At 54.8% G+C, this 55,059-nt stretch carries 59 protein-coding genes and 3 pseudogenes; 37 read left to right on the top strand and 25 right to left on the bottom strand.

What is annotated here, in order from left to right; genetic code table 11:
* Window positions 1-27 precede the first annotated feature (27 nt).
* Both JDW22_RS02610 and JDW22_RS02605 read right to left on the bottom strand, forming a co-directional pair.
* Window positions 28-264, bottom strand: coding sequence for a hypothetical protein (locus JDW22_RS02610; protein ID WP_200521577.1), 237 nt, complete (start codon window positions 262-264; stop codon window positions 28-30).
* A 236-nt stretch (window positions 265-500) separates the two neighbouring features.
* Entirely contained in the window at window positions 501-1,361 is an 861-nt protein-coding gene (locus tag JDW22_RS02605) for a phosphoribosylaminoimidazolesuccinocarboxamide synthase (protein ID WP_200521576.1), read from the bottom strand.
* 139 nt (window positions 1,362-1,500) lie between these two features.
* Between JDW22_RS02605 and JDW22_RS02600 the strand changes: the two genes are divergently transcribed.
* On the top strand, window positions 1,501-1,740 hold the full coding sequence (locus JDW22_RS02600; protein WP_200521575.1) for a hypothetical protein: 240 nt from the start codon (window positions 1,501-1,503) through the stop codon (window positions 1,738-1,740).
* Here JDW22_RS02600 and JDW22_RS02595 read toward each other — a convergent pair.
* On the bottom strand, window positions 1,712-2,887 hold the full coding sequence (locus JDW22_RS02595; protein WP_200521574.1) for an alpha-hydroxy acid oxidase: 1,176 nt from the start codon (window positions 2,885-2,887) through the stop codon (window positions 1,712-1,714). The genes JDW22_RS02600 and JDW22_RS02595 overlap by 29 nt on opposite strands.
* 33 nt (window positions 2,888-2,920) lie before the next feature.
* Here JDW22_RS02595 and JDW22_RS02590 point away from each other — a divergent pair, with 33 nt between their 5' ends.
* Entirely contained in the window at window positions 2,921-3,088 is a 168-nt protein-coding gene (locus JDW22_RS02590) for a hypothetical protein (protein ID WP_200521573.1), read from the top strand.
* On the opposite strand, the gene thrB is transcribed toward JDW22_RS02590, so the two are convergent.
* Window positions 3,073-3,996 carry a homoserine kinase gene (thrB, locus tag JDW22_RS02585; protein ID WP_200521572.1) on the bottom strand — a complete coding sequence of 308 codons (924 nt, stop codon included), beginning with the start codon at window positions 3,994-3,996 and terminating at the stop codon, window positions 3,073-3,075. The genes JDW22_RS02590 and thrB overlap by 16 nt on opposite strands.
* Before the next feature lie 366 nt (window positions 3,997-4,362).
* Between thrB and hisC the strand changes: the two genes are divergently transcribed.
* The gene (hisC, locus tag JDW22_RS02580) at window positions 4,363-5,589 is read left to right on the top strand and encodes a histidinol-phosphate transaminase (RefSeq protein ID WP_200521571.1); all 1,227 of its coding nucleotides are present in this window, start codon (window positions 4,363-4,365) and stop codon (window positions 5,587-5,589) included.
* Window positions 5,590-5,822: 233 nt separating this feature from the next.
* Window positions 5,823-6,416: an imidazoleglycerol-phosphate dehydratase HisB gene (hisB, locus tag JDW22_RS02575; protein WP_200521570.1), complete on the top strand. Its 594-nt coding sequence runs from the start codon at window positions 5,823-5,825 to the stop codon at window positions 6,414-6,416.
* Between the two features lie 172 nt (window positions 6,417-6,588).
* On the opposite strand, the gene JDW22_RS13840 is transcribed toward hisB, so the two are convergent.
* The 3 genes from JDW22_RS13840 to JDW22_RS02560 are packed head-to-tail and all read right to left on the bottom strand — an operon-like array spanning window position 6,589 to window position 8,517.
* On the bottom strand, window positions 6,589-8,154 hold the full coding sequence (locus tag JDW22_RS13840) for a beta-galactosidase (protein WP_155803034.1): 1,566 nt from the start codon (window positions 8,152-8,154) through the stop codon (window positions 6,589-6,591).
* A gap of 9 nt (window positions 8,155-8,163) precedes the next feature.
* Entirely contained in the window at window positions 8,164-8,343 is a 180-nt protein-coding gene (locus tag JDW22_RS02565; RefSeq protein ID WP_200521569.1) for a hypothetical protein, read from the bottom strand.
* A gap of 33 nt (window positions 8,344-8,376) precedes the next feature.
* On the bottom strand, window positions 8,377-8,517 hold the full coding sequence (locus tag JDW22_RS02560) for a hypothetical protein (RefSeq protein ID WP_003795053.1): 141 nt from the start codon (window positions 8,515-8,517) through the stop codon (window positions 8,377-8,379).
* A 143-nt stretch (window positions 8,518-8,660) separates the two neighbouring features.
* Here JDW22_RS02560 and JDW22_RS02555 point away from each other — a divergent pair, with 143 nt between their 5' ends.
* The 3 genes from JDW22_RS02555 to JDW22_RS02545 all read left to right on the top strand — a co-directional run bounded on the left by JDW22_RS02555 (window position 8,661) and on the right by JDW22_RS02545 (window position 13,033).
* Window positions 8,661-9,665, top strand: a complete 1,005-nt coding sequence (locus JDW22_RS02555; RefSeq protein ID WP_200521568.1) for an MBL fold metallo-hydrolase — start codon at window positions 8,661-8,663, stop codon at window positions 9,663-9,665.
* A 231-nt stretch (window positions 9,666-9,896) separates the two neighbouring features.
* Window positions 9,897-10,835 (top strand): ribosome biogenesis GTPase YlqF, encoded by a 939-nt coding sequence (ylqF, locus tag JDW22_RS02550; protein WP_200521567.1) that lies wholly within the window; start codon window positions 9,897-9,899, stop codon window positions 10,833-10,835.
* 338 nt (window positions 10,836-11,173) lie between these two features.
* Window positions 11,174-13,033, top strand: a complete 1,860-nt coding sequence (locus tag JDW22_RS02545) for an LTA synthase family protein (protein ID WP_235964681.1) — start codon at window positions 11,174-11,176, stop codon at window positions 13,031-13,033.
* A 304-nt stretch (window positions 13,034-13,337) separates the two neighbouring features.
* Here the strand turns inward: JDW22_RS02545 and rfbD are convergent, their stop codons facing one another.
* A complete protein-coding gene (rfbD, locus tag JDW22_RS02540; protein ID WP_200521566.1) occupies window positions 13,338-14,219 on the bottom strand; it encodes a dTDP-4-dehydrorhamnose reductase in 882 nt (293 codons plus the stop codon).
* A 462-nt stretch (window positions 14,220-14,681) separates the two neighbouring features.
* Here rfbD and JDW22_RS02535 point away from each other — a divergent pair.
* A pseudogene (locus JDW22_RS02535) lies at window positions 14,682-14,897 on the top strand (replication initiator protein A); the annotation flags it as partial.
* A 53-nt stretch (window positions 14,898-14,950) separates the two neighbouring features.
* Here the strand turns inward: JDW22_RS02535 and cdiI (JDW22_RS02530) are convergent.
* The 6 genes from cdiI (JDW22_RS02530) to JDW22_RS02505 all read right to left on the bottom strand — a co-directional run bounded on the left by cdiI (JDW22_RS02530) (window position 14,951) and on the right by JDW22_RS02505 (window position 19,206).
* Complete coding sequence (cdiI, locus tag JDW22_RS02530) at window positions 14,951-15,415, bottom strand: ribonuclease toxin immunity protein CdiI (RefSeq protein ID WP_235964678.1); 465 nt, start codon at window positions 15,413-15,415, stop codon at window positions 14,951-14,953.
* A 114-nt stretch (window positions 15,416-15,529) separates the two neighbouring features.
* On the bottom strand, window positions 15,530-15,994 hold the full coding sequence (gene cdiI, locus JDW22_RS02525; protein ID WP_235964677.1) for a ribonuclease toxin immunity protein CdiI: 465 nt from the start codon (window positions 15,992-15,994) through the stop codon (window positions 15,530-15,532).
* Entirely contained in the window at window positions 15,978-16,139 is a 162-nt protein-coding gene (locus tag JDW22_RS02520; protein ID WP_200521565.1) for a hypothetical protein, read from the bottom strand. Before JDW22_RS02520 ends, cdiI (JDW22_RS02525) begins: the two co-directional genes overlap by 17 nt.
* A 119-nt stretch (window positions 16,140-16,258) precedes the next feature.
* Window positions 16,259-17,806 (bottom strand): phospholipase D family protein, encoded by a 1,548-nt coding sequence (locus JDW22_RS02515; protein WP_200521564.1) that lies wholly within the window; start codon window positions 17,804-17,806, stop codon window positions 16,259-16,261.
* A 125-nt stretch (window positions 17,807-17,931) separates the two neighbouring features.
* Window positions 17,932-18,414 (bottom strand): hypothetical protein, encoded by a 483-nt coding sequence (locus JDW22_RS02510; RefSeq protein WP_200521563.1) that lies wholly within the window; start codon window positions 18,412-18,414, stop codon window positions 17,932-17,934.
* Between the two features lie 9 nt (window positions 18,415-18,423).
* Window positions 18,424-19,206, bottom strand: a complete 783-nt coding sequence (locus JDW22_RS02505) for a class I SAM-dependent methyltransferase (protein WP_200521562.1) — start codon at window positions 19,204-19,206, stop codon at window positions 18,424-18,426.
* A 142-nt stretch (window positions 19,207-19,348) separates the two neighbouring features.
* Between JDW22_RS02505 and JDW22_RS02500 the strand changes: the two genes are divergently transcribed.
* From JDW22_RS02500 to JDW22_RS02435, 15 genes and pseudogenes are all read left to right on the top strand, one after another.
* Entirely contained in the window at window positions 19,349-19,621 is a 273-nt protein-coding gene (locus JDW22_RS02500) for an ACT domain-containing protein (protein WP_003795097.1), read from the top strand.
* Window positions 19,622-19,701: 80 nt separating this feature from the next.
* Window positions 19,702-20,400 carry a tetratricopeptide repeat protein gene (locus JDW22_RS02495; protein WP_200521561.1) on the top strand — a complete coding sequence of 233 codons (699 nt, stop codon included), beginning with the start codon at window positions 19,702-19,704 and terminating at the stop codon, window positions 20,398-20,400.
* Between the two features lie 132 nt (window positions 20,401-20,532).
* Complete coding sequence (locus tag JDW22_RS02490) at window positions 20,533-21,891, top strand: PFL family protein (protein ID WP_200521560.1); 1,359 nt, start codon at window positions 20,533-20,535, stop codon at window positions 21,889-21,891.
* A 78-nt stretch (window positions 21,892-21,969) separates the two neighbouring features.
* Window positions 21,970-22,572 carry a hypothetical protein gene (locus JDW22_RS02485; RefSeq protein WP_200521559.1) on the top strand — a complete coding sequence of 201 codons (603 nt, stop codon included), beginning with the start codon at window positions 21,970-21,972 and terminating at the stop codon, window positions 22,570-22,572.
* 399 nt (window positions 22,573-22,971) lie between these two features.
* The gene (locus JDW22_RS02480) at window positions 22,972-25,191 is read left to right on the top strand and encodes a TonB-dependent siderophore receptor (protein WP_200521558.1); all 2,220 of its coding nucleotides are present in this window, start codon (window positions 22,972-22,974) and stop codon (window positions 25,189-25,191) included.
* A 142-nt stretch (window positions 25,192-25,333) separates the two neighbouring features.
* Window positions 25,334-26,323 (top strand): annotated as a pseudogene (locus JDW22_RS14140) (ABC transporter ATP-binding protein/permease); the annotation flags it as partial.
* 99 nt (window positions 26,324-26,422) lie between these two features.
* Window positions 26,423-27,079, top strand: a pseudogene (locus tag JDW22_RS14135) (ATP-binding cassette domain-containing protein); the annotation flags it as partial.
* Window positions 27,080-27,457: 378 nt separating this feature from the next.
* The gene (gene ppsR / locus JDW22_RS02470) at window positions 27,458-28,273 is read left to right on the top strand and encodes a posphoenolpyruvate synthetase regulatory kinase/phosphorylase PpsR (protein WP_200521556.1); all 816 of its coding nucleotides are present in this window, start codon (window positions 27,458-27,460) and stop codon (window positions 28,271-28,273) included.
* An 87-nt stretch (window positions 28,274-28,360) separates the two neighbouring features.
* Complete coding sequence (gene nudB, locus JDW22_RS02465) at window positions 28,361-28,804, top strand: dihydroneopterin triphosphate diphosphatase (protein WP_200521555.1); 444 nt, start codon at window positions 28,361-28,363, stop codon at window positions 28,802-28,804.
* A 318-nt stretch (window positions 28,805-29,122) separates the two neighbouring features.
* Window positions 29,123-30,538 (top strand): UDP-N-acetylmuramate--L-alanine ligase, encoded by a 1,416-nt coding sequence (gene murC / locus JDW22_RS02460; protein ID WP_200521554.1) that lies wholly within the window; start codon window positions 29,123-29,125, stop codon window positions 30,536-30,538.
* A 256-nt stretch (window positions 30,539-30,794) separates the two neighbouring features.
* Window positions 30,795-31,724 (top strand): D-alanine--D-alanine ligase, encoded by a 930-nt coding sequence (locus tag JDW22_RS02455; RefSeq protein WP_200521553.1) that lies wholly within the window; start codon window positions 30,795-30,797, stop codon window positions 31,722-31,724.
* A 9-nt stretch (window positions 31,725-31,733) separates the two neighbouring features.
* Window positions 31,734-32,573, top strand: coding sequence for a cell division protein FtsQ/DivIB (locus tag JDW22_RS02450; RefSeq protein WP_200521552.1), 840 nt, complete (start codon window positions 31,734-31,736; stop codon window positions 32,571-32,573).
* A gap of 14 nt (window positions 32,574-32,587) precedes the next feature.
* Window positions 32,588-33,934, top strand: coding sequence for a cell division protein FtsA (ftsA, locus tag JDW22_RS02445; RefSeq protein ID WP_200521551.1), 1,347 nt, complete (start codon window positions 32,588-32,590; stop codon window positions 33,932-33,934).
* A gap of 97 nt (window positions 33,935-34,031) precedes the next feature.
* The gene (gene ftsZ, locus JDW22_RS02440) at window positions 34,032-35,213 is read left to right on the top strand and encodes a cell division protein FtsZ (protein ID WP_200521952.1); all 1,182 of its coding nucleotides are present in this window, start codon (window positions 34,032-34,034) and stop codon (window positions 35,211-35,213) included.
* A 263-nt stretch (window positions 35,214-35,476) separates the two neighbouring features.
* The gene (locus JDW22_RS02435) at window positions 35,477-35,665 is read left to right on the top strand and encodes a hypothetical protein (protein WP_003795133.1); all 189 of its coding nucleotides are present in this window, start codon (window positions 35,477-35,479) and stop codon (window positions 35,663-35,665) included.
* Window positions 35,666-35,843: 178 nt separating this feature from the next.
* On the opposite strand, the gene JDW22_RS02430 is transcribed toward JDW22_RS02435, so the two are convergent.
* The 7 genes from JDW22_RS02430 to JDW22_RS02400 form a co-directional block, all read right to left on the bottom strand.
* Entirely contained in the window at window positions 35,844-37,751 is a 1,908-nt protein-coding gene (locus JDW22_RS02430; protein ID WP_200521550.1) for an ATP-binding cassette domain-containing protein, read from the bottom strand.
* Between the two features lie 29 nt (window positions 37,752-37,780).
* Window positions 37,781-38,017 (bottom strand): RNA-binding S4 domain-containing protein, encoded by a 237-nt coding sequence (locus JDW22_RS02425; protein WP_200521951.1) that lies wholly within the window; start codon window positions 38,015-38,017, stop codon window positions 37,781-37,783.
* A gap of 101 nt (window positions 38,018-38,118) precedes the next feature.
* A complete protein-coding gene (gene panB, locus JDW22_RS02420; protein WP_200521549.1) occupies window positions 38,119-38,907 on the bottom strand; it encodes a 3-methyl-2-oxobutanoate hydroxymethyltransferase in 789 nt (262 codons plus the stop codon).
* On the bottom strand, window positions 38,895-39,032 hold the full coding sequence (locus tag JDW22_RS02415) for a hypothetical protein (RefSeq protein ID WP_200521548.1): 138 nt from the start codon (window positions 39,030-39,032) through the stop codon (window positions 38,895-38,897). The genes panB and JDW22_RS02415 overlap by 13 nt, the downstream gene beginning before the upstream one ends.
* A gap of 478 nt (window positions 39,033-39,510) precedes the next feature.
* Window positions 39,511-40,308 (bottom strand): polyamine aminopropyltransferase, encoded by a 798-nt coding sequence (locus JDW22_RS02410; protein WP_200521547.1) that lies wholly within the window; start codon window positions 40,306-40,308, stop codon window positions 39,511-39,513.
* 101 nt (window positions 40,309-40,409) lie between these two features.
* Complete coding sequence (rfbA, locus tag JDW22_RS02405; RefSeq protein ID WP_200521546.1) at window positions 40,410-41,285, bottom strand: glucose-1-phosphate thymidylyltransferase RfbA; 876 nt, start codon at window positions 41,283-41,285, stop codon at window positions 40,410-40,412.
* 438 nt (window positions 41,286-41,723) lie between these two features.
* Window positions 41,724-42,572, bottom strand: coding sequence for a class II glutamine amidotransferase (locus JDW22_RS02400; protein ID WP_235964674.1), 849 nt, complete (start codon window positions 42,570-42,572; stop codon window positions 41,724-41,726).
* A 214-nt stretch (window positions 42,573-42,786) separates the two neighbouring features.
* Here JDW22_RS02400 and JDW22_RS02395 point away from each other — a divergent pair, with 214 nt between their 5' ends.
* Window positions 42,787-43,347 carry an adenine phosphoribosyltransferase gene (locus tag JDW22_RS02395; protein ID WP_200521544.1) on the top strand — a complete coding sequence of 187 codons (561 nt, stop codon included), beginning with the start codon at window positions 42,787-42,789 and terminating at the stop codon, window positions 43,345-43,347.
* Window positions 43,348-43,449: 102 nt separating this feature from the next.
* On the opposite strand, the gene yhbY is transcribed toward JDW22_RS02395, so the two are convergent.
* A complete protein-coding gene (yhbY, locus tag JDW22_RS02390) occupies window positions 43,450-43,740 on the bottom strand; it encodes a ribosome assembly RNA-binding protein YhbY (protein ID WP_003795156.1) in 291 nt (96 codons plus the stop codon).
* 167 nt (window positions 43,741-43,907) lie between these two features.
* On the opposite strand from yhbY, the gene rpsF reads away from it, so the two are divergent.
* The 4 genes from rpsF to rplI are packed head-to-tail and all read left to right on the top strand — an operon-like array spanning window position 43,908 to window position 45,283.
* Window positions 43,908-44,282, top strand: a complete 375-nt coding sequence (gene rpsF / locus JDW22_RS02385; protein WP_200521543.1) for a 30S ribosomal protein S6 — start codon at window positions 43,908-43,910, stop codon at window positions 44,280-44,282.
* A complete protein-coding gene (gene priB / locus JDW22_RS02380) occupies window positions 44,283-44,579 on the top strand; it encodes a primosomal replication protein N (RefSeq protein WP_003795161.1) in 297 nt (98 codons plus the stop codon). It begins immediately after the preceding gene.
* Between the two features lie 5 nt (window positions 44,580-44,584).
* Window positions 44,585-44,815, top strand: coding sequence for a 30S ribosomal protein S18 (gene rpsR / locus JDW22_RS02375; protein ID WP_002641495.1), 231 nt, complete (start codon window positions 44,585-44,587; stop codon window positions 44,813-44,815).
* A 15-nt stretch (window positions 44,816-44,830) separates the two neighbouring features.
* Window positions 44,831-45,283, top strand: a complete 453-nt coding sequence (rplI, locus tag JDW22_RS02370; RefSeq protein WP_200521542.1) for a 50S ribosomal protein L9 — start codon at window positions 44,831-44,833, stop codon at window positions 45,281-45,283.
* 169 nt (window positions 45,284-45,452) lie between these two features.
* Here the strand turns inward: rplI and JDW22_RS02365 are convergent, their stop codons facing one another.
* From JDW22_RS02365 to JDW22_RS02355, 3 genes are all read right to left on the bottom strand, one after another.
* The gene (locus tag JDW22_RS02365; protein WP_003795164.1) at window positions 45,453-45,884 is read right to left on the bottom strand and encodes a hypothetical protein; all 432 of its coding nucleotides are present in this window, start codon (window positions 45,882-45,884) and stop codon (window positions 45,453-45,455) included.
* Window positions 45,885-45,916: 32 nt separating this feature from the next.
* Window positions 45,917-47,107, bottom strand: coding sequence for a RidA family protein (locus tag JDW22_RS02360; RefSeq protein ID WP_200521541.1), 1,191 nt, complete (start codon window positions 47,105-47,107; stop codon window positions 45,917-45,919).
* 102 nt (window positions 47,108-47,209) lie between these two features.
* On the bottom strand, window positions 47,210-47,695 hold the full coding sequence (locus tag JDW22_RS02355; protein ID WP_200521540.1) for a CoA biosynthesis protein CoaBC: 486 nt from the start codon (window positions 47,693-47,695) through the stop codon (window positions 47,210-47,212).
* A gap of 254 nt (window positions 47,696-47,949) precedes the next feature.
* On the opposite strand from JDW22_RS02355, the gene JDW22_RS02350 reads away from it, so the two are divergent.
* The 9 genes from JDW22_RS02350 to JDW22_RS02310 all read left to right on the top strand — a co-directional run bounded on the left by JDW22_RS02350 (window position 47,950) and on the right by JDW22_RS02310 (window position 54,957).
* A complete protein-coding gene (locus JDW22_RS02350; RefSeq protein WP_200521539.1) occupies window positions 47,950-49,599 on the top strand; it encodes an FAD-binding protein in 1,650 nt (549 codons plus the stop codon).
* A 436-nt stretch (window positions 49,600-50,035) separates the two neighbouring features.
* Window positions 50,036-50,371, top strand: coding sequence for a YbaB/EbfC family nucleoid-associated protein (locus JDW22_RS02345; RefSeq protein WP_200521538.1), 336 nt, complete (start codon window positions 50,036-50,038; stop codon window positions 50,369-50,371).
* A gap of 45 nt (window positions 50,372-50,416) precedes the next feature.
* The gene (gene purE / locus JDW22_RS02340) at window positions 50,417-50,914 is read left to right on the top strand and encodes a 5-(carboxyamino)imidazole ribonucleotide mutase (RefSeq protein ID WP_200521537.1); all 498 of its coding nucleotides are present in this window, start codon (window positions 50,417-50,419) and stop codon (window positions 50,912-50,914) included.
* Window positions 50,915-51,006: 92 nt separating this feature from the next.
* Entirely contained in the window at window positions 51,007-51,687 is a 681-nt protein-coding gene (locus JDW22_RS02335; protein ID WP_200521536.1) for a suppressor of fused domain protein, read from the top strand.
* A 92-nt stretch (window positions 51,688-51,779) separates the two neighbouring features.
* Window positions 51,780-52,799, top strand: coding sequence for a ferrochelatase (gene hemH, locus JDW22_RS02330; protein WP_200521535.1), 1,020 nt, complete (start codon window positions 51,780-51,782; stop codon window positions 52,797-52,799).
* Window positions 52,800-52,883: 84 nt separating this feature from the next.
* A complete protein-coding gene (locus JDW22_RS02325; protein ID WP_200521534.1) occupies window positions 52,884-53,666 on the top strand; it encodes a hypothetical protein in 783 nt (260 codons plus the stop codon).
* Between the two features lie 114 nt (window positions 53,667-53,780).
* Window positions 53,781-54,119 (top strand): P-II family nitrogen regulator, encoded by a 339-nt coding sequence (locus JDW22_RS02320; RefSeq protein WP_003795185.1) that lies wholly within the window; start codon window positions 53,781-53,783, stop codon window positions 54,117-54,119.
* Between the two features lie 58 nt (window positions 54,120-54,177).
* Window positions 54,178-54,669 carry a DUF456 domain-containing protein gene (locus JDW22_RS02315; protein ID WP_200521950.1) on the top strand — a complete coding sequence of 164 codons (492 nt, stop codon included), beginning with the start codon at window positions 54,178-54,180 and terminating at the stop codon, window positions 54,667-54,669.
* A gap of 33 nt (window positions 54,670-54,702) precedes the next feature.
* Window positions 54,703-54,957: a hypothetical protein gene (locus JDW22_RS02310; RefSeq protein WP_200521533.1), complete on the top strand. Its 255-nt coding sequence runs from the start codon at window positions 54,703-54,705 to the stop codon at window positions 54,955-54,957.
* The last annotated feature ends 102 nt before the right edge of the window (window positions 54,958-55,059 follow it).

The following is a 55,059-nucleotide window of genomic DNA, read 5'->3' as shown; positions in this document are numbered from 1 at the left end:
GCGATAGTTCGTTGCCAAAATGGCGAATTAAACGGAGGCAGCCTGAAAGCGGGTTTGGCGTTTCAGGCTGCCCCAACCCTTCGCGCTGCCTGAAACAGAACATGGCGTATCGCCGCCATACCCACTCTTTGCGTTGCCGTAGCCCAAGCGTTTCAGGCTGCCTTTAAGCATCGTAAAGGCAGCCTGAAAACAAGATACACAATGGAGTGGCGGCGGCTCGTCGTCAAATGACGGATTACACAGAAGAGTTGGTAGGTCGGGCATTTATGCCCGACAAACGCTGACCTATTTATCTATAGTCGTTCCAATTAAGACTTAGACAAGGCGGTGAGCCGCAGATAGTACAAGTAGTACAGCAAGGCGAGCCAACGCTGTATAAGGCTTAATTGGGACGACTATAATACGCCACTAAAAACGTCGGGCATAAATGCCCAACCTACTTAGGTTCTACAAGCGTTTCAGGCTGTCTTTGCGAAACATCAAAGGCAGCCTGAAACTTATTACGCGGTAAGCAACCGCAGGGCTTCTTGATACTTGGCAACGGTTTTGGCCAGCACGTCGGCGGGGATGGTGGGTGCGGGTGGTTGTTTGTTCCAGCCGCTGTGTTCCAGCCAGTCGCGGATGAATTGTTTGTCAAACGAGGGAGGATTGCTGCCGATTTGGTAGCTTTGCGCTGCCCAGAAGCGGCTGGAATCGGGGGTGAGCACTTCGTCCATTAGGGTGAGCGTGCCGTGGGCATCTAGCCCAAATTCAAATTTGGTGTCGGCGATGATGATGCCGCGGGTGGCGGCGTATTCGGCGGCTTCGGTGTAGAGCTGGATGGCTTTGGCGCGCACTTGTTCGGCAAGTTCGCTGCCGATGATGTCGCAGCAGCGGGCGAAGCTGATGTTTTCGTCGTGGTCGCCCACTTCGGCTTTGGTGGAGGGGGTGAAGATGACTTCGGGCAGTTTTTCGGCTTCGCGCAGGTTGGTGGGGAGTGGGATGCCGCAGATTTCGCCTGTGGCTTGGTAGGCTTTCCAGCCGCTGCCGCTGATGTAGCCGCGCACCACGGCTTCTATTTTCACGGGTGCGAGCCGTTTGGCGACAACGGCGCGTTGTTCTATGGCGCGGGCTTGTTCGGCAGGCAGGATGTCGTACACGGTTTGCCCTGTGAAATGGTTGGGCATGATGTGGGCGAGTTTGTTGAACCAGAAGTTGGAGATTTGGGTGAGGATTTCGCCTTTTTGTGGGATGGGTTCGTTGAGAATCACGTCAAAAGCGGACAGGCGGTCGCTGGCAACGATGAGCATGGTTTGCTCGTCAATTTCGTAGAGGTCGCGGACTTTGCCTGAGTAGAGTTTTTTGAGGGGGATGGTGGTCATGGTTGGGCTTTCTTGGCGGTGGGAAAACGGGTTTCAACCTTGCGCGTTGCGCTGCGGTATACCTCTTTGGCTTTGCATCAGTTCGCATGGCTAAATCAAAGAAAGATTTAGATGCTCACTAGATACCCAAATCAAAGATTTGGACAAAGAGGCAAGGCTGCCTTTGGGGCGGTATCTGAAAGATTGGGGCAGCCTGAAAAGGGCGGGGCTGCGGCAAGAGTGGGTATGGCGGCGATACGCCATGTGCTGTTTCAGGCTGCATCAAGGCTTGGGCAGCCTGAAATGGGATTGGGCGACGGGGCTGTTCTCGCGCTATGGGTTGAGCTTGGGCGCAGCGCGCAAACGCATTTTCAGGCTGCCTCGGGGTAGCTGCCTTTAACCAATATATCGCGGGTTACGTTTTGGATGTCGCGGTGTCCTGTGAACGCCATGCTCAAATCCATTTCGTTATACAGGATTTCCAGCGCGCGGGTTACGCCTGCTTCGCCGTAGGCGGCAAGTCCGTAGAGATAGGGCCGTCCGATGAATGCGCCGCGCGCGCCCAGCGCCCATGCTTTGAGGATGTCTTGCCCCGTGCGGATGCCGCCGTCCAGCCAGACTTCGGTTTGGCTGCCCACGGCTTGCACGATGGCGGGCAGGGCGCGGATGGAGGATGGCGCACCGTCTAGCTGCCTGCCGCCGTGGTTGGAAACGATGATGGCATCCGCGCCGTGCTGCACGGCTTTTTCGGCATCTTCGGGGTCTAGGATGCCTTTGATAACGAGTTTGCCGCCCCATAGGTCTTTGATGCGGGCGATGTCGTCCCAGCTGAGTTTGGGGTCAAATTGTTTGGCAACCCACGGCATCAGCTGCGATAGGTCGGTTACGTCTTTGGCGTGGCCGGCGATGTTGCGGAAGGTGCGCCGTTGGGTGTTGAGCATTTTTAGCCCCCATTCTATTTTGGTGGCGAGATTGAGTAGGTTGAATAAGGTGGGGCGCGGGGGGACGGTGAGTCCGTTTTTGATGTCGCGGTGGCGTTGCCCGACGATTTGTAAATCGGCGGTTAAAACGAGCGCGCTGCATTGGGCGGCTTTGGCGCGGCGGATTAAATCCGCCATAAATTCGCGGTCGCGCATCACATAAAGCTGAAACCAGAAGGGGGTGGTGGTGTTTTCGGCAACGTCTTCGATGGAGCAGATGGACATGGTGGAGAGGGTGTAGGGGATGCCGAATTTTTCGCAGGCGCGGGCGGCGAGGATTTCGCCGTCGGCGTGAAACATGCCTGCCAGCCCTGTGGGGGCGATGGCGAGCGGCATTTTGACTTCTTGCCCGAGCATTTGGGTTTTCAGGCTGCGGTTTTCCATGTTTACTAATACGCGCTGGCGAAATTGGATGGGGGCGAAATCGGCGGCGTTGGCGCGGTAGGTGGTTTGTGTCCATGAGCCTGTGTCGGCGTAGTCGTAGAACATTTTGGGGAGCTTGCGGCGAGCGACTTGGCGGAGGTCTTCGATGGTGGTGATTTGGGATAGGGGTGGGGTGAATAGCATGGGGGTGTCCTTTTGGGGTTTTCAGGCTGCCTATTGATAGAGCGTCGGCGGCTCGCCGACATGGCGGTTGGGTTGATGAGATGGCTGAGGGTTAGCGTTTATGGCGACGAGCCGTCGCCGTTCCATTGTGGGCAGAAAAACAATAGGCAGCCTGAAACACAAAATCCGTTTCAGGCTGCCTTTGTTTACGCGCTGCGGTAGGCGAGTAATAAATTGCGGAATACGTTGGGGTCTTTGATAAAGGTCATTTCGCCCTCGGCGGGGAAGTGGTAATCCAACAGGCGCGATACCCAGAAGCGGATGCAGCCTGCGCGGTAGGCGGTGGGCAGGTAGTCTTGTTCGGCGGGGGTTAGGCGGCGGATGCTTTGGTAGCCGTTTAGGAAGGCGTGTTGCAGGGTGGGGTCTATGTGGTTGTTGGCGGTGCGCGCCCAGTCGTTGATGGCGATGGCGATGTCGTAAACAAAGCTGCCGTTGCAGGCGTAGTAAAAATCTATAAAGCCTGCGACTTGGTCGCCGTTGAGCAATACGTTGTCTTTGAATAAATCGGCGTGGATGATGCCGCTGGGCAGGTGGGTGTCGGGGTGTTGGGCTAGGTGGGCGATTTCGTCTTGCAGCAGTTGCGCGTCTTGGGGTTCTAGGTGGGGAATAAGTTGCGCGGCGCTGTCTGTCCACCATTTTGCGTGGCGCGGATTAGGCATGGTTTGGGGGAAACTTGCGCCTGCTTGGTGCATTTTGGCGAGCATGATGCCTGTGTTGTGGCATTGGGCGGCGGTGGGATAGGCAACGTCGCTGCCGTTGAGTTTTTCTACGATGCAGGCGGGTTTGCCGGCTAGGGTGGCGGTGAGCGCGCCGTTGCGCTGGGCAACGGGGGCGGGGCAGGCGACGCCGTTTGCGCTAAGGTGTCGGGTGAGCTCCATGAAAAACGGGACTTCGTGCGCTTTCAGGGTTTCAAACACGGTGAGCACATAGCTGCCGCTTTGGGTGTGCAAAAAATAATTGCTGTTGGTTACGCCTTGGGCGATGCCTTGCAGGGATTGAAATTCGCCAAGATTGTATCGGGTGAGCAGTTGGCGCATTTCGTCGTCGGAAACGCTGGTGTAAACTGACATGGGGCAGCCTGAAAACGAATGGGGTTGAAAGGGGGCTATGATAGCAAATTTGGGCAGCATAGGCAGCCCGAAAAGGCTAAGTGGCGGGCGGCGGGTAGCTTTCAGGCTGCCTTTTGATATGGTTGGGGCAGCCTGAAATCTTGGCAAAACGGGCATCCGTTGCACTGCAGCGTTTTTCCGACATCTTGCCGACATTTTGTTAGCACGGTACGCCATTGGGGCGATGCGCCGTTGCCGTTCCATTTTAGGCTTCAGGCTGCCGCAAACTCCGTTTGGGGGCGATTGGGGTTTTGTGATACATTTGCCACCGTTTCAGCCAAGCAATTCAATTATTTAATCTAACCCAGTTCAACGGAAGCCCAAACCATGCCCACATCTGTTATCCGCCCCGATATTCTCGCCCAAACTGCCTACCACGTTGCCGATGCGCCCGCCGATTTCATCAAGCTGGATGCGATGGAAGTGCCGTTTCTGTTCCCCGAAGCCCTGCGCGCCGAACTTGCCGCCGAGCTAGCTGCCGCGCCGATTAACCGCTATCCCAACATCGCCGCCAGCCCCCTGCCAGAATTATTGCGCCGCACGTTTGCCCTGCCCGAAAACGCGCAAATTGTGCTGGGCAATGGTTCAGACGAAATCATCCAATTTATCGCGCTGCTGGTTGCCCAAGCCAACGCCAGCATGCTCGCGGTTGAACCCAGCTTTGTGATGTATCGCCGCAACGCTGAATTGTTTGGCTTGAACTACATCGGCGTGCCGCTCAACCCCGATTTCACGCTTAATTTAGAAGCCACGCTCAAAGCAATAGAACAACACAAACCCGCGCTGATTTTCCTCGCCTACCCCAACAACCCCACGGGCGTGCCGTTTAGCCGCGAAGCCGTGGAAGCCATTATCCAAGCCGCCACAGGCATTGTGGTGATTGACGAAGCCTACGGCGCGTTTAGCCACGACAGCTTTGCCGCCCAAGCAGGGCAGCCTGAAAACCTCGTGGTGATGCGCACATTAAGCAAAATCGGCTTCGCAGGCTTGCGCGTGGGCTACGCGGTGGGCAGCCCCGCCGTGATGGGCGAGTTGGCAAAAATCATGCCGCCTTACAACATGAACCAGCTCAGCCTAGCCGCCGCCGCCTTCGCCCTGCGCTATGCCGACGTGTTCGCGCAAAACATTGAAACGCTGAAAAACGAACGCGCCCGCGTTGCCAACGCGCTGGCGGAGTTGGAAGATGTAACCGTGTTCCCCAGCGAAGCCAATTTTGTAACCACCCGCCTGCCCGATGCGCCGCTGGCATTTAACGCGCTCAAAGACAACAAAATTTTGGTGAAAAACCTGCACGGCACACATCCTTTGCTGCAAAACTGCCTGCGCCTGACCATCGGCACGCCCGAGGAAAACGACCAAGTGCTGCGCGTGCTGGCAAACGTGATTGCCGAGCATATCCGCGCCAAACAAAGCGGCTTTTATGCCAACGCCGATGCCATCGCGCGGCTGAACGCAGGCATGATTAAAGGCGTGTTGCTGGCGGTGGCGCTGTTTTCGCTGATGAGCATTTATTTGTGCAGCCATTATTTTGGCGATTTGGTGGTGGCGATTTAGCCGAATTGAGTAGGTTGAGGCAGCCTGAAAATCGTTTTAGCGCAGCCCAAAGGTTGCCATTTCATGCGTTGCGCCGCATACCACGCTTGCCGTGCGCTGATGGCAATCATGCGCTCTCCGTTGTAATCCGTTGTAAATAACCCCAAAGGCAGCCTGAAACGTATCAAAAGCCGTTTCAGGCTGCCTCAATCCCATTTTCTCCCCATTTTCAAACACAACCACAAGGACACCCCATGCGAACCGCCACCATCACCCGCAACACCAGCGAAACCCAAATCACCGTCGCCCTCAACCTAGACGGCACAGGCAAAGCCCGCTTTGACACAGGCATCCCCTTTTTGGAACACATGCTAGACCAAATCGCTCGCCACGGCTTAATAGACCTAGACATCGTGTGCCACGGTGATTTGCATATTGACGACCACCACAGCGTGGAAGACATCGGCATCACGCTGGGGCAGGCGCTCAAAGCCGCTTTGGGCGACAAAATCGGCATCCGCCGCTATGGGCACAGCTATGTGCCGCTGGATGAAGCATTAAGCCGCGTGGTGCTGGATTTATCAGGGCGCGCAGGGCTGGAATACCACATTGACTTCACCCGCGCCACCATCGGCAAGTTTGACGTGGATTTGTTTAGCGAGTTTTTTCACGGGCTGGTAAACCACGCCATGATCACGCTGCATATTGACAACCTGCGCGGCAAAAACGCCCACCACCAAGCCGAAACCGTGTTCAAAGCCTTCGGGCGCTCGCTGCGGATGGCGGTGGAATACGACGAGCGCATGGCAGGCAAAATGCCTTCTACCAAGGGGACGCTTACCGCATAATGCCCGCTGTGTTGTGTTTCAGGCTGCCTTTGAGTGATGCAAAGGCAGCCTGAAAATTGGTTGTGGAATGTATTAAGAACCTGTATTCACTATTCTCATCGGTATCTTTTATGTCATCAAATCTACCTATGCAAATAGTGAATACAGGTTCTTATTCCGAAATATTAATTAATTATTTTTTAATCATTTTTCGCAACACATTTACTGCCATTTTTTCTGTGCCATTATTACGCCACAAACCAAAATAATCCTCTGCTGTAGTAAGCTCTAATGCATCAGCTTTGCCATTATGGTCAGTATCTAAATTTGCATCAGGTTTACCATCATTATCGGTGTCAATATTCACATCTAATATTTTGTCATTATTGGCATCTTGGCTGATGATTCCTAAAACATATGGTTTACGATCATTTTCACCATTATATAAAATGATTGGTCCTTTATAATTTTTGCTTTTTTCAGCCGTTTCCAATAGCAAGCGAATAGTATTGGCTTGTTTTTCTTCATCTAGCCCTTCATACATAGCGGGTACGCCCACTTCTGTTGCCCAAATTTCTTTAGCATCGCCGTTATCAGCCATAATCTGATATAAGGTTTTTTCGTTAGCTGCTTGAGGCGCAAGATCAATATGAACTTTGTCGCCATACATAATTGCCCAGCCATTGGTACGCCATTCTTTGCCCGTAATCCCATATGGATGGTGTGAAAGCGTATCAAAATAACCTTTTGCACCTGCTGCATACATACGGTTTAGAAACTCAAATGGTGAAATGTAACCATCGCTATAGGGGCGTGAATCCCCCACTGTCATGCCTCCCGCTAAAATATTTACATTGGGATTTGCTTTGTGCGCAGCGATATAAGCTAGTTTAAGCAAATGTGTATAATTTTCAGGGTTTGGTTTAGGGTTCGTTAAGCTGTCATGCCAGAAACCAGGATTGCCAGGCTCATTCCATACTTCAAAATTGGATATTCCTTGTGGCGCATAGCGATGTACCACATCTCCCATAAATTTAGCAAAATCAGCATAATAAGCAGCTTTGGGCGCAAATGACGCTATATACATCCCATTGGTTTCCCATATTTCTTTTTCAGTATTAGATAACTTGTTGGCATCGCTTGCCCATTCTGGTGTGCCGCTAACTTGCATGAGAACTTTCATGCCATATTTTTTTGCTAGTTGCACAGCTGCATCAGTATCAGACCAATCGTATGTACCATTTTCTTTTGGCTGAATGCGATGCCATGAAGCAATTATGCGTACCCATGTAACACCTAATTCGGCAGCGCGTTTATATGAAATCTCTGCTTTCTCTAAATTGCTTCCCCAAAAAGGGTTGGTTGGCTGAATACCTATATTATTTAGAGTAGAGGATGGATTATGTATATTGTTGTGATTTTGTGTAGTGTTATGACCATTTGCGCCTGAATTGGAGTTATCGGGCGCAGGGGTAGGTGCGGGCGCAGATGGCGCATTGTTGCCATTGTTGTTGCTGTTGTCGGGCGGGATATGGGTGCCGTTGCCGTTGTTATTGGATGGCGGTGGGGGCGCGGGGGGATTGTTGTTTCTGTTTGGGTCTGTGGGATGAGTGCTGGAGTTTCTGTTTTTCTTAGTCGTTATTATGTGCGCATTTTTGTTGGATGATGCGCGCGATGATGCTGTTGTCATTTTTTTATCGTTTAAACAGCCTGTTAAACAAAGTGCCAGCAGCGGCAAGAACCAATAGTGCTTTTTCATGTTGCAACCCTAATCAAAAATTGAAAAACGAATGTTTGCGGCTAGGTAAAATTGAACCGTATCAAAAAACGCAGTAAGAACGATGCCGTTTTGTAAATTTTTGCCTTGTTTTTGTAAAACCATACGGCATCCTGAAATAATATGCTGGTGTGATTTGCGCACTAAAAAACCTGCATCCACCAACAGCATGGCGAATACAGGTTTGCACGTTTTCAGGCTGCCTCAGCCGCCGCACACGCCGCAGCAACCGCTTTTGCCGTGTTCGTCTTTTTTCTCGTTGTTCAAAACGGGCAATTCCACCTCTTTGGCGGGCGCGTCTTTTTGCTCGTTGACATCGTTTACTTGAATGGTGTTTTCGCTCATGGTTTTTCCTTAAAAGCGGGGTTAATCAAGCGGCGGATTATAGCGAGTTTGCACGGCATAGGCAGCCTGAAAAATCCCCCGCCCCCTGTTTCAGGCTGCCTAAACCCCGTATCATCCCATCCTTTTCATCCCACCACACAACCATGCGCTATCCCATCCGCCCCGCCAGCGACCACTACAACCCCATCAACCAAACATTCTACGTTACCCCGCCGCAGCAGCCCGTGCAGGGTGGCATCCAAACCGTGTTGCGCTGGCTCAAAGCCATGACCTTCGATGCACCCAAATACGCCCCGCCCGCGCCACTGCCCAGCCAAACGCCCGATTGGGCAACCTTTTTGCAAGACGACCAACCGCGCCTTATCTGGTTTGGGCACAGCAGCGTGTTTATCCGCATCGCCGGCAAAACCCTGCTGCTGGACCCCGTGTTCAGCCGACACGCCTCGCCCATCCCGCTTATCTCGCGCCGCTATCAAGCCCCGCCCGCCAGCCTTAGCCAACTGCCGCCCGTGGACTACATTCTATACAGCCACAACCACTACGACCACCTGGACAAGCTCACCGTGCGGCACCACATCGACAGCGATACCCAATTTATCGTGCCGCTCAATCTGGGCACGCTGCTGCAAAAATGGGGCATCCCGCCCGCGCGCATCATCGAGCTGGATTGGTGGCAACACACCGCCATCGGCAGCCTGAAAATCCACGCCGTGCCCGCGCGGCACAACAGCAGCCGCGGCTGGGGCGACTTCAACAAAACCCTGTGGGCAGGCTACGTTATCCAAACCCCGCAGCACACCGTCTATTTTTCGGGCGACAGCAGCTACGGCAGCCACTACCGCCAAATCGGGCAACGCTTCCCCAAAATAGACCTCGCCCTCGTTGAAAACGGGCAATACAACGCCAACTGGCGCGACAACCACATGCACCCCGAAGAAACCGCCCAAGCCGCCGCCGACCTGCGCCCCCACCGCTTTATGCCGATACACTGGGGCATGTTCAGCCTCGCTATGCACCCGTGGGATGAACCCGTGCGCCGCAGCTTGCCGCTGATTCGCGCGCAAAATATCGCCACGCTCACCCCCACGCTCGGGCAAGTGTGCACGCTAGATACGCCAACCAGCGACTGGTGGGAAAACATAAAATGATATAATCCACACCGTTTCAGGCTGCCTTATCTTGTTTACCAGAACAACACAGGCAGCCTGAAAACCCGTTTACCCGCCCGTGATGGAATAGCTTGCCCACCCATAAAGCCCAGTCTCAATACACCATTTAACGACAGACCATCGCCGCCCCATTTCAGGCTGCCTGAGCGTTCACACAAAGTTTCAGGCTGCCCCATCCCAACTGTCAAACCCCAACACGAAAGCACCCACATGGCAATCCAATGGTTCCCCGGACACATGAACAAAGCAAAAAAAGCCATCGCCGAGCGCCTAAAAAGCGTGGACATGGTGATAGAAATGCTGGACGCGCGCCTGCCCGCATCCAGCGAAAACCCCCTGCTCGCCCAGCTAGCCAAAGGCAAGCCCAAGCTCAAAATTCTCAACAAACAAGACCTTGCCGACCCCGAGCGCACCGCTATCTGGCTGGATTACTTTGCCGCGCAAGAGCAAACCCAAGCCATCGCGCTAGACAGCTCCGAAAAAGCCGCCGCACCCAAAATCACCACCGCCTGCCGCAGCCTTATGCCCAACCGCAAAGGCATAGACAAACCTCTGCGCGTGCTCATCTGCGGCATCCCCAACGTGGGCAAATCCACGCTTATCAACGGCATGATAGGCAAAAAATCCGCCAAAACAGGCAACGAACCGGGCATCACCAAAGCCGAACAACGCCTGTTCCTCGCCGACGACTTCTGGCTCTACGACACCCCCGGCATGCTGTGGCCCAAAATCATCGTAGAAGAATCGGGCTACAACCTTGCCGCCAGCGGCGCCATCGGACGCAACGCGCTGGATGAAGAAGAAGTCGCGCTGGAACTGCTGGACTACCTGCGCCGCCACTATCTGCCCCTGCTGCAAGCGCGATACGCCGCCGACAAAGACCCCAGCAGCCATTGGCAAGACACCCAATGGCTAGAATGGATCGCACAAAAACGCGGCGCCGTATTAAGCGGCAACCGCATCAACTACCAAAAAGCCGCCGAGCTGGTGCTCACCGATTTTCGCGAAGGCAAAATCGGGCGCATCACGCTGGAAACCCCCAACCAATGGGAAACATGGCTCAAAGCCGCCCGCAAAAAAGAAGCCGAACTCAAAGCCGCCCGCGAAGCCCGCCAAGCCGCGCGCAAAGGGCAGGCGCAAGGTTCATAAAGGCAGCCTGAAAATGGGAAAAACCGTTTTCAGGCTGCCTCAACATCCGCTTATCTTTGCCCATAAGCGTGGCGTCTTGCCGCCACACCCACGCCCCGCAGCCCAACCCTCCGCGCATGGTTCAACAGCGCAAACAGTAAAGGCAGCCTGAAACCTAAAATGGAGCGTCGGCGGCTCGCCGACATTGCTCCAACCCATCAAGCTCTGTTAAATCGTGCCATTTAGCAACAAGCCATCGCCACGCCATTTTAAATTTTCAGGCTGCCTCAACTTACCCCCAAAGGCAGCCTGAAAACCCAAATCACCCCTCCCCAACAACTCTCTCACCATCCCCCATCATGCACTCCCACACTCCCCGCCCCCTATGGCAACTCCCCCTGCTCGTACTCGCCCTTGCCGCGCTGGTTTTCGCCGCCCTGCGCCTCGCCCTACGCGTCGCCTATCCGCACTATTTCGCCGACACCCACCTGCTGCCCGCCTTGCTCACAGGCGCGCGCTTTGACCTAAAACTCGCCGTTATCGCCCTTGCCCCCTGCCTGCTGTGGTGGCTTGTGCCCACCCGCCGCGCCCGCGTGGCAACGGCATGGCTTGCCTTTGCGCTGCTGGTTGTGTTGCTCGGCTTGGGCATCGCCGATTTAGCCTATTTCGGCGAAGTCAGCCGCCACATCGGCAGCGATTTGCTCAACATCGGCGGCGACCTCGGCAGCATCGTCGGCATCGCGCTCGGCTCGCGCGTGGGCTACACGCTCGCCGCGCTCGCCGCCTTTGCCGCGCTTGCTTGTTTTTGGCAGCGCGTGGTGGTTCGCACCGCCCGCGCGCCGATTAAAAGCAGCCTGAAACGGCAAATCCCATCCGCCGTCGTGTTGCTGGCGGGCTATGTTTTACTCGCCCGCGGCATGGTGCTTACCGGCAAGCCGCTGGGCAGCATCGATGCCTTTAACGGCAACGGGCAAAGCCAAGCCAATCTCAGCCTAAACGGCATACTCGTTACCCTGCAAGCCCTAAACGACCGCCGCCAAGCCGCCCCGCTGCGTTATCTTGATGATGCCACCGCCCAGCGCATCGCCGCCCAGCATCCCCATCCCTTCCGCTACCAAAGCAGCAACCCGCCCAGCCGCAAAAACGTCATCATCCTGCTGCTGGAAAGTTGGAGCTACAAATACATTGACGCGCTGGCAGGCAAAGGCTACCGCGCCACGCCACACATGGACGCGCTCATCGCCCAAAGCCAAGTGTGGACGAACTTCTACGCCGCAGGGCAACGCAGCATTATCGGCATCCAAGCCAGCTTAACTTCCGTGCCCGCCCTGCCCAACCGCCAGCCCATCGGCTTCGGGCTAGAACTCAACAACATGAGCCGCATCGCCGAAATCGCGCAAAAACAAGGCTACCGCACGCTGATGCTGCAAACCTCCAACCGCCGCTCGTTCCACATCGACGGCGTAGCCAAAGCCATCGGCTTTCAAGAATACTACGGCAAAGAAGACGTGCCCATTATCCGCGCCTACCCGCAAGACCCGCCGCCCTTTGGCTGGGACTACGACAGCCTGATGTATTTTGGCAAACAAATCAGCAGCAAGCCCGAGCCCTTCTTCGCCTTCTTTTTCAGCGGCACCACCCACGAACCCTACGCCCGCACAGGCAAAGAATTTGACACCCGTCCCCACGCCGAAACAGGCGAAAACGGCTTTCTCAACACCCTGCAATACAGCGATTGGTCGGTTGCACAATTCATGCAATACGCCGCCCAACAACCGTGGCACAACAACACCATCTACATCTTTATGGCCGACCACACCCGCAACGAACCCATCCGCAGCGACAGCGTGCGCGAGCAATACCACATCCCGCTGATTGTGTACCACCCGCAATGGCAGCCTGAAAAACATCCCGAACTCGCCAGCCAATACGACATCCTGCCCACTCTAGCCGACTGGCTCGGCATCCAGCAGCCCGTGTACACCTTCGGGCGCAGCCTTGCCAACCGGCAAACACGCGCCAACGAACTGCCCCTGATGCTCAACCACGGCGACGATGCCTACATCCTCAGCTCCAACGGCATCGCCCCGCTCGCCCCAGGTAGCCTGAAACCGTTAGACAGCAACCACAGCAGCGCATGGCAGCAAGATTGGCAATACGAGCAATGGCGCATCCAAACCGCCGACCAAAAACTACGCTATAACCAATGGGCGCAGTAAGCAGGCGATAAGGCAGCCTGAAAGTGGCGCATCGGCGGCTCGCCAATATTTCGCTGGCAACTTGCCAATAAGCGCAGCAAATAGTGCGTGAACCAGTTCACACACCCACACCCGCCCATTTGGTAACAAGCCATCGCTGCACCATTTATTAGCTTTTCAGGCTGCCTTTGCCCATCCCCAATCCAAAAAACGCCGCAGGTCGTCCTATTGACCTGCGGCGTTTGTTTACATCAGATGGACGGCGTTTGCCCGATGGCGGCAACGCTTGATTGCACAACGGCAACCAAGGCAGCCTGAAACCCGCTTAAACATAGTCTTTCAGGCTGCCTAATGCGGCTTGCCAGTCGCTGGGGGCGATGCCGAAGGCGGCTTGGATTTTGCTGCAATCGAGGCGCGAGTTAGCGGGGCGGCGGGCGGGGGTGGGGTAGTCGGCGGTGGCGATGGCGTTGAGCGTGGGAATGCGCGGCAGCAGGTTTTGCTCGGCGGCGCGGCGGAAGATTTCGCCGGCAAAGCCGTGCCAGCTGGTGTAGGGGCTGCCTGAAAAGTGGTACACGCCGTATTCGACGGGCTGCCCTGCGGCGATGTGTCGGGCGATTTGGATGAGCGCGGCGGCGATGTCGCCTGCGTAGGTGGGCGCGCCGAATTGGTCGGCAACGATGCCGAGCGTGTCGCGTTCGCGTCCGAGCCGCAGCATGGTTTTCACGAAATTGTTACCGTGTTCGCCAAACACCCATGCAGTGCGCAAGACGATGGTGCGCGGGCAGGCGGCGAGCGCGGCGGTTTCGCCGTCTAATTTGGTTTGCCCGTACACGCTTTGCGCGGCGGTGGGGTCGGTTTCGCGGTAGGGGGCTTCGCCTTTGCCGTCAAACACATAGTCGGTGGAGATGTGCAAAAACGCTGCGCCGACGGTTTGGGCGGCTTCGGCGAGGTGGCGCGTGCCGTTTACGTTGATGGCGCGGGCGAGTTCGGCTTCGCTTTCGGCTTTATCCACGGCGGTGTGGGCGGCGGCGTTGATGATGATGTGGGGGCGGTGGGTTTGGGCAGCCTGAAACACGGCGGCGCGGTCGGTGATGTCCAGCGTGTCGCGGTCGGCGGCGATGACGGTGGCGTCGGGCCGGGCTTGCAGTTGGCGCACGAGCTGGCTGCCGACTTGTCCGTTTGCGCCGGTGATAAGGTAGGTGGTCATGGGGTGCTCCTTTGGCGTGGGGGGCGTGGGGGTTAAAGGGGGAAGGTGTTTTCAACCTTGCGCGTTGCGCTGCGGTATACCCCTTTGGCTTTGCATAAGTTCGCATGGCTAAATCAAAGATTTAGATGCTCACTTATACCCAAATCAAAGATTTGGACAAAGGGGCAAGGCTGCCTATTATAAGGGGTGGTTGGGGCAGCCTGAAATCTAAAATGGAGCGGCGATGGCTCGCCGCCAGATGGTTGCTTGAATGGGCTGTGCGTTGGTTGCCGTGATGTTGGCACTGCTGACGCTCTATTACCATTTCAGGCTGCCTGTGGTGGGGGCGATTGAGGCAGCCTGAAAATAAATGGGCGGGGGATTAAATAGGCGGTGCGGCTGCGTTGCCAAGATGTTGTCGTGCTGCCAATGCTTCATGCGCGGATGGCAGTTGGGTAAGATTTTCGGGCTGAGCTATGTGCTAAACATTGCGGGAAACAAAAAGAATGGTCTATTTCTCTTGAATTGCTACATAAAAAATCGGGCAGCATGGCTACGCTACGAGAGTTTCGCCGTGCTGTTCGCTCAATGGTTGCCAGCAATGATTTGCCCGATTACAGACTGACTTATGATGATAAGAAAGATGTGTTGAGAGTGCGGAATCGGGATTGGTCTAAATTTCTCAAAAAATCACCATAGGCAGCCTGAAAAGCCTAAATTGAGAGTTTTCAGGCTGCCTAAATGGGGTAACATCATTCAAGAGGTTTATATTCAGCTGGAAACTCATCTACCCCAATCGGTTGCCAATTATCTAAAATCTGATTTAAGAAATCGCGGTATTTTTGCTCGGGGTGGAGTTCTAGAAAATGCTCACAGGCTTGCTTGGCGTAAGCAAAACAAACACTCTCTGGAACACGAACTACCCAATCGGGTAAGTCAAATCCCCATACAAATTCAATGCCTAAGAAGTGATCTCTAGGATCTGGGCTATTAAAATCTGGGTAAAAACAATAAGTTCCCTCTATGCAAAAGGTATCATATTCTGCCAAAATACAATGAATTGCCTCTAAAAATAGACCATCATGATAAAAAACACTAAAACAATATTTAATTGTTCTTTCTGGATTATCCATGTCATCCGTATTTGGATAAAAAAAGCCAAAATTATCAGGTTCTATTGGATTATAAAGAGGAATATCTTTATTCTGGATGCACATTATTTATCACTCCTGTGTTTTTATCTACATAAACCTTAAATTTTTCAAAAAATCACAATAGGCAGCCTGAAAAGCCTAAATTGAGAGTTTTCAGGCTGCCTAAATGGGGTAACATCATTCAAGAGGTTTATATTCAGCTGGAAACTCATCTACCCCAATCGGTTGCCAATTATCTAAAATCTGATTTAAGAAATCGCGGTATTTTTGCTCAGGATGGAGTTCTAAAAACCGCTCGCAGGCTTTCTTGGCGTAAGCAAAACAAACTTTTTCTGGAACATAAACCATCCATTCTGGATCATCAAAGCCAACGACAAATTGGATACCTAGAAAGTGATCACTAGGATCTGGACTATTAAAATCAGGATAGAAACAATAAGTCCCCTCTACATAAAATGTATCATGTTTTGCTAGAATATAGTAAATCGCTTTTAAAAATACACCATCATTGTAAAAAATGCTAAAACATTGCTTAATGGTTCTATCTGGATTATCCATAAAATGGTTTACCGAATAAAAAAAACTAAATGTGTCTGATTTTGTTGGATTGTATGATGGTAAATCTTCATTCTGGATGAACATTTCTAACTACTCCTGTGTTTTTATCTACATAAACTCTAAATTTAATACCATTAAAATATTCGCTGTATCGGTCTTCTCCTTGATTTGTGTATTTGTAATACCCTTTTGCAGCGGCTTTCTGCCCCCACTCCAATATATCTTTCATTCCCGCCTGCGCGAGAATGACGGCAGTTGTTGCGTTTCAGGCTGCCGTTGGGGTTTTGCCAAGGTTTCAGGCTGCCTATTATGGCGACAGCTAAGGCAGCCTGAAATCCAAAAACCGCATCACAACAGCCGCTCAATCGGTAGCCATGATAAAAATTTGCTCAGAGCGAGTTTAAATAGGCTGGCTTGTGGTTCGGTGGTGGCGGGTGGTTGCTCGGGGTGGTCGGGGTCTTGCCATTGCACTTTGCCGTTGTGGCTTAGGGTTACGCGGTAGGCTTCGTGCTGGGCTTGTTGGTGTAGCTGTTGTTGCAGGGTTTGGGCGAGCTCGGGGCTTTGGATGACCACGCCCATTTCGGTGTTGAGCCGTGCGCTGCGGGGGTCTAGGTTAAACGAGCCAACAAACACGCGCTGTTGATCCACGATAAAGGTTTTGGCGTGTAGGCTGGTGCTGGAATTGCCGGTTAGCCCGCGGTCTTTGAGTTTGCGTTTTTTGTCGTTGCTTTCGGCTTTGAGTTCGTAGAGTTCTACGCCTGCGCGCAGCAGGGGTTTGCGGTAGCGCATATAGCCTGAATGCACGGGGGCAACGTCGGTGGCGGCGAGGGAGTTGGTGAGGATGGTGGTGTGGATGCCCGATTGGGTGATGGTTTGCATGATGTCTGCGCCTGTGCGCGTGGGCACGAAATAGGGGCTGACGAGATAGAGTTCGCGCTGGGGCGTGCCGAGGGCTTTTTGGATTTCGTGCCACACGTTGACGCGCACTTTGCGGTCTAGGGCTTTGGCGGGGTCGTCGCTCACCAGTTGGATTTGGCTGGGGTAGTATTTCAGGCTGCCTTGGAGGGGGGATTCGGGGGCGGGCTCTGGCGCGGGGGCGTTGAGCTGGGCGTTGCCTTGGGCGATGCGGCGGGCGGTGGGCTTGATGATGGTTTCTATCGGATAGGCGGAGTCGCTGCGCCAATAGCGGTCAAATTCTTGCGAAATGCGGGTTACGATGCTGCCGCTCACTAAAACGTCCATGTCGGCGAAGGTGGTTTTTTGTGCGCTGTCGGTGAGGTATTCGTCGCCGATGTTGCGCCCGCCGATGATGCTGGCGCGGTTGTCGGCGATGAGGGTTTTGTTGTGCATACGGCGGTTTACGCGGGGGAAATCGGCAAGATAGCCCAGCGCGCGCCATTTGCGGATGAGAAAGGGGTTGAACAGGCGGATTTGGATGTTGGGATGGGCGTTGAGCGCGGTGAGGATGTTGTCCATGCCGTTGGTGTTGTTGTCATCCAGCAGCAGGCGCACGCGCACGCCGCGTTCGGCGGCTTGTTGCAGCTTGTGCAAGAGTTGCTTGCCTGTGGCGTCGTTGTGCCAAATGTAGTATTGCGCGTCGATGGACACGCTGGCGTGGTCAATCAGGCTGGCGCGCAGGGTGTAGGCTTGGTTGGCTTGGTCGATGATGTGGGTGTGGGCGTTGAAGATGGGCTCGGTTTGTGGTTTGGGCTGGGTATCAGGCGGTGGGGCGGCGGGGTTAGGGGCGGGGTCGCTGTTGGGTGGCAGGTTGAGGGCGTGTTCTAGCTGGGGGCTGTGGACGGTGGGGATGTAGATGGAGGGCTCGCGCTGGGATAGGTCGGGGAGCGTTTGGCAGGCGGTAATCAGCGGGGCGAGTAGGAGTAGGGTGTGGCGCATGATGTGGTTTTAAGGGCGGGCGGGATTAAGGCAGCCTGAAAATTGTTAATTGTTAAAAGTGGCGCGTATTGTAGCAAAAAGCAGCCTGAAAACGCGGTTCAGGCTGCTGGGGGTTTATTGGCGTGCTAGTCAAGAAAATCATAAACAAAATAACTGTCCACATAATATCCAAAGATATTTGTTTTTGTATGAGCATGAACAAATACTACTTTATTGCAGTAATCATGATGATTATTTAAATATTCACGTTCCAATGAATAATATTTCTTACCCGATGGAAAGCTAAGGGGAAATAATGACCGCGAATTATTCACTATTGAATGCTGATTACCGCTTTTATCTTTATAAACTAATTTATATACTTTGCCCCAACGACTGTTATGCTGATAATACAAACAACCTTGTTGCAAATTATTTTTATCTTTTGATTGCCACCAACCTATCCAAAACGGCATGTGCATTGATATAAATAAGTGCAAAACTATCAAAATAAGCATGAGCACAAAGCCATAAGGTATCAGCATCAGTAATCTGTTTTTCTTTCTGATAAGGGTTATTTCGCCATCTATTATTTTAATAATTGCGGTTTTATCTTCAAATTTTTTCATTTTTTATGCCTACTGCTTGCGCGGCAAAAACTGCACCAAATGCGTATTTTCGGGCAACAGAGTTTTGCGCAGCGCGTGCCCTTGGATGATTTCCAGCGTGAGCGTTTTCAGGCTGCCTTGTTGCCATGCTTGTTGCACAAGGTTTTGCGCGGCGGCTTCGTCGCTGGGGCGCAGGGCTTGCCAGATGCCGAGTTCGGCGATGTCTTGCAGCAGGGCGGCGGGGCTTTGGTAAGTTAGTGTAAGGCTGATGGTGTCCACGATGGGGTCGTAGAATTGGTGTTCCAGCAGGGCGTCGCCGAGGTCGTGCATATCAACCAGCGTGGGGGCGGAGTAGGGGATGTTGTGCTGGCGCAGGAGGTGGCGGATTTCGGGCAGGCTTTGGTCGCCGAGGTGGCTGAAAAAGAGTAGCCCGTTGTCGTGCAGGGCTTGCGACCAGTTGGCGAGGGTGTCGCCGATGTTGTTGGCGTGGTGCAGCATCAGGTTGCTCCACAGCATTTCTGCGCTGTTTTCAGGCAGCCTGAAAGTGGGCGAAAGCTGGGTTTGCGGGATTTGCCCTTTGCCTGCGAGTTTGCCGAGCCAGCCGCTTTGGGCGCGGCGGGCTTGCGCGGCTTGGGCGAGCCATTGGGGGCGGTGGTCGTATTCGCTGAATGCGGCTTGCGGATGGCGTTGGGCGAGCAGGCGGCGGCTGGCGTCGCGGTCTGCGCCGTGGAGCAGGATAGTTTGGGGCTGGCGGCGCAGCAGCAAGAGGCGGCTGTCCATTTGTTCGGCGATGTGGGCGTGGATGGGGAGCATGGTTGTTGTGCGGGTAAATAAAAAGCTGTGATTTTAGGCAGCCTGAAATGGAGCGGCAAGCAATGATGCGTTTCAGGCTGCCTGAAAACAGCGTTTGGGCTACAATGCGCCTTTCTGTAAACATCGCATTGAAAGGCGCATCATGTCGCAATCCATTATCAGCGTGATTGGCAAAGACCGCGTGGGCATCGTGTACAACGTATCCAAGCTGCTCGCGGAAAATCAAATCAATATTGTGAATATCAGCCAGCAGCTGATGGGTGAATTTTTCACCATGATTATTCTGGTGGACACCCGCCAATGCAGCAAAACGCCGCCGCAGCTGGCGGAGCTGTTTGCCGCGGAGGGCAAAAAATTATCGCTGGAAATCCGCATTCAAAACGAAGAGATTTTTCACGCCATGCACCGCATTTGAGCCATCGGGCAGCCTGAAACGGCAACCTGTTTTTAGGCTGCCTTATTGCAACCCCATCTTTCCCCAAAGGCAGCCTGAAAATGAAAAAACGCCTGTTTGCCGCCTTGTTCGCCGCGTTGGGCACAATCGCCAGCCCAACCGCCCAAGCCGCGCCCTATCCGCCGCACGACATCATGAGCATCGTCCGGCCCGACCATATTGACATGCCGCTTGCCGACAAAGTGATGAGCGATTTGTATGACCACGCGGGCAACTACCCACCGCGCTTTGACAACGATGCCGACCGGCAGCGCGCCCAAGCCGAAGCCGCACAGCTCAACCGCCTGTTTGCAGGCATCATCAAAGTGAAAGCCGTTACCCCGCAGCAGCCTGAAAAATACATCAACGTGCTCTACCGCCTCGCGCGGCTCAACGCGATGGCGCACAACATGGACATGCCCAACGCCGCCGCCCAAGCCGACCGCTATTTTGAAGAAATGATTAAGCTCTTGAGCGGCAAGCCCAAAGAAAAAGCCCGCGCCCAAGGCGAATACGGTGCGTTTTTGGTGGGCAGCAACCGCATAGACCGCGCCATGCCGCTGTTGCAGCAGGCGGTTAAAGGTGGCGACGGCAACGCCCATTTGCCGCTGGGCATGGCGTATCTGATGAAAGGCAAGCAAGCCGAAGCGGTGAAACATTTGCAAACCCATCAGAAAAATCACCCGCAAGACGAGCGCGCCCGCGTGCTGTTGGAAGCGATTGAAAAAGGCACGTTTAAAGTGCATCGCGTCAATCCCTGATTATTGCGGCAGCCTGAAACGGCGAAACCCACTTTCAGGCTGCCTTGCCGCCATCTTTGTTTTATCCCAGCCAAAGGCAGCCTGAAACGGCGTAGCAACGGCTTTCAGGCTGCCTCTTTCACGGAAACTCCTATGAACACCCTACAATCCACCGAAATCCTAGAAACCATCCGCATGGTGTCCGACCAAAACTTCGACGTGCGTACCATCACCATCGGCATCGACCTGCACGACTGTATCTCGCCCGACATCAACACGCTCAACCAAAACATCTACAACAAAATCACCCGCATCGGCAAAGACTTAGTCGCCACCGCGCAGCATCTTTCCGCCAAATACGGCGTGCCGATTGTGAACCAGCGCATCTCGGTAACGCCCATTGCGCAAATCGCCGCCGCCACAGGCGCGGATAGCTATGTGAGCATCGCGCAAACGCTGGATCGCGCGGCAAAAGCCATTGGCGTGTCGTTTATCGGCGGCTTTTCCGCGCTGGTGCAAAAAGGCATATCGCCCGCCGATGAAACGCTGATCCGCTCCATTCCCGAAGCGATGCGAACCACCGATATTGTGTGCAGCTCCATCAACATCGGCTCCACCCGCGCGGGCATCAATATGGACGCGGTGAAGCTGGCGGGCGAAATCATCAAGCAAACCGCCAACATCACGCCCGAAGGCTTTGGCTGCGCGAAGATTGTGGTGTTTTGCAACGCGGTGGAAGACAACCCGTTTATGGCGGGCGCGTTCCACGGCGTGGGCGAGGCAGACGCGGTGATTAACGTGGGTGTGTCGGGGCCGGGCGTGGTTCAGGCTGCCTTAAAAGACTGCGACAGCCAAAATCTCACCGAAATCGCCGAAATCGTGAAAAAAACCGCGTTCAAAATTACCCGCGTGGGTGAGCTGATTGGGCAGGAAGCGGCGAAAATGCTCGGCATTCCGTTCGGCATTTTGGATTTGTCGCTCGCGCCGACTCCTGCCATGGGCGACAGCGTGGCGCGGATTTTGGAAAGCATGGGCTTATCCGTGTGCGGCACGCACGGTACCACCGCCGCGCTCGCGCTCTTAAACGACGCGGTGAAAAAAGGCGGCATGATGGCTTCCAGCGCCGTGGGCGGGCTAAGTGGCGCGTTTATCCCCGTGTCGGAAGACGAAGGCATGATTGCCGCCGCCGAAAGCGGCGTGCTCACGCTGGACAAGCTGGAAGCGATGACCGCCGTGTGCTCCGTGGGCTTGGACATGGTTGCCGTGGCGGGCGACACCCCCGCCAGCACCATCGCGGGTATCATCGCCGACGAAGCCGCCATCGGCATGATTAACAGCAAAACCACCGCCGTGCGAATTATTCCCGTGCGCGGCAAAGGCGTGGGCGAAAGCGTGGAGTTCGGCGGGCTCTTGGGCTACGCGCCGATTATGCCGACCAAAGCAGGCAGCTGCGAAGCGTTTGTGAACCGCGGCGGGCGCATCCCAGCGCCTGTGCAGAGTATGAAAAACTGATTTGCTGTCAACCATCAGAGGCAGCCTGAAAACGGATTGACCGCGTTTCAGGCTGCCTTTTGGCTAACGGAGTAACCCATGATTGTTTTACCAATCGACACCTGCGAAATGTTCTGGCGCGCGTTTGCCGGCGAAGCGCTGCCCGCCGAGTTGGAACAATGGATTTACGCGCACGATGCCGAGCTGGAAGCCCTGCTGCCCGATGATGTGTATCTGGATTTGATTGCGCTGGATTTTGCCGACAAATGGGCGTTGCACGAGATTGAAAAGCTGGTGGGCGCTTATGTGCAGCGCGACAGCCAAGCCTACCAACGCTTTGAAGACGGCAAGCCCGCGCGGGAAACGCTCCGATATTTGCGGCGGCTGGCGGCTCAGCCCGACGATACTTTGGCGTTTGAAAACCTGCTGGATTACACGCAGCATTTCCCCTTTCTCTACGATTTGACGAACGAGCTGCAAGACTGGTTTGCCGATGGCTACCGCACGCCGCTTCCGCCCCAAAAGCAAGCCCAAATCCGCGCGCTGGCGCAAGGCTTGCTGGACGACATCGCCGCCGGGCGGATTGTGTTTGCGTTTACCACCCAAGGCGTGCTGTTTTGCTTGGACAAAAGGCAGCCTGAAAACGGGCAAAACGGGTTTTCAGGCTGCCTCAAACGCTTATTCAGACGATTGAAACGTTAAATAAAACGAAAGGCAGCCTGAAAACCGAATGCTCCAACAAAGCCCAAACCAGCCAAGCCCAAGCCGAGCCGCCCGTTTTCAGGCTGCCGCAGCCCATCAATAACCGCGTTCAAATTTCATTGATTTGCATCAAACAACCTGCGCCGCATGAATCATTTTTATATAACTTTGCGTTTTTTTACGTTATGCTTGCGCCCGCTGCCGGGCCGCACAAGAAAAATCACGGGAAAACGGTTTGAAAAATAATTATATTTCAGCATGATGGCTTTAATTTGCCGTCTGCCGTCCATTTTCCCCAAAAACAAACACGCAATCTAACGCAGCCAAGCAAACAGGGCAACGCAAAACCGCCCATGCTGTTTTGTGCTTGCAAAATATTTCTCTACAAAGGAAATCCCAATGAATCCAAAACACCGCCACAAAATCCGCACGCTCGCGCTTTGCCTTGCTGCGCTGCCCGCTGCCGCCTTTGCCGAAGATGGCAACACCGCAACCGAATTGGAAAACATTACCGTAACCGCCAAAAACCGCAGTCTGAAAACGGAAAACCGCAACAGCTACGGCGTGGGCGCGTTGCGCTCCACCACAGGCTTGGTGCTTTCGCCGCGCGAAGTGCCGCAATCGGTAACCGTGCTCACCAAAAAGCAGCTTGAAGACCAAGGCATCACGCGCCTTGAAGATGCGCTGAAAACCGCCACAGGCATCAATGTATTCCAATCGGGAGGCCGCACGCACTTTATGTCGCGCGGCTATTTTATTGAGCAGATTGAAGAAGATGGCATTGCTGCGCAAACTGGCTCGCCCGGTGGCTTTGGTCTTGGCGGCCCATCAGGCGACCCGACCACCGCCACCGACTTGGCGATGTATGACCGCGTGGAAATTGTGCGCGGCGCGGCGGGGCTAACGCAGGCGAACAACGAGCCGGGCGGCACGGTCAATCTCGTGCGTAAAAAACCGACCGCGCAAACACAGATTTCCGCCGACCTTTTGGCGGACCGCTTCGGCAAAATCAACGGCGTGTTTGATGCTTCGGGCACGCTCTCACCAGAAAACGGCCTGCGCGGACGTTTTGTTGGCTCAATAACGCGCAACAAAACCTTCCAAGAAGGCTCGCACGGCCGCGACTATATGCTGTACGGCATTCTTGAAAAAGACATCGGCGACACCGGCAAACTCACATTGAGCGCAAGCCACCTTGACCAGATGAGCCGCCCCGACCCCGACGGCCTGCCGCTGTTTGCCGATGGCAGTGGCTTTGAGCGCAAACGCTATTTGGGCGCAGATTGGAACACCGAACGTCAGAAAAAAGACACGCTGTTTGCCGAATACGAACACTATTTCAACGACAACTGGAAACTGGACAGCAAACTAGACTGGCGCAAAACACGCGGTTATAAAGAGTATTACACGCTGGGCGGCGGCAACCGTGGCATCGGCGCAGACAACCTTGCTGGGAACAACAGCTTTGACCGCTACGACAGCAGCAGCCGTCTGTTCACCTTTCAAAACAACCTTACTGGTCGCTTCCAAGCCTTTGGTCGCAGCCACGACATCTTTTTCGCCCACACTTTCGCGCAAGAAAAAGACACCTCGCTTAACCGCTGGCCTGCAAGCGATCGCCGCAAATTTAATGTAAACACATTCAACGGCAGCGAAATCGCCAAACCCGATTGGGACGCAGCGGGAAACAGCGCACGCGGCGGCGAAGGCCGTTACAAAACCCATTCTTTCGGCGCAGGTTTCCGTATCAACCCGCTAGACAATCTGCACATTATTGTAGGCGGTCGTTATACCCGCTGGTATCGCGCCCTTGACTGGGACAGAAACCTCAAAGACCGCACTCCCGCCACCACGCAGGAGCTCAAACGCAACCGCTTTGTGCCCTACGCAGGCATCACGTTTGACCTGACACCTAACCAAAGCCTGTATGCCGCCTACACCTCCATTTTCAAACAAACCATGAACCGCCGCGCTGACGACAGCCTGCTGCCGCCGATTATGGGCAAAAACTACGAAATCGGCTGGAAAGGCACATGGAACGGAGGCCGCCTGAACACATCACTCGCCGCCTACCTCACCGACAAAGACAACAACAACCAGCGCGTCAACCCGCCCGCAGGCAGCGGTCGCCAAGCCTATTGGACTTCGCTTGACCAGCGCAGCAAAGGTGTGGAAGCTGAAATTTCAGGCAGCATCACCGACCGCTGGAACATCTTTGCTGGCTACACCTTCAATCGCAGCACCAACCGCAACACCATTCAGGAAAACATCGCCAGCAGGCAGGCGGGCTACAATTTCAGCAGCCACACGCCCAAGCATATGTTCCGCCTTTACACCAGCTACACGCTGCCCTTTGACAGCGACAAATGGACAGTTGGTCTCGGCATCAACAGCAGCAGCAAATCCAGCACCAGCGGTGGCACCATCCGCCAAGGCGGCTACACCGTGTGGAACGCCAATCTGCAATACCGCCCCACCAAGCAGATACAGTTGAGCCTTGCTGTGAACAACCTCACCGATAAACGCTACTATGCCAACCAATACAGCCGCAGCTTTAATAGCGGCAATTTCTACGGCGAACCGCGCAACGTGCTGCTTGGTTTTAAATGGAAAATGTAAGGTGGTTTGATTTAAACCCGATAAGGCAGCCTGAAAACGCTTTTCAGGCTGCCTTTGGTGTGTCAGAAAGATTTGGCAACCGCTAAATCCGCCCAAACATCGTCATTCCTGTACAGGCGGAAATGACGATATAGAGATATAGATGATTTCAGCCTACCGAAAGGAAAAAATGGCATTACTCAAACAATTCCTCCACCTCGCCCGCCCGTTTTGGGGTGGCAAGACCCAATGGCGCGAGTGGCTGCTGCTGGCCGCCCTGATCGGCTTCACCCTGTTTTCCATTTTCATGAGCGTGAAAATCGCCGCGTGGGACAAACGTTTTTACGACGCGCTCGCCGCGTTCGACGGCAAAGCCATGCCCGCGCTCATCGTCGAATACTGCGGCTACATGGCCTTGATTATCGGCTGCATCGTCTGCGGCGACTGGCTGCAAAAACGGCTGGTTTTCCGCTGGCGCACCCATCTGACCGAACGCTTCCAGCAAAACTGGCTCGGCGGCCACAAACACTACCGCCTGCAACTCACGGGCGAGCCCGACAACCCCGACCAGCGCATCGCCGACGACATCTACCAGCTTGCCGACAAAAGCATCGTGCTGTTTCGTTCGTTTATCAACAACATCGCCAAATTCAGCGCATTTGTCGGCGTGCTGTGGGGCTTGTCGGGCGTGCAGCATTTCACGCTTTGGGGGCATAGCTTTACCGTGCGCGGCTATCTGGTGTGGGTGGCGCTGGCGTATTCTGCCGCCAGCACGCTGCTTGCCCATCTGGTCGGGCGCAGACTCAAAGACCTCAACATCGACCGCCAGCACCGCGAAGCCGACTACCGCGCCGCCCTGCTGCGCGTGCGCGACCATGCCGAGCAGGTAGCGTTTTATCAGGGCGCGGATGCCGAACAAGACCGCCTGCAACAGCGCTACCGCCGCATTCTCGACAACTGGCGCAGGCTCACCAACTGCGAATTCCGCCAAGAAACCTTTTGGGCGGCGTATGTGCGCATCAGCATTTTCATCCCCATCATCGCCACCCTGCCGATGTACCTCGCCAAAACGCTCACCTTCGGCGACATGATGCAGACGCGCACCTCGTTCGCCCGCGTGCAGGACAGCTTCGGCTGGTTCACCGATTCCTACCGCCGCCTCGTCGAATGGGCGGCGGTGGTGGAACGCCTGGGCGGCTTTCAGGCTGCCTTAGACAGGGCGGACAGGCAGTCTGAAAACGCCGCAGGCCGGATGCCCGAATCCGACAAAATCCCCGCCGCGCAAGAAACGTCGGATACAAGTATCCGACCTACGCCGCCGGAAACCGCAAGGCAGCCTGAAAACGCCCATCCCAACAGCCCGTCCGCCCCCTCTTCCGCTTGCGGGGGAGGGCTGGGGTGGGGGCAACCTGCCGAGCCGCAGCCGCCCGAACCCCGCCCCGCCCTTATCCTCGCCCAAACCACCGTCCACACCCCCGCAGGACGCACCATGCTGCGCCCCGTCAGCCTCACCGCCGCCGCGCCCGAATGGCTGCTGCTCGAAGGCAAAAGCGGCATCGGCAAGTCCACGCTCCTGCGCGTGCTCGCCGGCTTGTGGCCGTATTACGGCGGGCAGTACCGCATCGAAGGCAGCCGCCTGTTCCTGCCGCAACGCCCCTACCTGCCCTACGGCAGCCTGCGCAATACCGTCAGCTATCCGTACCCTTGCCGCCTTGCCGACAGCGTTTTGCGCGACATTTTGCAACAGGTCGGCTTAGGCAGCCTGAAAAACCGTTTGGACGAAGCGTCCGAATGGCACAGCCGCCTCTCCGGCGGCGAACAGCAGCGCCTCAGCCTCGCCCACGCCCTCGCCGCCCGCCCGTCCATCCTGTTTCTCGACGAAGCCACCAACCAGCTCGACGACCAAGCCTCGCTGGCCCTGATGCGGATGCTGAAAACCGCGCTGCCCGACACGCTGGTGGTCGGCATCAGCCACCAAAGCGGCGTGAAGGCGCTGTTTGACCGCAGCATTCGGCTGCAACAGGCAGAGGCAGGCTGAAACGCCGTTCAATTTCAAAACCTGCAAACTCGTTTTGTCTTCGCAAAAGCCTGTACACTCGTTTTGGCTTCGCCGAAACCTATAAACTCGTTTTGGCTGCGCCGAAACCTGTAAACTCGTTTTGGCTTCGCCGAAACTCACTTCGTTCGTTTTCAGGCTGCCTCAAACGCTCATTCAAACTATAATTCGCCTATCCCGCGCATTAGCCGCATCCGTTTATCCCGTCCACAGTCCACAAAGGAAATCGCCATGCCCGCCCCCCGCTCCGTCTTCTTCGTTTCCGACCGCACAGGTCTCACTTCCGAAAACATGGGCAACGCCCTGCTGGAACAATTTAGCGAACTTGCGTTCAAGCGCAGCACCCATCCCTTTATTGACAGCCCCGAAAAAGCCCACGCCCTTGTTGCGCAAATCAACGCCACCGCCGAGCGCGAGAACATTCATCCGCTGGTGTTTTCCAGCGTGGTCAACAACGAAATCCGCGCCATCGTCAAAACCGCCACCGCTGCCCATTTCAGCTTTTTTGATGCTTTTTTGGGGCAGCTAGAACAAGAGCTAGACAAACCCGCCCGCCACACCGTGCGCAGCCGCGCCGACGACGTAGTCCGCTACGATGCCCGCATGGAAGCCGTCAATTTCGCCCTAAACCACGACGACGGCGTGTCCGACCGCGAGCTGCAAGAAGCCGATGTGATTCTGCTGGGCGTATCGCGCAGCGGCAAAACCCCCACCTGCCTGTATCTCGCCCTGCAATACGGCATCCGCGCCGCCAACTATCCGCTCACGCCAGACGATTTGGACAGCGACGATTTGCCGCGCATGGTCAAACCCTATCGCAGCAAACTATTCGGGCTCACCATAGAACCCAGCCGCCTGCATCACATCCGCCAAGAACGCCGCCCCAATTCCACCTATTCCCACCCCAACACCTGCAAGCAGGAAATCGCCGACGCGCAAGCTATTTACCGCCGCCACGCCATCCCGTTTGCCAACACCACGCATAAATCGGTGGAAGAGCTTGCCGTAGAAATCGTTGAAGCCTGCAAACTCAAACGGCGGTTTTAAGCGGCAGGTTTTAACTAACAAGGGCAGCCTGAAAACCATACCCGCGTTTCAGGCTGCCGCAACCCATCACACACCATCAATGCAACCATGTCCAAAAAAATCCCCATCTCCGTGCTTATCCTGCTGCACGACAACGCAGGCAACGTACTTCTGTTTAACCGCCTCAACCCCGACGGCTTTTGGCAATCCATCACAGGCAGCCTGAACACGCCCAACGAACCCCCGTTTCAGGCTGCCTTGCGCGAAGTCGCCGAAGAAACAGGTTTCAGGCTGCATCCGAACCAACTGCGCGACTGGCATCGCAGCGTAGAATACGAAATCTATCCCCATTGGCGCTACCGCTATCCCGCAGGCATCACCCGCAACACCGAGCATTGGTTCTCCGCCCAAATCCCCGCAGGCAGCGCGCCCATATTAAGCGAACATTCCGCCTACGCATGGCTGCCCGCGCGGGAAGCCGCCGACAAAGTGTTCTCGCCGTCCAACCGCGAAATCATCCTTGAATGGCTCGCCCAATTTGAGGCAGCCTGAAAAAGCAAAATCGCTTGGCGTTTTACCCAATGATTTTTGCTGAATAGATTGTTTTTCAGGCTGCCTAATCGTGCGAACAAAGGCAGCCTGAAATTTAAAATGGAGCGAGCGACGGCTCGCCGACATCTTGGCAATCCACCCCACCCAATTCAACACACGCTTGGCGACAAGCCATTGCCACGCCCACTTTCAGACTGCCTTAATCGTGTAAACAAAGGCAGCCTGAAAAAATATGCAAAGCGCATAGCACAATTTCTTAACACACTTTAAAATACGCCCTTTTTTGCGCCCCAAACTCCCACACGAAAGCCCATCAACATGAAAAACAGAGTCAAAAATATCCACTTCGTCGGCATCGGCGGTTCAGGCATGTGCGGCATCGCCGAAGTGCTACACAATCTAGGCTTTAACGTGTCGGGGTCAGACCAAGCGCAAAGCGCCACCACGCGCCATCTCAGCAGCCTTGGCGTGCGCGTGTTCCCCGGGCACACCGCCGAGCATATCGACGGCGCGGAAGTCGTGGTCGCCTCCACCGCCATCAAGCCAGACAATCCCGAAATTCAAGCTGCCATCGCCCGCCATATTCCCGTTATCCCCCGCGCCATGATGCTGGCGGAAATCATGCGCTTTCGCGAAAGCATCGCCATCGCCGGCACCCACGGCAAAACCACCACCACCAGCCTCACCGCCTCCATTTTAAACGCCGCAGGGCTGGATCCCACCTTCATCATCGGCGGCAAACTCACCGCCGCAGGCACCAACGCCAAGCTCGGCAAAGGCACATGGATGGTTGCCGAAGCCGACGAAAGCGACGCGTCATTCCTCTATCTGTCGCCCGTGTTCACCGTCATCACCAACATCGACGAAGACCACATGGACACCTACAACCACGATGCCGACAAACTGCGTCAAGCGTTTATAGACTTCGTGCACCGCATGCCGTTCTACGGCAAAGCCTTTCTCTGCCTAGACAGCGCCAACGTGCGCGCCATCCTGCCCAAAATCCAAAAACCCTTCGCCACCTACGCCATCGACGACGAAACCGCCGACCTCTGGGCAAGCAACGTGCGCACCCACGGCGCACAAATGCAGTTCACCGTAAACGTCAAACAAACCGACGGCGTACAAACCTTTGATGTAACCCTCAACTGCGCAGGGCGGCACAACGTGCTCAACGCACTCGCCAGCATCGGCGTGGCGCTCGAATGCAAAGCCCCCGTGGAAGCCATCCAACAAGGCTTGGCAACCTTCGGTGGGGTAGGGCGGCGTTTCCAAAGCTACGGCGAAATCGCGCTGCCGCAAGGCGGCAAAGCCCTGATTATCGACGACTACGGGCATCACCCCGTGGAAATGCAGGCCACCCTCGCCGCCGCGCGCGGCGCATATCCCAACAACCGCCTTGTGCTCGCCTTCCAGCCGCATCGCTACACCCGCACCCGCGATTTGTTTGAAGATTTTGTCAATATTCTCAACAGCGTGGACGCGCTCGTATTAACCGACGTTTACGCCGCAGGCGAAGAACCCATTGTCGCCGCCGACAGCCGCGCGCTTACCCGCGCCGTGCGCGTGCACGGCAAGCTGGAACCCATCTACTGCGCCGATGTAAACGCCGTGCCCGAAACCCTATTGCACAACGTGTTGCAAGACGGCGATGTGGTGCTCACCATGGGCGCGGGCAGCATCAACCGCGTGGCGCAAGGCTTGGTGGATTTGGCGCAGCAAAAGGCAGCCTGAAATAAAATATATGGAACGGCGACGGCTCGTCGCCAAAATAGCCAAAACATAAAGGCAGCCTGAAACATCGTTTAGCAAGTAGGGTATGTGGCTTCGCCACGCACCACCGCAAACACTCCACCATCCCCTTTTCAGGCTGCCTCTACTCATCCACCATCACCATCGTTACAAACACCCAAGGCAGCCTGAAAACAAATAAACCCCACCCCAAAGGCAGCCTGAAACTCACCCCCGCAGCAAGAAAGCCCCATCCATCATGCAATCACCCCAATCCTTCGGCAAAATCGCCGTCCTAATGGGCGGTTTCTCATCAGAACGCGAAGTTTCCCTCGCCAGCGGCAAAGCCATCCTCGCCGCCCTGCAAAGCAAAGGCATTGATGCCCACCCGTTTGACCCCGCCGAAACCAACCTCGCCGAACTTAAAACCCAAGGTTTTCAGGCTGCCTTTAACATCCTGCACGGCACCTACGGCGAAGACGGCACCGTGCAAGGCGCGTTAGAAGCGCTCGGAATCCCCTACACAGGCTGCGGCGTGCTCGCCTCAGCACTCGGCATGGACAAATACCGCTGCAAACTTATCTGGCAGGCGCTCGGCTTGCCCATCCCCGCCTTTGCCGTATTGCACGACGATAGCGACTTCACCGCCGTAGAACAACAACTTGGCTTACCCCTGTTTATCAAACCCGCCGCCGAAGGCAGCAGCGTAGGCGTGCACAAAGTCCGCCAAGCAGGCGAGCTTGCCCAAATCTACCGCCAACTGCGCCGCGAAAATCTACACGGCGAAATCCTTGCCGAGCAATTCATGTCGGGCGGCGAATACACCTGCGGCGTGCTCAACCAACAAGCCCTGCCCAGCATTCGCATCATCCCGCAAAACGATTTTTACGACTGGGAAGCCAAATACCAACGCAACGACACCGTTTACCTTTGCCCCTCCGATTTAAGCGCAGAGGATGAGCAGCTTATGCAAAGCCTCGCCCGGCAAGCCTTTGCCGCCATCGGCGGCGGCAACACCTGCGGACGCGTGGATTTTCTGAAAGACGAAGCGGGCAAAATCTATATCTTAGAAGTCAACACCCTCCCCGGCATGACCGGCCACAGCCTCATCCCCAAAGCCGCGCAACAAAAAGGCATCGGATTTGCCGATTTATGCGTTGCCATTTTGCAAACCGCGTTCAGCAAATAGGAAGCCGCCGTGAGATTTTTGCTTTACCTGACGCTCCTATTCCTGCTGATGACAGGCGGCATTTGGCTCTCACGCCAGCCCTATTTTCAAATCGCCGAAATCACCATCATCACCCCCGACGGCACGGAAAAACTGCACCACGCCGACAAAAAACGCCTGTTTGAAACCATGCGTCCCTATTTAACAGGCAGCTTTTTCACCGTAAATCTACACGAAGCCCAACGCGCCGCCAGCAAATTAGACTGGGTGCGCAGCGTGAAAATTGACCGCATTCCCCCCGCCCAAATCAAAGTAACCATAGACGAATACGAACCCGCCGCCCGCTGGATACGCAACGGCGAACAAGCAGGGCTGGTTTCCACTCACGGCGAGGTTTTTCAGGCTGTCTATGCCGAAGAATTGCCCGAGTTTGACGGCGATGTAAACGAACAAAAAGTGATGTTTGAACAATACGAAAATTTTAATAATCAACTCAAACCTTTGCGATTAAGGATTATCCGTTTACAATATAGCCCGCGCGGTGCATGGTCGATGATGCTCAACAACGGCATAGAAGTTCGCCTCGGCAAAGACGAAACCAGCACACGCATGGCGCGGTTTGTGCAATCGTTTCCCCGCTATTTGCAAGCCAGAGCGCAATATATTGATTATGTGGATATGCGCTATCAAGACGCATTTGCCACACGGCTGCGCTCCGATGCCCCGCCGCCCGAGCCCAATATTGAAGACATGATGCTGGATGATGAACTTATCACTGCCCCCAGCAATCAATCTTCCCCCAAACAAAGCGATAAACCCAAGAAAAACATCGCCAAAATTCAAGCAAAAACCAAACCCAAAAAACAATAAACTGGAACAAAAATATGGCTGAAAATAAGCAATACGTTAGCGCACTAGATGTCGGCACATCAAAAGTCATCGCCTTAATTGGCGAAGTGGTGGCGGATGAAATCAACATCGTAGGTATGGGATTAGCCGAATCTCGCGGCTTAAAAGCAGGCATGGTTACCAACATTGATGCCACCGCCCAAGCCATCCATCAAGCAATGAGTGAAGCCGAGCGCATGGCGGAATGCAAAATTACCAGTGTGGTAACAGGCATATCAGGCAACCACATTCGCAGCCTTAATTCGCAAGGCGTGGTCAAAATCAAAGACGGCGAAGTAACCAAAGCCGACATTGAACGCGCCAAAGACACCGCCAAAGCGGTGAACATCCCCCCCGACCACCAAATTTTGCACACCGTGGTGCAAGAATACATCATCGACAACCAACCGGGCGTGCGCGAGCCCATCGGCATGAGTGGCGTGCGCTTGGATACGCGCGTGCACATCATCACAGGCGCAGTAACTGCCTTGCAAAACGTGCAAAAATGCATTGAGCGCTGTGGCTTGAAAGTAGACGAAATCATGCTGCAACCGCTGGTTTCCGCCGATGCGGTGCTCACCGAAGACGAAAAAGAACTGGGCGTTTGCGTGATTGACATCGGCGGTGGCACAACCGACATCGCCGTTTACACCAACGGCGCGATTCGCCACACCGCCGTTATTCCAATTGCGGGCGATTTGATTACCCGCGATTTGGCGCAAGCCTTGCGCACACCCTACACCGCTGCCGAGCGCATCAAAATTTTCCACGGCGTGGCGTTAGAAAACCTAGAAGGCTTGGATGAAATGGTGGAAGTGCCTAGCGTGGGCGACCGCTTGCCACGCCAAATTTCGCGCCGCACGCTCGCCAGCGTCATCGGGCCGCGCGTGGAAGAAATTTTGGAGCTTACGTTAAACGAGCTGCGCCGCGCAGGCTTCCCCGAAGAAGTTTTAACTTCGGGCATCGTGCTCACGGGCGGCGCATCGTTGCTGCGCGGCGTGGTGGAGCTGGCGGAAGATGTGTTCAACTTGCCCGCGCGCATTGGCGTGCCACAAGAAGTGGGCACACTATCCGACCGCATCCGCAATCCACGTTATGCCACAGTAATCGGCTTACTGCACGCCGCGAAAAAACGCGCCCAGCAAAACGGCATCAGCGCAGGCAAACCCAATCGCCGCACCAGCAACACCGTTGCCGAGAAGCCCGTTATCAGCAAAAACGAAAAACGCCCCTCGCCACGCGAAGACGACGAACCCGATGATTTGCTGCTGCCGCCCGAGCCGATACCGCGCAAGCCAAGCTGGATAAGCAGAACGATTAATTGGATGAAAAACAATCTCTAATCTTTTTTCAGGCTGCCTATCCCCGTTTGAAACCGCATGAGGCAGCCTGAAAATCCATTTTCACAATAACGACAAGCGCATTTTGGAGCTTAACTATATGGACAACAATTCTGTTTACAATTTAGCCGAAGGCAACACCGGACCCGCCGTGATTAAAGTCATCGGGGTGGGCGGCGGCGGCTGCAATGCCATCAACAACATGATTGACAACCCGATTCAGGGCGTGGAATACATCAGCGCCAACACCGATGCGCAATCATTGGCAAACAACAACGCCGCCAACAAAATCCAGCTGGGTGCCAGTTTAACGCGCGGCTTGGGCGCGGGCGCAAACCCCGATGTGGGGCGCGATGCGGCGTTGGAAGACCGCGAGGCGATTTCCGCAGCTATCAGCGGCGCGAATATGTTGTTCATCACCACCGGCATGGGTGGCGGCACAGGCACAGGCGCAGCCCCCGTGATTGCCGAAATCGCCAAAGAAATGGGCATTTTGACCGTTGCCGTGGTAACGCGCCCGTTCAAACACGAAGGCAAACGCGGCATCGTAGCGCAGCAAGGTATTGATTTGTTGAAACAACACGTTGATTCGCTGATTGTTGTGCCCAACGATAAATTGCTCACCGCGTTGGGCAAGGGCGTTACCGTGCGCGAGGCATTCCGCGCGGCGAATAACGTGTTGCGCAACGGCGTGGCGGGCATTTCCGAGATGATTACCAGCCCCGGTTTGATTAACTTGGACTTTGCCGACGTGAAAAACATGATGAGCATCACCGGCATGGCGATGATGGGCATCGGCGAATCCAAAGGCACAGACCGCGCGCGCATCGCCGTGGAGCAAGCCATTTCCAGCCCCTTGCTGGACGATGTAAGCCTGAGCGGCGCGCGCGGCGTGTTGGTGAACATTACCACCGCGCCCGATGCGTTTATTTTGGACGAATACGAAGAAATCATGGCGGTGGTGAACGAATACGCTTCGCCCGATGCCGAGCTGAAATTTGGTACTGCCGAAGATGAATCCATGGCGGAAGATGTGATTCGCATCACCATCATCGCCACGGGGTTGAAAGAGAAAAACGAATCCAGCCTGACCACGCACCGCCATGCGGCTGCGCCCGTTGAGCCTGATTACAGCCACAAAATGAACAGCATTTTCCGTTCGGCGCGCGATGTGCACAGCGCGAATTTGGTGGCGGCGGATTTTGCCAGCCAATCGGTGATTGATGATTTTGAAACGCCCGCGGTGCTGCGCCGTCGCGGCGGGGGCAACAAGCCCGAATAATCATTAGGGATTAGGGCGTGTTGACAATCAACATTTTGGCGGCTTTTTCGCCCTAAAACGGCATCTGCTGCGTTAAAAATACTCGCCTATGGACAACATAGGCTCGCATTTTTGCCTTGCATCTGCCATTTTATGATGCAAAATCCGCTGCAAAAGTTGAATGCTGACACGCCCTAGGGCAGCCTGAAAACGTGTTTTCCGTTTTCAGGCTGCCTATGAGAGTAGTGAATACAGGTTCGAACGTGCAATGAAAGGACGTTACCATGCAGGACACGCAATATTTGGATAAATTCCAAGCCATGCAGTTGGCGGCGATTTTGATTTCCGCCAAATCCAGCGCACAAGACGACGCGGAATTAACCCACCGCCTGTTTACGCTGGCGGAGCAAATTCGCAAGAAAGACCAAGAAGCCGTGCGCGCTTTGATTGGCAATCCGAAATTGGGTTGTTGATTAAACGACAACGCGAACAAGAAAAGGCAGCCTGAAACGGGATTTTCAGGCTGCCTTTGGTTTTGTGAAGTTTTGGCAAACAACGGCTGTATCCACCTCCGTCATTCCCGCCTGAGCTGGAATGGCGGCATCTATGTCTTTCAGGCTGCCTCGGGGCTTGGCAAAGGTTTCTATGTTGTTATGTGCTGCCGCTTTGCTTCGCTTCCAGCATTTCCCAGCGTTCCAATTTCTCCAACAACGCCAGCTCGATTTCTTCCGCGCGCGCTTGCAATGTGCCTGCTTGTTCGTAGTCCTTAAAGATGTCGGGATGGGAAAGCGCGGCGTTGATTTCGGCTTGCTCGGCTTCCAGCGCGGCGATTTCATCGGGCAGCGCGTCCAATTCGCGCTGTTCTTTGTACGATAGTTTCACCGTGCGGTTGGCTTTGGGTTTTTCTTTTTCAGGCTGCCTATCTGGCGTGGCGACGGCTGCGGCAGCCTGAATTTTGCTTTCGCGGGCTTTGGTGTCCACATAATCCTGATAGCCGCCGATGTATTCTTTCAGGCTGCCGTTGCTCTCGAACACGATGCTTTGCGTGATGACGTTGTCTAGAAACATACGGTCGTGGCTCACAAGGAACACCGTGCCGGTGTAGTCGCGCAGCAGGTCTTCCAGCAATTCTTGCGTGTCGATGTCCAAGTCGTTGGTGGGCTCGTCCAGCACCAAAATATTGGCGGGGCGGGTGAACAGCTTGGCAAGCAGCAGACGGTTGCGCTCGCCGCCCGAAAGCGAGGACACGGGCGATTGGGCGCGGGCGGGGTGGAATAAAAAGTCTTCCAAGTAGCTCATCACATGGCGTTTTTTGCCGCCGATTTCCACAAAATCGTTGCCTTGTCCGATGGTGTAGAACACGGTGTCTTGCTCGTTTAACGCGCTGCGAAATTGGTCAAAATAGGCGACTTCTTGCTTGCTGCCGATGCGGATTTTGCCACGCGTAGGCTGCAATTCGCCGAGGATGAGTTTGAGAAAGGTGGTTTTGCCGATGCCGTTGGCGCCGATTAAGCCGATTTTGTCGCCGCGTTGGATAATAGCGGAAAAGTCGTTCATAATCAGTTTGTTGTCGTATTGGAACGAGGCATGTTCCAGCTCGACGACGATTTTGCCGCTTTTTTCGCCCGCGTTAAGCTGGAACGACACTTGCCCTTGCCGCTCGCGGCGGGCGGCGCGTTGGCGGCGCAGTTCTTCCAAGCGACGCACGCGTCCTTCGTTGCGGGTGCGGCGGGCTTCTATACCTTTGCGTATCCATGCTTCTTCTTGCGCGTGGAATTTGTCAAACAGGCGGTTGTGTTCGGCTTCTACGGCGAGTTCTTGCGCTTTTTTTTCGCTGTATTTGGCGAAGCTGCCGTCGTATGAGCGCAGCGTGCCACGGTCCAGTTCGACGATGCGGGTGGCGATGTTGTCCAGAAAACGGCGGTCGTGGGTGATGACGATGAGGCTGCCTGAAAAGCCGCGCAATAGGTTTTCTAGCCAGATGATTGCGTCGATGTCTAGGTGATTGGTGGGTTCATCCAGCAGCAGCACGTCGGGTTTTTGCACCCATGCTTGGGCGAGGGCGACGCGCTTTTTTTGCCCGCCTGAGAGGTTGCCGATGCGCTCGTTTTCAGGCAGCCCTAGCTCGCTGATGGTTTGGCGGATGGCGGCATCAAATTGCCAGCCGTTTTGCGCTTCAATTTGGTTTTGCAGAGTGTTGAGTTCTTTGATTAAGTCGTTGTTTTGGCTGTGTTCTAGTTCGTGGCTGATTTGGTGGTAGCGGCGCAGCACGTCGCGCATGGTGCCCAAGCCTTCGGATACGATGTCAAACACGCTCGCTTCGGGCGGGAACACGCTTTCTTGTGGCACGTAAACGATTTTCAGGCTGCTTTGGATGATGAGTTGCCCGTCGTCGAGCTTTTGTGCGCCTGCGAGGATTTTGAGCAGCGTGGATTTGCCTGCGCCGTTGCGCCCGATGAGTCCGATTTTTTCGCCTTGCGCGAGTTGGAAGGCGGTGTGGTCTAGCAGGGGGACGTGTCCGACTGCGAAGCTGGCGTTTTCTAGGGATAGGATGGTCATGATGTTGATTTTAAAGTGAATATAGATTTTCAGGCTGCCTCTGGGTCGTAGCCTGCTTGGATTTCTAGCTCGTTGCCGTGGAGAGTGATGATTTCGCCTGCGCGGATTTTGGCGGTTTTGCGGGTTTCGGTTGCGCCGTTGCGCTGCACTTCGCCTGCGGCAATCAGAGCTTTGGCGTGTCCGCCGCTTTCGGCGAGTCCTGCCAGTTTAAGCAGGTCGCATAGGGCGATGTATTCTTGGTTTTCTAGGTAAACGGTGGCTTGCATGGGGGACTTTCGGATGGGTTGGGCAGCCTGAAACGGGGGTGGCACTTGGCTAAACTGGGTTTCAGGCTGCTTTTGGCTGTTGAGCATAGGCAGCCTGAAAACTATTCAAAGGTGTGTTCCGCGCTGGGGAAGGTACCTGCTTTAACTTCGCGCACATAGGCTTCAACCGCGGCTTGGATGCTGGTTTGCCCATCCATAAAGTTTTTGACGAATTTGGCGGTTTTGCCGTGGTACACGCCGAGCATATCGTGCATCACCAGTACTTGCCCATCGGTGTCTTTGCCTGCGCCGATGCCGATGGTGGGGCAAGAAACGCTTTGGGTGATGGTTTTGCCCAGCGCGGCGGGCACGCATTCCATCAGTATCATGCTTGCGCCTGCTGCGTCGTGTGCTTGGGCATCTGCCAACACGGCTGCGGCGGCATCACCGCGTCCTTGCACTTTGTAGCCGCTCAGGGTGTTCACATATTGCGGCGTTAGCCCGATATGGGCGCAGACGGGGATGCCGCGCGCTTGCAGAAATTCGGTGGTTTCGGCAAATACCGCGCCACCTTCCAGCTTGACCATGTGCGCGCCTGCTGCCATCAGCGCGGCGGCTGCGGCGAAGGCTTGTTCTTTGCTTTGCTGATAGCTGCCAAAGGGCAAATCGGCAAGGATAAGGCTGTGGCTGTTGCTGCGGGCAACGTTTTGGGTGTGGTAAACCATGTGTTCTAGCGTTACGGGCAGCGTGCTGCTTTGCCCTTGCACGGTCATGCCCAGCGAGTCGCCAATCAGCAGGATTTCTACGCCCGCGCGGTTCATCAGGGCGGCGAAAGAGGCTTCGTAGCAGGTAAGCATGGCGATTTTTTCGCCGTCGGTTTTCATTTTTTTGAGTGTGTTTAGGGTAACCATAGTTCGTATTCCCGTTTGATTTTTAGGATGAGCGCGGCGCGCTCGGCTTCGTCTGGTGCAGAGGCGATGGTGCGTAGCCATTCTTGCAGGTTGTCTTTGTGTTGCATGAAATTAAGTAAAGACAAGAGTGCTCCTTGGTCGGTATAGATGATAAGCCACTGATTGGGGGGGGAACGCCCATTGAAGAGGGTTGCGAAGTCTATTTTTTTTCCCGCGCATCTTGTTCCAAGCGATAAAACGCTGGGGGCGGCGATGCCGGGATTTGAATCTGGACGACTTGAAGCGTGATATTTTGAAACGGCCCGCGAAGAAAGCGGAGCTTCGGCGCAAATCAAGCCCTAGCGGCGAAATGATGAGCTGCGGGCTTCGGTCAAATTGCCGGCGCAGAATGACAATGGCGGGCAGCACGAAAATGGCGGCAAATACGAGCATTAGCGGCTTAAACCTCTGTTTTTCCCACAAGTCAGTCCAAAACCAGTGTAGGTGGCCACCAGAAAAAAACACACACAGAAGGAGCGCCATGCACTCGCCCAGTCCAATCGTGCTGTTTTGGATGACGATTTTCGGCAACATCTTTGTTCTCATTTTGTTAAAGCTCCGTTTTCAGGCTGCCTTGAGTTGGAACGCTTTGCCGTTGTGCGGATTGCGCGCCTTTGCGTCCGCCAGCATTCGGAGAAAGTTTAAGCCGTATTGCTGCGATAGGGTTTCCGCACGCTTTTTCAGGCTGGCGAGCCGAAGGTCTTCGGGGGTAGCCTGAAAGGCGAGCACGGCGATGTTGCCATGCGTTTCGGCGGGAATTTCCAGCACACGGTTGTGGAAAATCGTGCGCAGGCGTTGGATAAACAGCGGATAGCGTTTGTCGCCGCTCCACCAGTTGGTCACGAAAATGCCGTGTTCGCTTAGGGCTTGCTGGCTGTCGTGGAAAAAAGGTTCGCCCACCAGTTCATCAATAATTTGCACGCCGTCAAAGCCGTCCACCAAAATCAGGTCGGTGCTGCGATTCAGAATTTGGACGTATTCCGCGCCGTCCGCTTCTATGATTTGAAACTGCTCACCTTCGGGCGGCAGGCAAAACGAAGCGCGGGCGATTTTGATCACTTGCGGATTGATTTCAATGCAGATTTGCTTGGCTTCGGGCAAATATTCCGCCAGCCAGCGGGCAAACGAGCCGCCGCCCAAGCCGATTTGCAGGATGTTTTGCGGCACATCGTCGGCAAACAGCATCCAGCCCATCATCGCGCGGCTGTATGACAGCACCAGTTCGCTGGGGTTGTGGATGTTCATGGAGCTTTGGATGGTGGGCGTGCCTAGATGCAGGGAACGGATGTTGCCCAGCTCGGAGATGTTGGCATCGGGCAGCGTGTGGCGAAAGAAGCGGGAACGGCGAAAAGGGTGGGTCATGTTTAATCTGGCGCGAATAAAAAGGGTTGAGGCAGCCTGAAAATGGGATGCGAAATGGAAAAAAGGGCGGATGGGAAATCCGCCTTGCTTTTTCAGGCTGCCTATTGGTTTTCTTTGTTGATGAGACGCAGCAGGTGTTGCCCGTATTCGTTTTTCTTCATCGGCTCGGCAAGTTGGCGCAGCTCATCGGAAGTGAGCCAGCCGTTGCGCCAAGCGATTTCTTCCAAGCAGGCAACTTGCAGGTTTTGGATGTTTTGAATGGTGCGCACAAAGGCGGCGGCATCGTGCAGGCTTTCGTGTGTGCCCGTATCTAGCCATGCGAAGCCGCGCCCCAGCAGTTGCACGTTCAGGCTGCCGTCGTTCAGATACATTTCGTTTAGGCTGGTGATTTCCAGCTCGCCGCGGGCGGATGGTTTAACTTGCTTGGCAAAATCCACCACGCGGTTGTCATAAAAATATAAGCCTGTTACCGCCCAATCGGATTTGGGCTGTTTGGGTTTTTCTTCAATAGAGAGCACTTTTTTGTTGTCGTCAAACGCCACCACGCCAAAGCGTTCGGGGTCTTTGACTTGGTAGGCAAACACGGTTGCGCCGTGTTTTTGCTCGGCCGCGGCTTTGAGCGTTTGGCTGAAATGTTGTCCGTAGAAAATATTGTCGCCCAACACCAAGCAAACGTTGTCATCGCCAATAAATTCTTCGCCGATGATAAAGGCTTGGGCTAGCCCGTCGGGGCTGGGCTGCACGGCGTAGCTGATGTGGATGCCAAAGCAGCTGCCATCGCCTAATAAGCGGCGAAAGGCGTGATTGTCTTCGGGCGTGGTGATGACCAAAATTTCGCGAATGCCTGCCAGCATCAGCACCGACAGCGGGTAGTAAATCATGGGTTTGTCGTAGATGGGCAAAAGCTGCTTGGATACACCGCGAGTGATGGGGGAAAGACGGGTACCGCTGCCGCCAGCTAGGATGATGCCTTTCATGTGATTTCTCCTTATTTTGCGATTGTGGATGGGGTTTGGCTGGGCTGAAATGCGCTTTGCTCGGTTTCAGGCTGCCAAAAAAAGGCACTATTTTACTGTGTTTAAGGTTGAGTGCCTATTTTTCAGGCTGCATGGGTTGCGGCAGCCTGAAAACGGTTGGGCGTGAGACGCAATAAACGCATGGAAAACAATAGGATGTTGCTGTTAAACGTTTTCAGGCTGCATCAATGGCGGGCGCGATGGCAACAAAAGGCAGCCTGAAAACGATTTTAGGCAACCTTTTTTCAGGCTGCCTAAATGGGTGATTTTTTGCCATTTTAAAAATTGCCAAGCAATGTGTGAACTTTTAAAGCGTGGGTATGGCGGCAAGACGCCATGAAAATGCTCAAACCCAAGCAACGCCCAAGGCAGCCTGAAAATGGGTTGTGAACAAGACTTTTACACGCTCACGCCTGCTTTGCGCGCGATTTCTAAACCTTCTTCTTGGGTTAAATAAACGGGGTTTTCGGGGCGGTGGCGGCGCACAAGTTTGCCGTGGTCAAACATCATCAGCTCATCGCAGGCGAATTGCCGCCATGTTTCGTTGTCGGTAAGGGGCAGGGTGGTGATAACGGTTACGCGGTCGTTGGGCGTGGTTACTTTGGCGAAGTCTATTGCCATGTCTTCATCAATCAGATGGGCTTGCCCAAAGGGCGGCTGGCGGGTGATGTAGTAGAGCAGGGTGCTGGCGTGGGCATACATCACCCGCCCGTCCGATAGGATGAAGTTGAACATGCCATGCTGGCGAATCTCGGCGCACAGCTCGGCAAGCGCGTCAAACAGCGTGTTGGGGCAGGGGCGGTCGGGGAATTGGGCGCGCAGGCGGTTGAGCAGATAGCAAAAGGCTTGCTCGGAATCGGTGCTGCCAACGGGGCGATAGGCTTTGCCGTTGAAATCGGGGGCGAAGCTGGGGCGCAGCTGCCCGTTGTGGGCAAACAGCCAGTAGCCGCCCCACATTTCGCGCTGGAATGGGTGGGTGTTTTCCAGCGAGTTGATGCCTTGCGAGGCTTTGCGGATGTGGGCGATGACGTTTTCTGATTTGATGTGGTAATTGCGAACCAGCTCGGCAACGGGCGATTGCGCGCTGGGCTTGTCGTCTAAAAACAGGCGCAAGCCGCGCCCTTCAAAAAAGCCGATGCCAAAGCCATCGGTGTGGTGGTCGGTGAGCCCGCCGCGTTTGGAAAAGCCTGCGAACGAGAAGCCGATGTCGGTGGGGGTGTTGCAATTCATGCCGAGTAGTTGGCACATGGGGTGTTCCTTGTTGGGGGTGGTTGTGGTTGGGTGATTGGTTGTTTTAGCTTCGCTGAAATTCGCTTTGCTCATTTTAGCTTCGCTGAAATTCGCTTTGCTCATTTTAGCTTCGCAACTCCGCTTCGCTACGCAGGCTGCCTATTATTTTCAGGCTGCCCGAAATGTAAAATGTGATTATAATGCGATTTTTACTTATGGAAATCAACAAAAAATGCGTTTTCACCCAGATGTGATGGGCGTGGATAATCTCGCCGCACAAATCCGCAAAATCCCCAATTTTCCCAAAGACGGCATTCTGTTTCACGACATCACCACCGTATTGCAAAGCCCCGAATATTTCCGCTTGCTGGTGGATTTGTTCACCTATCACTACATGGGGCAAAAAATAGACGTGGTGGCAGGCTTGGAAGCGCGTGGATTCATTATCGGCGCGGCGTTGGCGTATCAATTAAACGTTGGCTTTGTGCCGATTCGCAAAAAAGGCAAGCTGCCGTTTGACACCATTTCGCAAACCTACGCGCTGGAATACGGCGAAGCCACGGTAGAAATCCACAAAGACGCCATCCGCGAAGGCAGCCGCGTATTGTTGATTGACGATTTGGTGGCAACGGGCGGCACCATGCTGGCAGGCGTGGAGCTGATTCGCAGGCTGGGCGGCGAAGTGGTGGAAGCCTGCGCCATTTTGGAATTCACCGATTTGGACGGCGGCAAAAAAATCCGCGAAAAAAACGTGCCCTTGTTTTCATTGCTGAAAAACGACGGGTCGATGTAACGCCATCCTGAAATATAAAAACAGCTCAATCCGCGCGATTTGAGCTGTTTTGGTTTTTAGCTTCGCAGAAGCTCGTAAACCCGCTTTCAAGCTGCCTAAGGGTTATTCGTCATCCGGGCGTTCGCGGTACAATACCAACAGTTTGCCGATATGCTGCACCAACTGCGCCCCTGTTGCCGCGCACAAAGCTTCGCCAATCAGCAAACGCTCATCGCGCTCGTCGCCCAACACGCGCACTTTAATCAATTCATGTGCACGCAATGCCGTTTCCGTTTCGCGGATGACCGCCTCGGTTAAACCATGCTGGCCCACCATCACCACAGGGTTCAAATGATGCGCCCGAGCGCGCAACGCCAAAATTTCTTGTTTGCTTAAAACGGGTTTCTTTTCCATTCGCTTCTCGTTGTTGATTGTTCATAAAATCTAAAGCGCGATTATACGCGAAAACCAGAAAAACTTGCGCTCAATCGCCAAACATTATTATAATCCGCCGTTTTGCAACCTTGCTGCCCGCAATCGCATGGCGGGCGGCTGTTTTTAACCAACCGTAAGGAGATAACATGCGTCATTACGAAATCGTGTTTATCGTTCATCCAGACCAAAGCGAGCAAGTGCCCGCTATGGTTGAACGCTATAAATCCATGATTACTGAAGCAGGTGGCAAAATCCACCGCTTGGAAGACTGGGGTCGCCGCCAATTGGCTTACCAAATCAACAAGTTGCACAAAGCACACTATGTGTTGATGAACATTGAAGCCACCCCCGCAACCATCGAAGAGTTGGAAACAGGTTTCCGCTTTAACGATGCCGTGTTGCGTCATCTCACCATCCAAAAGAAAGCAGCCGTAACCGAGCCATCTGTGATGATGCAAGGCGAAAAATCTAAAAATCTGCTTAACGGCGAAGCTGCTGGTGAAGCAACTGCTGAAGCCTAATTGAACAATCAGTTTCAGCTCACCGCTCTGTTGCACAAAGTGGATGTTTTGCGCTACACGCCGGCAGGTGTTCCTGTGTTGGATGTGGTGTTGCAACACGAAAGCGTGCAAGAAGAAAACGGTTTGCAGCATCAAGTCAAATTTGAACTGCCCGCAAAGATTATCGGTGAGCAAGCCAAAGCATGGCAACACAAAATCGGCACAATGGTTGAGGTGAGCGGCTTTTTAGCCCAACGCAGCCAAAGAATTTTCCGCCCTGTGTTGCGAATTCAAAATATTCAAGAATATAAAGGTTAAACGACATGGCTCGTCAAACATTTAAACGTCGCAAATTCTGCCGTTTTACGGCTGAAAAAATCCAAGAAGTGGATTACAAACAAGTTGATTTGCTTAAAGACTTCATTACTGAAAACGGCAAAATCATTCCCGCTCGCATCACTGGCACAAAAGCGCACTACCAACGCCAATTGGCTGTTGCTGTGAAACGCGCTCGTTTCTTGGCTTTGTTGCCTTACACTGACCAACATAAATAATTAGGAGTTCACATTATGCAAATTATCTTGTTGGAACGCGTTGCTGGTTTGGGCAACTTGGGTGATGTGGTAACCGTAAAAAACGGTTACGCACGCAATTTTTTGATTCCTACTGCCAAAGCCAAACGCGCTACCGAAGCAAACTTGAAAGAGTTTGAAGCACGCCGTGCTGAATTGGAAGCAAAACAAGCCGCTATTTTGGCTGATGCGCAAGCGCGTCAAGCTAAATTGCACGGTCAAACCATTACCATCGCGCAAAAAGCGGGTGTGGACGGTCGCTTGTTCGGTTCTGTTACCAATGCGGATATTGCTGCGGCGATTGTGGCTACTGGTGTGGAAGCGTTGAAATCTAACGTTCGTTTGCCAGAAGGTCCGTTCAAAGCGGTTGGCGAATACGAAATTGAAGTGGCTTTGCACGCTGATGCAGTAGCAACAATTACTGTGGCTGTGGTTGCTGCGGCTGAGTAATTTTGCTGATTAAAGGGCAGCCTGAAAACGATAAATAGTCGTTTCAGGCTGCCTTTTTGCGTGTGCGCGGTTTATTTACGCGATAGGAGCGGACAAAAAAGGGCGGATGGGAAATCCGCCTTTTTGCATTGCCGGTTGTTTGATTGCGCAAACGCGTTTTCAGGCTGCCTTAGTGTTGCATCAGCCCCAAATAGGTTTCCGCGCATTTGAAACCGAAGCCTACATAGGCGCGGTTGAGCGCTTCGTATTTCACATCGGCTTCGGTGCGCCCGCCGCGGCTGAGTGCGGTGTTGAGGTGCCCCAAGTGGGCGGCGGCGTGTCCGATTTCGGCTAGGGCGAGAATGTAGGCGGTTTGGCTGTTGTCCATGTCGGCGACTTCTTCCACCAGGTGCGACATCACGCGAAACCAGCGTTTGGTGCCAAGGTCAATGTCTAATTCGCCTGCGCCGAATTTGCGAAAATCGCGCAGGGCGGATTCTACGTGGAATAGGGTGCGCGGATGGGCTTGGTCTTTCAGGCTTTCGGCTTGGGCGATGGTGCGCTCGTAGTAGTCGTAGAGTTGGTCTAGCGAGTAGTCGGTGATGTCGTAGAGTGTGGTCATGGTTTTGTCCTTTGCGGGGGGTAAACTTTGTTTCAGGCTGCCTTTTGGATGTGGGCGACGGATTCCAGCTCCACCAGCAAATCGTCGCGGCACACGTCGCCGATGGTGTAAACCACGGGCACGCCTTGCAGCTGCTGTTCGCACACGGCGCGGACGGTTTCGTAATCGGCGGCGTGTTTCACATAGGCGCGGACAACGGCTAAATCTTGCAGCGTTGCGCCGTAGCCTGCGAAGCCTGATGCGGCGAAGTTTTCGGGGGCGATGAGCGCGGCGATGTTGAGCAGCGTTTCTTCGGTTTGCTTGGCGGTGTTGCCGATGTGTTGGGTTTCGGATGCGGTGATGGAGGCGGTGCCCGACACATACACGGCGGCCTGGTTGTCGTATATCACCGCCATGGCGCGGGCGAATTTGGGCGTTTCGGGGCTGTAATGTCGCGCGTATTCAAAGGCGGGGGTTTGGCGGGGGTTTTCCAGCGGCAGGGTGAACACGTCGGCGCGGTCGGTAATCAGCGCGGTGCTGCCCAATGCCACGTCTTCGCCGCCCATGCCGATGCCTGTGGAGGCAGGGTACACGTCAAAGTTGGGCTGGGTTTTCAGGCTGCCTTTGAGAAATTGGGTGTCGCCAAAGGCATCGGTGCGGGCGCGGTTGAGTTCTTTGTAGCGTTGTTCTTGGTTGGCAACGCGGTTATCGGGGGCGACGATGCTGCCCATGTAGAACCATGTGCGGAACACTTGATCCAGCCTTGCGCCGCCTTGTTTGAGCAGAGCGATGTTGTCGTTTAACACGGCGAGGGTGTCGGCGTAGGCATTTTCGCGCGGGGCTTTGCCGCCGAGGTAGGCATCGGCATGGGTGTGGATGAAGGTGATGCCGTTATGCTGCACGGTGGTTAAGCCGTTGTTTACGCGGGTAACTTCTGCGCCCGACACGGCAACGATTTCGGCGGCGAGCAGGTTGCCATCGGCAGGGGCTTGGCTCACAAACGCGGTCAGCGGCTGCGCTGCGCCTTGTTGCGCGGCAAAGAACTGCGCGGTTTCGTCTAGGCGGTTGGGATCGCGTAGGAATACGGTTTGGCGGATGATTTGTTTGTCGGCAAAGTGTTGTTGGATTTGCGCGACGATGTCGGCGGCTTGTTCGGCGTAGCTTGCGCCGCCTTGGGGGACGATAACGGCGTAGGCGTAGTTGGAGAAGCGGTCGGCTTTGAATTGGGTTTGTTGCGGGGTCATGGGTGGCTCCGTTGGGGGGGGGGGATTGAGGTGAGTGAAAAGTTTTTATGTTTTCAGGCTGCCTTGGGCGCGCCGATAAAGGCAACCTGAAACCGCTCTTGCTTACGCCGCAACGGTTTCATCGTTAAACGCAAAATTGGGTTGAATTTTGCCATCCGCTAGCACGAGAAATTCGTCCACGCCTTTAAACGCGAAGTTCACATAGGCGGTTTGCAGTTTCACATATTCGGCATCGGCTTCGGTGCGCCCGCCGCGGCTCAGGGCCATGTTTACATGCCCCATGTGCGATGCGGCGTGCCCCACTTCGGCGGCGGCCAAAACATAGGCGGATTGCTCGGGGGTCATGTCGCCCACTTCTTCGGCGAGCTTGGTGAGCTTTTTGAACCACAGTTTCGCGCCTTCGTCGGTGCCCAGCTCGCCCGACACAAAGCGGCGCATGTGGTCAATCGCTTGTTTTACCGTGGGCAGGGCGCGTTTGTGGGCGTAGCCGATGTGTTGTTCCAATAGGTCGATGGCTTGCACCAAGCGGCGGTATAGCTCGGGCAGGGGCGTGCTGTCGGATACGGTGAAAAGCAGTTTTTTTGACATGATTGTGTTCCTTTTGGTGGGTTGTCGGTTGGCAATGCGGCGCAATCATAGTCTTTTGAAATTTCGTTTTCCAAGAATGGTTTTGAATATTCGTTATGCCAAGCGGCGTTCTAAAAGATATGAAAGAAAGGCATAAAGGCAGCCTGAAAAGCAGGTTGGCACAGCGAAAGCGGATAAAGCCCACCATCCGTTGTAAAATTCGCCTTTCCCTTTCTACCCATCCAAGCCGTTTTCAGGCTGCCTCAACATCCACCATGAACCGCCGCCAATTCCTGCAAACCACCGCCACCCTCGCCACCGCCGCTTCCGCATCATGGTTGGGATATCGCTATCTCTCGCGCCCGCCCAGCATCACAGTAAACAAAGTCGGCTTGCCGCTTGCCCACCTGCTGCGCGACCAGCAACTCAACGCCGCCCCCAGCCGCGAACACGTTTGCGAAACGCTGATTTTGGGCAGCGGAGCCGCCGCGCTTTCCGCCGCGTGGCACTTCGCCCGCAACGGCTACACCAATTTCTGCCTCGCTGAAGGCTTTGAGCGCAACGGCAACAACGCCGCCTACGCCTATTCAGGCAGCCTGAAAACGCCCTTAACCGCCCCCAGCGGCGCGCACTACCTTGCCCAGCCATCCGCCGAAAGCAGCCACATCCGCCAAATGCTCGCCGATTTCGGCATCCTGCAAGGCTATGATGACGCAGGCAAGCCCATCTACCGCGACACCGACCTTGTCAACGCCCCCGATGAACGCCTGCTGATTAACGGCGCATGGCAAGACGGCATCATCCCCCAGCCGCACGACCCCGATACCCGCCGTTTCTTCGCTCTAATCGCCCAACTGTTGCACGCACGCGGCAGCGACGGGCGCAAAATCTTCGCCATCCCCATCGCCCTATCATCGCAAGACCCCCAATGGCGCGCGCTAGACCGCCAAACCTTCGCCCAATGGCTCGCCACCCAAGGCTATCAATCTCCCCGTCTGCTTTGGTATTTGGATTACTGCTGCCGCGACGATTACGGGCAAGGTATTGCCCACGTTTCCGCCTACGCAGGGCTGCACTACTTCGCCGCGCGTGGCAACGAACACGCCCCCGTGCTCACATGGGCAGACGGCTTAAACCACCTATCCGAAGCCCTACGCGCCCACGCCAAAATCCAAAGCCACGAGCAACTGCCCAACACCCGTGAACTCACATTCAGGCAGCCTGAAAGCTATCCCTACGCCGCCAGCCACATCGCCGAACACAGCGACCACGTTCGCATCACCCTGCGCCACATCCACACAGGCGACACACGCAGCATCCGCGCCCAAAACGTCATTTGCGCCATGCCGCTCAACATCGCCCAACGCATTATCCAAAACCCCCAGCGCTACGGCTTCGCCCCCGATTTCAGGCTGCCCCCATCCGCCCCGTGGCTCATCAGCAACTTCGTACTCCACAGCTTCCCCGCCGAACCCAAGCGCAGCGAATTAGCATGGGACAACATCGTTTACGGCAGCCAAGGGCTAGGCTACGTGGTCGCCAGCCACCAACGCATCCACGTCGCCCGCCCCAGCCACACCATTTTCACCGCCTACACCGCGCTCAACCACGACAGCCCCGCCAACATCCGCCGCCAACTGCTTGCCGCCGAAGCCCGCGACCTACTAGACATCGCCGCCCAAGACCTACTCACCGCCTACGGCAAAACATTCTGGCAACACGTCGCCCATGTGGACATCACCGTCCGCGCCCACGCCATGAGCGTGCCCAGCGCAGGCTATCTCACCCAGCCCACACTACTCACCCTGCGCCAACACCAATCCCGCCTGCACTTCGCCCACAGCGATTTAAGCGGCTACTCCGTGTTTGAAGAAGCCGCATGGTGGGGCGTGGAAGCCGCCCGACGCATACTCGCCCAACGATAAAGGCAGCCTGAAAACGCTACCACCCATTTTTCAGGCTGCCTTATCGTGTCAACAAAAGGCAGCCTGCGTAGCGAAGCGGAGTTGCGAAGCTAAAACCCAACCCAATGGAGCGTCGGCGGCTCGCCGACATAGCTGTTTACCCCTCCCATCATTGTTTACACCAACCACGTAGGGTGTGCAGCTCCGCTGCGCACGCCGTTTGCCCAATCTTTGCCGCCCCAAAGGCAGCCTGAAAAAACAAAATCGTTTGATGTTGAGCCAAACGATTTTTGCTGAATAGACCGATTTTCAGGCTGCCTCATCCCCCAACCCATCCCAAACCACCCCCTATTAAATAATGCTATAATCGCGCCCATTTCATGCAGCCTGAAAACCCCTAAAACCCCTTTTCAGGCTGCCTTATTCATTCCCATCACACCATCCACAGGAGCACACCATGTTCGGCAAAGCAGGACTCGGCGGCTTGATGCAACAAGCCCAAAAAATGCAGGAAAACATGAAAAAAGCGCAAGCAGAACTCGCGCAAACCGAAGTAGAAGGGCAAGCAGGCAACGGCTTGGTCAAAGTAACCGCCACGTGCAGCCACGTTGTCCGCAAAATCAGCATCAGCCCCGATTTAATCAGCGAAGCCGCCGACGACCCCGAAATGCTAGAAGACCTCATCCTCGCCGCCATCAACGACGCGCACGAAAAAGGCGAAGCCGCCACTTCCGCCAAAATGGTGCAGTTCACCCAAGGCCTGCCCGCAGGCATGGGCGATTTCTTCAAATAAGGCAGCCTGAAACCCCGTTCAGCGTAGCGAAAAGGATAATCCGCCATGGCAAAAATAGGCATCATCATGGGCAGCAACAGCGATTGGCACATCATGGAACACGCCGCCAAAATGCTGCAACAATTCGGCGTGGACTATGAAGCCCAAGTCGTTTCCGCCCACCGCACGCCCGATTTAATGTTTGACTACGCCAAAACCGCGCGCGAACGCGGTCTGCAAGCCATTATCGCAGGCGCGGGCGGCGCGGCGCATCTGCCGGGCATGGTGGCGGCGCAAACCACGCTGCCCGTGCTCGGCGTGCCCGTGCCCAGCAAATACCTGTGCGGCGAAGATTCGCTGCTGTCCATCGTGCAAATGCCCAAAGGCGTGCCCGTTGCCACCTTTGCCATCGGCGAAGCAGGCGCAGCCAACGCCGCCCTGTTTGCCATTGCGTTGCTTGCCAACCAAGACAACGACTTAGCGCAAAAGCTGGCAGACTTCCGCGCCCAGCAAACTCAAAGCGTGCTGGCGATGACCTTGCCGCCCGTTAGCGCATACCAGTGAACGCGGTTTAACCCAAGCCCACCACGCTGCGCCATAGCCTGTGTAGGCAGCCTGAAAACGGCAAGCAGCCTATTTCGCCCAAGGAGAATCCCATGACCGAAGCAGAATACCGCGCCCAATTCAGCGAAGACGAAGCCGTAGGCTGGAACGCCATAGATGTCGCCATTGACGCCCTTTATCCCAACCAAGAACCGCGCCACTACGGCACCATCGTCAAATACATGATAGGCGGCGAAGACCCACTAGACGGCGTAAGCATCTACGATTGCGAAGAGCAGCAGTTCCACCGCCATCTGATTTCCTACGGCATGAGCGAATTGTATTTTGACCCCGAAAGCGCCGAAGCCGATTTCAGCAAATGGGGCTTTGAATTTACCTGCCGCATCGCCCCTGTTACAGACGACAAAAACCAAAACGGCGCAAACCATGAGCCTATATGGGTGATTAATGTGATGAACAACCTTGCTCGCTATGTGTTTGACAGCGGCAAATGGTTTGAACCCTATCACTTTATCCCTGCCAACGGGCCCGTGCGGCTGGACACCGACACCGCCATCGTCGGCATCGCCTTCGCACCCGACCCCAAGCTGCCCGAAATGGATACGCCCAACGGCAAGGTGCAGTTTTTGCAAATGGTGGGGCTCACCCAAGCCGAGTTAGACTGGCTGTGGCAAGAACCCAAAACCTACCGTTGCCAAGAGTTAATTGACAAAATGCGCGAAGATAATCCCTTGCTGATTATGGATTTAACCCGCAGCAAAAGCTATGTGTAATTCATAGCAGAGGCAGCCTGAAACGAAGTTCAGCGTAGCTAAAACCGCCTCACACTCCCCATCAACAACGCCGCCTTGCGCGGTTTTAAACCATGAATTTTCACCCCGAATTTTCCATCCCCCTTGCCGAACAAAACCAAGTTGGCGTGTTGCTTGTTAATCTGGGCACGCCCGAAGCGCCCACGCCCGAAGCCGTGCGCCCCTTTTTGCGCGATTTTTTATCCGACCCGCGCGTGATAGAGCTTTCCCCTTGGCTGTGGCAGCCGCTGCTGCGCGGTATCATCCTGCCGTTTCGCAGCCGCCATGCCGCGCGGTTATACGAAAAAATCTGGCTCAAAGAAGGCTCGCCGCTCAAAGTGTTCACCCACCGCCAGCTGGAAGGCCTGCGCGAAAGGCTGCCTGAAAATATCCATTGCGCCTACGCCATGAGCTACGGCAAACCCAGCATCCACGAAGCCATGAGCACGCTCAAAAGCAAAGGCGTGGGGCGGGTGATTGTGTTGCCGCTATATCCGCAATACGCAGGCAGCAGCACTGGCGCCGCGCTGGATAAAGTGTTAGACGAATTGGAACACGAGCGCAACCAAATGTCGGCGCGCACCATCGCCCGCTTTTATTACCACGCAGGCTACATCCGCGCCCTTGCCCAACAAATCACCGCCTATCGCAAACAATACGGCGCAGGCGAAAAACTGATGTTTAGCTTCCACAGCATCCCGCAAAAACACAGCGATTTGGGCGACCCCTATGCGCAAGAATGCCGCGAAACCGCCCGCCTTGTTGCGCTGGAATTAGGCTTAAGCGAGCAAGACTACATTGTTTCCTTCCAAAGCCGTTTTGGCGGCGGCAAATGGCTAGAACCCAGCACGCAAACCCTGTTTAAAGAATTGCCACGCAAACACAAAATCACCAAGCTAGATGTTATCTGCCCTGGTTTTGTGAGCGATTGCTTGGAAACCATGGAAGAAATCGCCATCCGTGGGCGCGAGCAATTCCACGCCGCAGGCGGCACGCAATTCCAATACATCCCCTGCTTAAACGACAACCCCGCATGGCTAGACGCATTAAGCGATATTGTGAAAGAAAGCGGTGCAGGCTGGATTAAAGCGTAACTCCATTTTCAGGCTGCCTGAACGCAATAGGAAGCCTGAAAACGTAACCATGCTGCCCATTCATTGCAACCCAGCGAATTCATCATGAAAAAACCATTGCTTGCCCTTGCGCTATGCGCCAGTTTAACCACCGCCCAAGCCGCCGAGCCATTTGTTGGGCACTACCACAGCGGCGGCGTGGATTGGGCGCAAAATCTTATGCTGATGGACAACAATCGCTTTTGCTTCGCGCTCATCGCAGGTAGTTTAGACCTGATAACAGGAGGCACATGGCAAGCCAGCAAACAAGGCAACATCAGCACCATAGAGCTTACAGAAACGCGCCTCAAACTGCCCGATTTGTTGCTGGCAGCCACCAGTAGTGGTAGACAAGCCAAAATCGGCAAAAAACGCGCCATGATGTTCTCGGCTTATGAACTGGATTCTGTTTTGTCAGCTCATCAAATCCGCTACGCATTCAGCCACAGCGACACGCCCCCCCAAGCCAAGAATTACACCCCATTGCCCGATACCGACAAAATGGCATCCTATGTTGTCGTTCCAGACAACGCCCAATATGTTTTTATCCGCACCGATTCCGATAGCCCTGTTTATCGTTTTCACATGGGCAAAAACCGAAATGTCGCGCTGATGCCCAATTCCCAAGCGCGCCACGACCCTTTTAATATCACTCTTGTTTACAACCATCAAACTCATTTTTTAGGCAATACGCGTTCCCCAACAGAATGGGGGCAGCCTGAAAAAGTTTCGTCAGAAACGCAAGAGCAAGCATGGCAACAATGCCAGCCCAAAGCAATTGAAACCGTGCGCCAAGTAACCAGCAGCGAGCCTACTCTTGTGGAACCCGACATCCTCCCAGCACACTGATTTTCAGGCTGCTTCTTGAAAACGCATCGCCATACCGTCATGCTGGGAGGCAGCCTGAAAACGAGCAAAGCAAGTTTCAGCAAAACCAAAACCCTTTAACCCCAAGGATGCCCCATGAAAAAAATTGAAGCCATCATCAAACCCTTTAAGCTCGACGACGTGCGCGAAGCGCTCACCGAAATCGGCATCACAGGCATGACCGTAACCGAAGTCAAAGGCTTCGGGCGACAAAAAGGGCACACCGAAATCTATCGCGGCGCAGAATACGCCGTTGATTTTTTGCCCAAAGTGAAGCTGGAACTCGTGTTGCCCGACGACATGGTGGAACGCGCGATAGAAACCATCGTAGAAACCGCCCGCTCGGGCAAAATTGGCGACGGCAAAATCTTTGTTTACCCCGTTGAGCAAGTTATCCGCATCCGCACGGGCGAAACCGACCACGCCGCGATATAGGCAGCCTGAAACGCAATTTCAGCCAAGCAAAAACTTATCCCAGCTATTTCACCCGCCCATGACCCTGCTACTCATCACCCTCGCCATCATTCTGCTTGCCCTCGGCGCAATCGGCACAATTTACCCCGCCCTCCCCAGCCTGCCGCTGATGTTTGCAGGCGCGTGGCTGATGGGCTACGCGCAGGATTACGAAGTCATCGGCACAACTACCTTGCTGGTGTTGTTTATCGTCTCCGCCTTTGGCTTGGCGATGGATTTTGTGGCGGGGATGCTCGGCGCAAAATACACGGGCGCGAGCAAAGAAGCCCTGTGGGGCGCGTTTATCGGCGGCGTTGTGGGCGCGTTTTTTGTGCCAGCGGGGTTGATTCTCGGGCCATTGCTGGGCGCAGCCATCGGCGAGTTTGCCGACAAACGCAACCTGTGGCTGGCAGGCAAAGTGGGCATCGGCGCGTTGGCAGGCTTTATTGTCGGCACCGTTGCCAAAGTGGGCGCGGCGCTGGGCATCGTGTTGATTATCTTGGCGCAATATATTGTGTACTGGCTCGCTTAGGCAGCCTGAAACCTTATTTTTATCATTAAAGCCATGCCCACCTACCGCCTATCCATCAACGATTTGCTCCGCGCCTATGCCGATTTAGACCAAGCCGCCGAAGAAATCGCCTATTTCGCGCAAGCCCACAGGCAGCCTGAACCCGCATTTGATTTAGATACGCAGCACAGCAACCCGTGGTATAACGCTCTAGTGGTGCAGTTTTCCGCGCTGGATGCGGCGCAGCAACGGCTGTGGCAGCAATACCTCGCCGAGCGCGATATTGAGATTTTTGCCCCCGCAGAATAGTTTTCAGGCTGCCTCAAACAGCCCAACACGATAACCCTTTTCATGGCGTTGTGCCGCCATACCCACGCCGTGTAGCCCAAACATCCGCAGATTAAATCCGCT

This window comes from Kingella bonacorsii, from assembly GCF_016623605.1.
GTDB classification, from domain to species: domain Bacteria; phylum Pseudomonadota; class Gammaproteobacteria; order Burkholderiales; family Neisseriaceae; genus Kingella_B; species Kingella_B oralis.
Note: the sequence above shows the minus strand (reverse complement) of the source record. Positions and strands in the feature narration are given on the sequence as shown.

Bases quoted from the DNA above. Each gene is read 5' to 3' on its own strand.
- JDW22_RS02500 (WP_003795097.1), top strand. From the start codon at position 19,349: ATGTCGCAATCCATTATCAGCGTGATTGGCAAAGACCGCGTGGGCATC.
- JDW22_RS02560 (WP_003795053.1), bottom strand. From the start codon at position 8,517: ATGAGCGAAAACACCATTCAAGTAAACGATGTCAACGAGCAAAAAGAC.
- JDW22_RS02310 (WP_200521533.1), top strand. From the start codon at position 54,703: ATGCCCACCTACCGCCTATCCATCAACGATTTGCTCCGCGCCTATGCC.
- hisB (WP_200521570.1), top strand. From the start codon at position 5,823: ATGCGAACCGCCACCATCACCCGCAACACCAGCGAAACCCAAATCACC.
- cdiI (WP_235964678.1), bottom strand. From the start codon at position 15,415: ATGTGCATCCAGAATAAAGATATTCCTCTTTATAATCCAATAGAACCT.
- JDW22_RS02320 (WP_003795185.1), top strand. From the start codon at position 53,781: ATGAAAAAAATTGAAGCCATCATCAAACCCTTTAAGCTCGACGACGTG.
- rpsF (WP_200521543.1), top strand. From the start codon at position 43,908: ATGCGTCATTACGAAATCGTGTTTATCGTTCATCCAGACCAAAGCGAG.
- JDW22_RS02335 (WP_200521536.1), top strand. From the start codon at position 51,007: ATGACCGAAGCAGAATACCGCGCCCAATTCAGCGAAGACGAAGCCGTA.
- rplI (WP_200521542.1), top strand. From the start codon at position 44,831: ATGCAAATTATCTTGTTGGAACGCGTTGCTGGTTTGGGCAACTTGGGT.
- murC (WP_200521554.1), top strand. From the start codon at position 29,123: ATGAAAAACAGAGTCAAAAATATCCACTTCGTCGGCATCGGCGGTTCA.
- JDW22_RS02505 (WP_200521562.1), bottom strand. From the start codon at position 19,206: ATGCTCCCCATCCACGCCCACATCGCCGAACAAATGGACAGCCGCCTC.
- JDW22_RS02510 (WP_200521563.1), bottom strand. From the start codon at position 18,414: ATGAAAAAATTTGAAGATAAAACCGCAATTATTAAAATAATAGATGGC.
- ftsA (WP_200521551.1), top strand. From the start codon at position 32,588: ATGGCTGAAAATAAGCAATACGTTAGCGCACTAGATGTCGGCACATCA.
- rfbA (WP_200521546.1), bottom strand. From the start codon at position 41,285: ATGAAAGGCATCATCCTAGCTGGCGGCAGCGGTACCCGTCTTTCCCCC.
- JDW22_RS02495 (WP_200521561.1), top strand. From the start codon at position 19,702: ATGAAAAAACGCCTGTTTGCCGCCTTGTTCGCCGCGTTGGGCACAATC.
- JDW22_RS02325 (WP_200521534.1), top strand. From the start codon at position 52,884: ATGAAAAAACCATTGCTTGCCCTTGCGCTATGCGCCAGTTTAACCACC.
- nudB (WP_200521555.1), top strand. From the start codon at position 28,361: ATGTCCAAAAAAATCCCCATCTCCGTGCTTATCCTGCTGCACGACAAC.
- JDW22_RS02520 (WP_200521565.1), bottom strand. From the start codon at position 16,139: ATGAAAGATATATTGGAGTGGGGGCAGAAAGCCGCTGCAAAAGGGTAT.
- rfbD (WP_200521566.1), bottom strand. From the start codon at position 14,219: ATGACCACCTACCTTATCACCGGCGCAAACGGACAAGTCGGCAGCCAG.
- rpsR (WP_002641495.1), top strand. From the start codon at position 44,585: ATGGCTCGTCAAACATTTAAACGTCGCAAATTCTGCCGTTTTACGGCT.
- hemH (WP_200521535.1), top strand. From the start codon at position 51,780: ATGAATTTTCACCCCGAATTTTCCATCCCCCTTGCCGAACAAAACCAA.
- JDW22_RS02455 (WP_200521553.1), top strand. From the start codon at position 30,795: ATGCAATCACCCCAATCCTTCGGCAAAATCGCCGTCCTAATGGGCGGT.
- JDW22_RS02605 (WP_200521576.1), bottom strand. From the start codon at position 1,361: ATGACCACCATCCCCCTCAAAAAACTCTACTCAGGCAAAGTCCGCGAC.
- JDW22_RS02565 (WP_200521569.1), bottom strand. From the start codon at position 8,343: ATGCTGTTGGTGGATGCAGGTTTTTTAGTGCGCAAATCACACCAGCAT.
- JDW22_RS02515 (WP_200521564.1), bottom strand. From the start codon at position 17,806: ATGCGCCACACCCTACTCCTACTCGCCCCGCTGATTACCGCCTGCCAA.
- ftsZ (WP_200521952.1), top strand. From the start codon at position 34,032: ATGGACAACAATTCTGTTTACAATTTAGCCGAAGGCAACACCGGACCC.
- JDW22_RS02480 (WP_200521558.1), top strand. From the start codon at position 22,972: ATGAATCCAAAACACCGCCACAAAATCCGCACGCTCGCGCTTTGCCTT.
- hisC (WP_200521571.1), top strand. From the start codon at position 4,363: ATGCCCACATCTGTTATCCGCCCCGATATTCTCGCCCAAACTGCCTAC.
- JDW22_RS02410 (WP_200521547.1), bottom strand. From the start codon at position 40,308: ATGACCCACCCTTTTCGCCGTTCCCGCTTCTTTCGCCACACGCTGCCC.
- JDW22_RS02555 (WP_200521568.1), top strand. From the start codon at position 8,661: ATGCGCTATCCCATCCGCCCCGCCAGCGACCACTACAACCCCATCAAC.
- purE (WP_200521537.1), top strand. From the start codon at position 50,417: ATGGCAAAAATAGGCATCATCATGGGCAGCAACAGCGATTGGCACATC.
- JDW22_RS02345 (WP_200521538.1), top strand. From the start codon at position 50,036: ATGTTCGGCAAAGCAGGACTCGGCGGCTTGATGCAACAAGCCCAAAAA.
- thrB (WP_200521572.1), bottom strand. From the start codon at position 3,996: ATGTCAGTTTACACCAGCGTTTCCGACGACGAAATGCGCCAACTGCTC.
- JDW22_RS02595 (WP_200521574.1), bottom strand. From the start codon at position 2,887: ATGCTATTCACCCCACCCCTATCCCAAATCACCACCATCGAAGACCTC.
- JDW22_RS02490 (WP_200521560.1), top strand. From the start codon at position 20,533: ATGAACACCCTACAATCCACCGAAATCCTAGAAACCATCCGCATGGTG.
- JDW22_RS02610 (WP_200521577.1), bottom strand. From the start codon at position 264: ATGCCCGACCTACCAACTCTTCTGTGTAATCCGTCATTTGACGACGAG.
- JDW22_RS02355 (WP_200521540.1), bottom strand. From the start codon at position 47,695: ATGTCAAAAAAACTGCTTTTCACCGTATCCGACAGCACGCCCCTGCCC.
- JDW22_RS13840 (WP_155803034.1), bottom strand. From the start codon at position 8,154: ATGAAAAAGCACTATTGGTTCTTGCCGCTGCTGGCACTTTGTTTAACA.
- JDW22_RS02400 (WP_235964674.1), bottom strand. From the start codon at position 42,572: ATGTGCCAACTACTCGGCATGAATTGCAACACCCCCACCGACATCGGC.
- JDW22_RS02435 (WP_003795133.1), top strand. From the start codon at position 35,477: ATGCAGGACACGCAATATTTGGATAAATTCCAAGCCATGCAGTTGGCG.
- cdiI (WP_235964677.1), bottom strand. From the start codon at position 15,994: ATGTTCATCCAGAATGAAGATTTACCATCATACAATCCAACAAAATCA.
- JDW22_RS02425 (WP_200521951.1), bottom strand. From the start codon at position 38,017: ATGCAAGCCACCGTTTACCTAGAAAACCAAGAATACATCGCCCTATGC.
- JDW22_RS02350 (WP_200521539.1), top strand. From the start codon at position 47,950: ATGAACCGCCGCCAATTCCTGCAAACCACCGCCACCCTCGCCACCGCC.
- JDW22_RS02545 (WP_235964681.1), top strand. From the start codon at position 11,174: ATGCACTCCCACACTCCCCGCCCCCTATGGCAACTCCCCCTGCTCGTA.
- JDW22_RS02395 (WP_200521544.1), top strand. From the start codon at position 42,787: ATGCGTTTTCACCCAGATGTGATGGGCGTGGATAATCTCGCCGCACAA.
- ppsR (WP_200521556.1), top strand. From the start codon at position 27,458: ATGCCCGCCCCCCGCTCCGTCTTCTTCGTTTCCGACCGCACAGGTCTC.
- JDW22_RS02485 (WP_200521559.1), top strand. From the start codon at position 21,970: ATGATTGTTTTACCAATCGACACCTGCGAAATGTTCTGGCGCGCGTTT.
- yhbY (WP_003795156.1), bottom strand. From the start codon at position 43,740: ATGGAAAAGAAACCCGTTTTAAGCAAACAAGAAATTTTGGCGTTGCGC.
- JDW22_RS02365 (WP_003795164.1), bottom strand. From the start codon at position 45,884: ATGACCACACTCTACGACATCACCGACTACTCGCTAGACCAACTCTAC.
- JDW22_RS02360 (WP_200521541.1), bottom strand. From the start codon at position 47,107: ATGACCCCGCAACAAACCCAATTCAAAGCCGACCGCTTCTCCAACTAC.
- panB (WP_200521549.1), bottom strand. From the start codon at position 38,907: ATGGTTACCCTAAACACACTCAAAAAAATGAAAACCGACGGCGAAAAA.
- ylqF (WP_200521567.1), top strand. From the start codon at position 9,897: ATGGCAATCCAATGGTTCCCCGGACACATGAACAAAGCAAAAAAAGCC.
- JDW22_RS02430 (WP_200521550.1), bottom strand. From the start codon at position 37,751: ATGACCATCCTATCCCTAGAAAACGCCAGCTTCGCAGTCGGACACGTC.
- JDW22_RS02315 (WP_200521950.1), top strand. From the start codon at position 54,178: ATGACCCTGCTACTCATCACCCTCGCCATCATTCTGCTTGCCCTCGGC.